Genomic DNA, 57059 nt, shown 5'->3' with positions numbered 1-57059 from the left:
ACAGTCCGCTCGGCAGTCGCCGCTCATGGGCCTGGGTCCAGCGCGGATGATCGACCGTCGGATTGACATTGGCATAGAAGCCGTACTCGTTTGACGCAATACTTTGCCAAGTGGTTTTGGGCTGCTCACTGACCAGGCTGATACGCACAATGGATTTCACGCTTTTAAACCCATACTTCCAGGGCACCACCAAACGCAACGGCGCACCGTTCTGATTCGGCAATTCCCGTCCGTACATCCCTACCGCCAGGATCGCCAACGGGTTCATCGCCTCATCCAGTCGCAAACCCTCCACATAAGGCCAGTCGATCAAGGCGAAACTGGAGCGCTGCCCGGGCATGGTCTTGGGATCTTGCAAAGTTTCGAAGCGGATGAATTTTGCCTTGGAGGTCGGCTCGACCTGTTTAAGCAGCGCAGAGAGGGGAAAACCGATCCACGGGATGACCATCGACCACGCCTCGACACAGCGCAACCGATAGATCCTCTCCTCCAACTGATAAGGCTTCATGAAGTCTTCCAGCTCATAGCGCCCCGGCTTGCCCACCTCCCCGTCCACCACGACGCTCCAGGGTTCGGTTTTCAAAGACCCGGCATTTGCCGCCGGATCGCCCTTGTCGGTTCCGAACTCGTAGAAGTTGTTGTAGTGAGTGGCGTCCTTGAACGGTGTGATGGCCTCATCCTTGACCGTGACGGCACCCCATTGGGTGGACGGAAGTTTTTCGGCAAACCAGGACGGCGCCTTGCCAGGATCGACATCAGCATAACGCCCTCCATCACCCGCCAGAGCCCAGCGTGGCAAGCTACCCACCGCAATCCCCGCCACGGTGGCGCCCAATATTTGGCGACGAGACAGATAAAAGGATTCCGGCGTGACGTCCGACTCACGGCAATCGGAAGACTTGGAGATCTTGATTAACATGGCAACTCCGCAGAATTGGAGGACAGGTGCACCAATAGACTGCGGAGTATGGGGGAAATTACATTAAGGCAACGTTTAGCGTCGGCGAAGACGCAGCAAATATTGCACCGGGCCGGAAGCAGCATAGGCGAGGAACACCAACAGCAAGATACGTGGCGGATCGCTGAACACCACGGCGAACACCAGCACCACCGCAAGGATCGCAACGAACGGCACGCGCCCCTTCAGGTCCAGCTCCTTGAAGCTGTTGTACTTGATGTTGCTGACCATCAGCATCCCGGCCGCCGCTACCAGCAAGGCCACCAGGAAGGACATCTTCGATCCCTGTATGCCGTAGTCACTGAAGGCCCAGACAACACCTGCCACCACACCCGCCGCGGCAGGACTGGCCAGGCCAATGAAATAACGCTTATCAGCCTTGCCAACCTGGGTGTTGAAGCGTGCCAGGCGCAACGCCGCACCCGCCACATAGATAAAGGCGACCATCCAGCCAACCTTGCCCATGTCTCCCAGCGCCCAACCGAACGCCAGCAAGGCAGGGGCCACGCCAAAGGCGACCATGTCGGACAGCGAATCGTATTCGGCGCCGAACGCACTCTGGGTGTTGGTCATGCGCGCTACGCGCCCGTCCAGGCCGTCGAGCACCATGGCGACGAAGATCGCGATGGCGGCAAAGGCGAAGTAGCGGCTTGCGCCCGCAGCATCGCCGGCACTCAAGGCAGCCTGGGCACTCATGGAGTTGATGATGGAGTAGAAACCGGCAAACAGGTTCGCCGTGGTGAACAGGTTCGGCAGCAGATAGATACCACGATGCCGGACCTTACGGCCTTCAGCATCGTGACCTTCTTCGACGTGCTCGTCGATGGGCAGCAGGCTTTCGGCGTCAGGAGCCTGGTTCGGCTCGTCGGGACGTTCGCTCATGGACAGTACCTTGCAACGGTGTGAAAAATTCGACAGATGTCTGGGGCGACGGTTCGACCGCAAACGATGCAGCTTTATACCAGAACCCACCGTCCAAACGAAAAAACGCGGCCTAGGCCGCGTTTTTCGCTCAAGTTCTCGACTTAGTTCTTGGCTTTGTCGACGATCTTGTTGGCGCTGATCCACGGCATCATCGAGCGCAGTTGCTCACCGATGATCTCGATACCGTGGGCCGCGTTGTTGCGACGCTTGGCAGTCATCGAAGGATAGCCGGTGGCGCCTTCGCTGATGAACATCTTGGCGTATTCGCCGTCCTGAATACGTTTCAGGGCGTTGCGCATGGCCTGACGGGATTCGGCGTTGATCACTTCCGGACCGGTTACGTACTCGCCGTACTCAGCGTTGTTGGAGATCGAGTAGTTCATGTTGGCGATACCGCCTTCGTACATGAGGTCAACGATCAACTTCAGTTCGTGCAGGCATTCGAAATAGGCCATTTCCGGCGCGTAGCCAGCTTCAACCAGGGTTTCGAAACCGGCTTTCACCAGCTCGACGGTACCGCCGCACAGAACAGCCTGCTCACCGAACAGGTCGGTTTCGGTCTCGTCCTTGAAGGTGGTTTCGATGATACCGGTACGACCACCGCCAACGCCGGCAGCGTAGGACAGGGCTACGTTCTTGGCGTTGCCCGAGGCGTCCTGGTAGATCGCGATCAGGTCAGGGATACCGCCGCCCTTCACGAACTCGGAACGCACGGTGTGGCCCGGAGCCTTCGGCGCGATCATGATCACGTCGAGGTCGGCACGCGGCACAACCTGGTTGTAGTGAATCGAGAAGCCGTGGGAGAAGGCCAGGGTGGCGCCTTTCTTGATGTTCGGCTCGATTTCGTTCTTGTACAGGGCGCCCTGGAACTCGTCCGGAGTCAGGATCATGACCAGGTCGGCAGCGGCAACGGCGGAAGCCACGTCGGTGACTTTCAGGCCATGGGCCTCGGCCTTGGCGACAGTGGCCGAGCCTTTACGCAGGCCGATGGTCACGTCAACGCCGGAATCCTTCAGGTTGCACGCCTGGGCGTGACCTTGGGAACCGTAACCGATGATGGCGACTTTCTTGCCCTGGATGATCGACAGGTCGCAATCTTTATCGTAGAAAACTTTCATGAAATACCCCTATATCCGGCCGTTCAGGCCATTCGCTAATTTGGTTTAGATGCTCAGTACTTTGTCGCCACGGGCAATGCCGGTGACACCACTGCGTACGGTTTCCAGAATCGAGGCAGTGCCGATCGATTGAATGAAGCTGTCGAGCTTGTCGCTGGTACCGGTCAACTGAACGGTATAGACGCTGGCGCTGACATCGACGATCTGCCCACGATAAATATCGGTAGTGCGTTTGATCTCGGCGCGCTGGGCGCCGGTGGCCTTGACCTTGACCAGCATCAGTTCGCGCTCGATGTGAGCGCTTTCCGACAGGTCCACCAGCTTGACCACCTCGATCAGCTTGTTCAGGTTCTTGGTGATCTGCTCAATTATTTCATCATGGCCCACTGTCGTCAGCGTCAGACGCGACAAGGTCGGGTCTTCGGTTGGCGCTACCGTCAGGCTTTCGATGTTGTAGTTGCGCTGGGAGAACAGACCCACTACACGAGACAGCGCACCCGGTTCGTTTTCCAGAAGCAGGGAAATAATATGTCGCATGATTAGGTACGCTCCGTCTTGCTCAGCCACATATCGCGCATGGAGCCGTCTTTGATCTGCATCGGGTAGACGTGCTCGCTGGTGTCGACCTGGATATCGATGAACACCAGGCGATCCTTCATGGCGAAGGCTTCTTCAAGCCCGGATTTCAGATCCTTCAGGTCGGTGATGCGGATGCCCACGTGACCATAGGCCTCGACCAGCTTGACGAAGTCCGGCAACGATTCCATGTAGGAATGAGAGTGGCGGCTGCCGTAGCTCATGTCCTGCCATTGACGAACCATGCCCAGCACACCGTTGTTCAGGTTGACGATCTTCACCGACAAACCGTACTGCAGGCAGGTCGACAGCTCCTGGATGTTCATCTGGATACTGCCCTCGCCCGTGACACAGGCGACGTCGTGATCCGGAAAGCTCAGCTTGACGCCCATGGCCGCAGGAAAACCGAAGCCCATGGTGCCCAGGCCACCGGAGTTGATCCAGCGGTTGGGTTTGTTGAACTTGTAGTACTGCGCGGCGAACATCTGATGCTGGCCCACGTCGGAGGTCACAAAGGCATCGCCCTTGGTCACTTCGCACAGGGTTTCGATAACAGTCTGCGGCTTGATCACACTGCCGTCGCCCTTGTCGTAAGGGAACAGGCCACGGTCACCGCGCCACTCATCGACCTGCTTCCACCAGCTGGCCACGGACTCCTTGTTCGGGACCTCGCCGATTTCCTTGAGGATGGCGACCATTTCGGTCAGCACACTCTCTACAGGCCCAACAATCGGCACGTCTGCCTTGATGGTCTTGGAGATCGAGGCCGGATCGATGTCGATGTGGATGATCTTGGCGTTCGGGCAAAACTTCGGCGCGCCGTTGATGACACGGTCATCGAAACGCGCGCCGACCGCCAGGATCACATCGGCATGGTGCATCGCCAGGTTGGCGGTGTAGCTGCCGTGCATGCCGAGCATGCCGATGAACTGACGGTCGGTGCCCGGGTAGGCACCCAGTCCCATCAAGGTATTGGTGACCGGCAGGTTGAGCATTTTCGCCAGTTCGGTCAGCGGCGCCGAGCCACCGCCAAGGATCACACCGCCACCCGAATACAGCACGGGACGCTTGGCCGCCAGCAGCATTTCGGCGGCCTTGCGGATCTGCCCCGAGTGGCCGCGAACGGCCGGGCTATAGGAGCGCAGCTTGGCTTTTTTCGGGTAGACGTATTCGAACTTCTCGGCCGGGTTGGTCATGTCTTTCGGAATGTCGACCACGACCGGGCCCGGACGACCGGACTCGGCCAGGTAGAATGCCTTCTTCATGACTTCCGGGATTTCCGAGGCGTGCTTGATCATGAAGCTGTGTTTCACGATCGGCCGGGAGATACCGATCATGTCGGTTTCCTGGAACGCATCGGTGCCGACCATGGTGCTGGGCACCTGGCCGGAGATGATCACCATCGGGATGGAGTCCATGTAGGCAGTGGCGATACCGGTGATGGCGTTCGTGGCGCCAGGACCGGAAGTCACCAGGACCACGCCGGCCTTGCCGGTGGCACGGGCGTAGCCGTCAGCCATGTGGGTCGCCGCCTGCTCGTGACGAACCAGGATGTGGGTCACTTCCGGTTCTTTGAACAGGGCATCATAGACATGAAGAAGAGCACCACCGGGGTACCCGTAGATATATTCGACGCCTTCGTCACGCAAGAAGCGGACGAGCATCTCACCGCCAGATAAAAGCTCCACGTTGTTCACCTCTAAAACGCCAGAATACCGACCCACGAACGGGGACGGGTCTTAATAGGTTTACTTCTCGGCAGAGCATGAGCGACGGTGGTCGCCGACTACGTCAGCACTGACTGAGCAAGTATTGGGATCGTCCCAAGTGTTGCGGGCCTTTCCCACCCAGCGCGAGGTAACGCGTTGCGGGTGTAACAGGTCGACGCGGATATGCGCCTCATGATCTGCCGAGTGGGCCTGCTTCTGGCAGTCCCTCTACAGCGGACTTTGGATTCTTCTGTTTCGCCTTCTGCAAGTCAAGTCGTCTATGTGCTTTATTCGAAGTAAGTGCATGAGAACGCAAGAAAACACCTTTAATCGACAACTGTGTTAGCTTCGATTGCGCAATCCACGACAAGGAAACAGCATGCGTACGTTTCTCCTGACGGCCAGCCTGTTGGTTGGCCTGAGCCCGACCTGCATGGCCGGCCAGGTCTATAAATGGGTGGACGCCCAAGGCGTGACTCACTTCGGCGCGCAGCCGCCCCAAGGCACGGAAGCCACCACTGTGATCAGCCCGGCGCCATCGAACGCCAAACCATCCGCATCGCCTCCGTCCGGTGGCGTCATCGGCGACCAGAAAACCATCGACCGACAGGTCAAGAAGCAGATAGTCGAGCAAGAAGCCCAGCTCAAGGTTTTCTGCGAGCAGGCACGGACCAACCTGGCGCAACTGCAGAACAATCCAAGGGTGCGTGAAGACGTGGAGGGGGAAATGCGCCGCCTCACAGAGGAAGAACGGCGCCAGCGGATCGAGGAGACCCGCAAGCAGATCGAGGAGAATTGCCAGTAAACGGCGCTCAGCCCACGTCGCTGATCAGTTGGTCGAACTGCGCCAGCAGCCGTTGCAACTCGATGCCCTGCCCTGGTCGCTGGGCATAGACCATTTCCGCCATGGCCAGAATGCCCGAGGCGTTGGGCAGCGGCAGGTCGTTTTCCAGGATGACCTTCATCCGTGGCAGGAAAATCCACTGCAGCCACTGCTCGAAGTCCAGGGTGTCGACCGCGAACGGCTCGACACTGGCCAGCGCTTGCGCCGACGGCGAAACGCTGCTCCACCAGCCCTGGACCCGCAGTTCCCGCTCGATCAGCAGCAACTGGTCGGCGATCTCGGGAAAGCGGGTATCCATCAGAGCGAAACCTTGGCTTTCTGGCGGGCCAATGCCGCACCGGCGGAATCGCCTTGCTTCTCACGCGCCTGGGCAATCAATTCCCACAAGCTGGCCTGGAGCGCCGGGCGACCGCTGGTGAAAGTCAGGCCACGACGAGCCAATTGTTCGGCTTGCGGCGCATCGCCCTGGGCCATGCGCACCTGGGCCAGGCGATAAAGAACCTGGGGCTCGCGCGGCGCTACACGTTGGGCACGCTCCAAGCTGGAGGACGCACCGTTCAGGTCGCCGCTGGCCTGTTGCTGTTGCGCCGTCGTCAGCAGGGCCAGCACCGGGCCGTCCAGTTGCTCATCGGCAGCCAAACCACCCGAACCGGAGGGAGTACTGCTCGGTGTCGACGGCATGCTGTAGCTGCCCTGATTGCTCGGCGAGGTCTCGATCGGACCCGGTGTAATAGGGCCTGGCGTGATCGGCGTCGTGCTGATCGGCGCCGAGGTCGTCGCGCCGCCACCTGGCACCATCACCACGACACCAGTGTCACCCTGGGGAATCGCCTGGGTCTGGCCCTGGGTCGGGCGCTTCACTGTCGTTTGGCGGAAGCCGCCATTGGCCGAGATCCGCTCGCTGTTGGAAACAGCCGTGCCGGAGTCCACAACCGGGATCGAACCACGCTGCACGGTAGAGCAGCCACTGAGCAAAGCCACGGCCGTTACCGCTGGAATCAACCACTTGTTCACTTGAAACCCTCTTTGCTTAATTCATCCAGTCCTTGACCCAATCCATCACCGACTCGGCAGGATTCTGACCGCCACAGGCGGCACCGGGTGGCGGCTCACTGCCGCGAATATACGGCATCTGTACCGCACCAGGGCAATTGGCATCGGAGCCTTGTCCTGTGCGCGAATCGACCCAGGCCTGAACGATGTTATCCGGTTGCGGCATGTCCAGCGGCAACGGATCAGCCTTGCGCATGAAACTGGTCCACACCTGCAACGCGCCGGTGGCACCGGTGAACGGCGTCTTGCCGTTGTCATCGCGCCCGAGCCAGACGACCGCCAGCAGATCCTGGCTGAAACCGGCAAACCAACTGTCGCGCGAATCGTTACTGGTACCGGTCTTGCCCGCCAGGGTCAGGGTGCGGGGCAGCACGTTATAGACCGAACTGCCAGTGCCTTCGCGCATGACCCGCTGCATGGCGCTCTGGATCAGATAAATGGAGGCTGGATCGAAACGCTGCTGGATCTGGAACGGATACCGCTTGAGCGGCTCGCCCTCAGCGGTAAGCACGCTGCGGATCCCGCGCATCGGCGTATTGAAACCACCGTTGGCCAAGGTCTGGTACATGGCGGCCACTTCAATCGGTGCAAGACCACCGGCCCCCAGCAACATCGACGGGAAGGCCGGAAGTTCGCGGTTCACCCCCAGGCGCGCCACAGTCTTGAGCACATTTGGCACGCCGACTTCCAGCCCGAGGCGAGCCGTCGAAAGGTTATAGGAATGCGCCAGCCCCTGGTACAGGAAGACCGTGCCGTGGGAACGGCGATCATAGTTCTGCGGCGTCCATACCTGACCGTCCGCGCCCTTGACCGAGAACGTCTCGTCCGACAACCAACTGGTCAATGTGTACTGGCTCGGTTTTTCCAGGGCCGTCAGGTACACCGCCGGCTTGATCAACGAACCGATGGGCCGGACGGCATCCAGGGCCCGGTTGAAACCGGCAAAACTGGCCTGGCGACTGCCGATCATGGCCTGGACTTCGCCGGTTTCCGGGTTCGTCACCACCATGGCGGCCTCGACTTCGTCGGCGCCCTTGCGCGCTCCCAGTCGCTTGAAGGTGTCTTCGACCGACGCTTCGGCCTTCATCTGCAGGATCGGATCGAAACTGGTGAAGATCCGCAGGCCTTCTTCGGTCAAGTCTTCGTCACGGTAGTCTTCACGCAACTGGCGCTTGACCAGGTCCATGAAACCGGGGAACGAGCTGTCCGCCAGGCTGCCGCGCTTGGTCACGCCCAATGGCATTTTCTTCGCGGCTTCAACTTGCTCGGCCGTCGCCACGCCTTGCTGTTGCAACAAGTCGAGTACCAAGTTGCGGCGTTCCAAGGCGCGCTCGGGATTACGCCGCGGGTTATAGGAAGAGGGTCCCTTGACCATGCCCACCAGCAGCGCCACCTGGTGCAGCTTGAGCTCGGACAGCGGCTGACTGAAGAAGAATTGGCTGGCAAGGCCAAAACCATGCACCGCGCGCTGACCGTCCTGGCCGATGAACACCTCGTTGAGGTAAGCCTCCAGGATCTCGCGCTTGTCGTAATGCATTTCCAGCAGCAGCGCCATCATCGCTTCGGTGAGCTTGCGGGTCAGGCTGCGCTCGTTGGTCAGGTAAAAGTTCTTGACCAGTTGCTGGGTCAGGGTACTGCCGCCCTGGCGCATATGGCCCGAGGACGTGTTGACCCAGACTGCCCGGGCAATCGACTTGGGCGAAACACCGAAGTGGTGATAGAAATCGCGGTCCTCGACGGCGATCAGCGTATCGAGCAGGAACGGCGGCACCTGGTCGATCTTGATCAGGATCCGGTCTTCGAGGTTCTTGGGGTACAGGCCGCCGATCAGCAACGGCTCGAGACGGACCACCGACAGGCTTGCATTGTTGGCACCGGTCAGCGCCGCCACATAATCGCCGGAAAACCGCACCCGCACCGATTGCGGTTGCTCCATGCCCTCATAGAACTGGAAACCACGGGTATTGAGGTCGACGGTGTTGCCATTGACCGAGGCCGCGCCCGGGCCGTTGGCCGCGCTTTCACGGCGATAGCCCAAGGCATCGAGCTCGGTCAGGAAGTCCTCCCGGCTGAGCTTTTGTCCGACGAACAGTTCCAGCGGCCTGGCATACACCTTGGCCGGAATGGTCCAGCGCTTGCCGGAGAACTTCTCCTGGACAATCGCGTCGAGATAGACCGCAAAGCCAGCGAGCACAACAAGGCCCACCAGGCTGAGTTTAAGGGCCCAGCCCAGCCATGGCCGCAGGCGGCTGGCGGGTGGTTTCTTGGGGGTACGAGGGGATCGGGTACGAGTCATGGCGGCGGATTATACGCACTTTGCGGCGGTTCAACATGAGGCCATGCGGTTTGCGTTAGCGCCGCTTGCCGCCATAATGACGGCCTCGAATTTTCCCAGACTCTGAAGGATCGCCCGTGAGCCAATCCCTGATCGCTGCCCTGCAAAATCCTGCCCTCTACCCACATCCCGTTGAAGGGTTCCAGGTCATCGAAACCCATATTTCCTGGGTATTGCTCACCGGACCTTACGTCTACAAATTCAAGAAGCCAGTCAACTTCGGCTTCCTCGACTTCACCAGCCTCGAGGCGCGCAAACATTTTTGTGGCGAAGAGTTGCGCCTTAACCAGCGCCTGACCCAGGACCTGTACCTGGAAGTCCTGCCGATCACCGGCAGCACCGAAGCGCCACAACTGGGTGGCGAAGGCCCGGCCATCGAATACGCGCTGAAAATGCGCCAGTTCCCCCAGAGCCAGTTGCTCAGCACGCTGCAAGCCAACGGCGAACTGACCACCGCGCACATCGATGAAATGGCCGGACAAATCGCCCGGTTCCACCTCTCCACGCCCAAAGTGCCCGCCGAAAATGACGCCGGCACCCCGCACAGCGTGATGGCACCGGTGCTGCAAAACTTCGAACAGATTCGCCCCTTCCTCAATGACAAGGCCGACCTGTTGCAACTCGAAGCCCTGCAAGCCTGGGCCGAAAGCAGCTTCGAACGCCTCAAGCCGCTGCTCGCCCAACGCAAGGCTGACGGTTTCATTCGTGAATGTCACGGCGACATCCATTTGGGCAATGCCACCGTGATCGATGGCAAGGTGGTGATTTTCGACTGCATCGAGTTCAACGAGCCCTTCCGCTTCACCGACGTCTACGCCGATACCGCTTTCCTGGCGATGGACTTGGAAGACCGTGGCCTCAAGTCGCTGGCGCGGCGTTTCGTCAGCCAGTACCTGGAACTGACCGGCGACTACCAGGGCCTGGAACTGCTGAACTTCTACAAGGCCTACCGTGCCCTGGTCCGCGCCAAGGTCGCGCTGTTCAGCATGCCCGCCGAGGCCGACCCGGTGCAGCGCGCCACCACCCTGCGCCAATACCGCAACTACGCCAACCTGGCCGAAAGCTACAGCACCATTCCTTCGCCCTTCCTGGCCATTACCCACGGCGTTTCGGCCGTTGGCAAAAGCCACGTGGCAATGCGCCTCGTAGAAGCACTGGGCGCCATTCGCCTGCGCTCCGATGTTGAACGCAAGCGCCTGTTCGGCGAGCAACAAGTCCCCAACGATCCACAGGCCGGCATTTATAGCAACGATGCCAGCAGGGTAACCTACGCGCGCCTGCATGAAATCGCCGATGGCATCCTGCGCGCCGGGTTCCCGGTGGTGATCGATGCCACCTACCTCAAGCAGGAGCAGCGTGATGCGGCGGCGAAAGTCGCCGAAGCCACAGGCACCCCGTTCCTGATCCTCGACTGCAACGCACCGCAAGCGGTCATCGAAAGCTGGCTGGCGCAGCGCCGGGCCGACCAGAATGACCCTTCCGATGCGACCCTGGCGGTCATCGCGGCGCAACAAGCCAGCCGCGAGCCCCTCACCCCGGCGGAAATCCTCTGCAGCAAGCGGGTGCAGACCAACGAAAGCGGCACGCTCGACGTCGTCGTCGCGCAGATTCGCCAGCGCTTGCCAGGTCTGTAGAAACTATTTCGGCCGTGAAGCCATCACCGGCTTCACGGTCGCCAAGTGGTGGCACTATACTGGCGTCATAAAACCAACAGGTGCTATGACATGAGCCTTCCCAAACTTCTCAATACCCCGCTTTATACCTTGCTGCGCAAAGACGATATCGCGGGTTTCAACAGCGAACGCCCTCAAGGCCCGGTCGACATGCGTGGCGGTGATTTTCGCGGACTCGATCTGCGGGAACTGAACGCGGACGACATCGACTTCACCGACGCCTACTTCCGCTCCGCCGATTTGCGTGGCGTGGATTTCCGCAAAGCTTCACTGGAAGGCGCGAGCCTGGCCCATGCGCAAATCTCGGGCGCCTACTTCCCTCCCGAGCTGTCTGCGGACGAGATCCTGATGTCGATGAACTTCGGCACCCGCCTGCGCTATCGCACCCGCTGAATCTTGTGAACCGGGCCGGCCAGCAAGTGCGAACCGGTCCCAGGCCGAACTGATCTCCAGCGCCCCCGCTTGCGCCGGATGACGAACATCGCACCTCTTTTGCACCTCATCGTGCGTATTGCCTTAGAAGCTTTTGCGTCATATCCCATCAAAGAATCACGCTTTTCCTACTGACCGCTACACTCCTCAGAAAACTTGCCCATTGCACCAGTCGGCCGTCGCAAGGAGGCTCGATGAACGATGAACTGCAACACCTGAAGAATCTGGGCAAGACATCAGCCCAGTGGCTGCATGCCGTGGGTATCCACAGCGCTTCGGACCTGCGTCGACTTGGCGCGGTAGACGCCTATCGGGCCGTGCGCACTCGCGGCTTCCGCGCCTCCAAGGTATTGCTGTATGCCATCGAAGGCGCCCTGATGGACGTGCACTGGAACGACATTCCCGCCGAACGCAAGGAAGCACTGAACAAACAACTGGACGCCCTTTCGACACGCCACAAGGCCTGACGCCCGTCGCTTGTGCTGCACACTGCGGCCCGAAGGCAATTTCCAGGGCATCGAAAAAACAATGTTTGACTTGCTAATGAGAATCGCTATGATTACCACATCCAGTCGCGAGACTGGTCGATATTTGAACAGCCTTGGTTCGGACGCTCAAATATCTCCTCATCAGGCTAATCACGGTTATTTGACCCGGCTTTTGCCGGGTCTTTTTTTATCCGCAGCACATCACTTCCCGACTTGTTCACGCATTTGCGCGCAGTAATCCTGTGGCGGCGTGGCCGGGGTGTACCACACGTAGTCCGCCATGGCCGACGTCACCTCGCTCCCCTCCTCGGCCAACATCAGCACGACCGCTTCCTCGCGGGCCCCCAGGTCCAAGATATGCAGCGGCACGCCAACGTCCTTTCGTCCATGCCATGCCCCGGCGAACAACCACGCCGGGGTCGGAGCGTTCAACAGGCGTTCGGCCATGCGCCGGTCGCGCTGTTGCTGGACCCCCAGCATTGCCGGCATTTGCGACTCCGGCAGCAACCCGCAATGGGACTCTCGAATCTGCCCCATTAACTCATCGCGCACCGCCGGCGCGCTGGAGCGAGCGCCAGTCAAGCCCGGCGCCTGTCGATAGAAGCGCCGGACCTCGACGGTATCCAGATTGGCCGCCAGCAACGGATAAGGTTGCACCAGGGCAAATTCGACGACGGGCCCGTACAGGCGCCAGTCCCAGCCCGGCGACCAGTCCAGCGCAGCGGGCAAATCCTTCGGCAGTGCGGTTGATCGGCGGAGTGCATCCACCCGTGGCTGTTGCGAGGGAGTCAACATCTCCAGCAACAGGCTGCCTTGAACCCGTTGCCCGGCCATAGCCTGGAGCAGCCACAGCTGCAGCGCGTGATGATCTAGATTGTCGTGTTGCTCACCCACCACCACCCGGGGCGCTTTCGCCAGGCGGTCGACCAGTTCTCGAGGCGTCACGGCCCCGCCGTTGTGCAAATCACGAATCCGCCCGCCGAGCGGAGGCTGCACGACGCTCTGGCAAGCGGTCAGTACACTCAGTACCAGAATCAGGATCAGGCGCATGTCCACTTCCTCAAGACGCCCTCGACGGGCGAGCCTCCATTGATGCCTGCGGCAGCGCAGGTTCGATGAAAGTTATCCACAGGCCAGGCATGGGCCTGGCAAGCCAGGTATCCTCAACGACCTGCCAGGGATGTTGCCCTACATTTTTACTGGCCCCGAGCACGCCCCCATCGAACCGTGGGCAACACTCCACAGAAGAGAGCCCCATGAAGTTTCTTTGCACCGCCGCCCAATTGCCTGACAACCACAGTCGCAGCTTCGACATTGATGGAAACAAGTTACTGGCCGTGCGCCGCGCAGACCAGGTCTATATCTATCGGAACCGCTGCCCGCACCGCGGCGTGCCGCTGGAATGGCACCCCGACCAGTTCCTCGACGCCAGCGCCAGCCTGATCCAATGCGCCACCCACGGCGCACTGTTCCTGATCGAAAGTGGCGAATGCGTCGCCGGCCCCTGCGCCGGCCAGTTCTTGGCCCCGTTAGACAGCCGGGAGGACGAGCAAGGCATCTGGGTTGCGCTGTAGCGGCTCAAGCAGCACCGGCAACGGACGGTCGACCCGGATCTGCGTAGGCGTCAACGTGACCCCGTAGGCCAGCACTTCCACCCCCGCCGCCACCGCGTCGCGCAACGCAGCCGCGTAGAGCGGATCGATCTCCTCGGCCGGGCGCACGGCATCGATACCGCTCAAATTCACACAATACAATTGCACCGCCCGCACACCCTCTCGGGCCAGGCACGCAAGCTCCCGCAGGTGTTTCGCGCCGCGCTGGGTCACGGCGTCGGGAAATGCCGCCACCGCCGTGCCCTCGAAACCCAAGGTGACACTCTTGACTTCGACCCAGGCCGTGCCACGTGCGTGCTCCTGTGGATAATCCAGCCGAAAATCGATTCGGCTGTTTTCCTGCCCATAGGCCACTTCACGCTTCAGCCCGGTAAAGCCGTTCAACTCGCTGATAATGCCGGCGCGCAGGGCTTCCTCGACCAACGCATTGGCCCGTGCCGTATTGATGCAGGCCAGCCGGCCTTGCGGGGTTTCGCCTATTTCCCAAGTGCCGGGCAGCTTGCGCTTGGGGTCGTTGGAGCGACTGAACCAGACCCGCGCGCCTTCGGCCATGCAATTGAGCATCGAACCGGTGTTCGGACAGTGAATCGTCAGCAATTCGCCGCGAACAGTCTCGATATCGGCGAGAAAACGCTTATAACGGCGAATCAACCGACCTTCTTCCAAAACGGGATCGAAACGCATCAGCCTTGCCAGCTCCGCAGCCCGCGCTCGATCCGCTCTACCGCTTCCTGCAACCGCGGCAAGCTCTGGGTGTAGGCGAAGCGCACATGGTGACCGGCCTGGTGACGACCAAAATCCAAACCCGGCGTGAAGGCCACGTGCTCGGTTTCCAGGAAGTGCTGGCAGAACCCATAGGCGTCACCGCCGAACGCACTGATATCGGCGTAAAGGTAAAACGCCCCTTGTGGCTCGACCGCGATACCGAAACCCAGCGCCCTCAGGGCCGGCAGCAGATAATCGCGACGCAGCGCGAATTCGGCGCGACGTTGCTCGAAGATCTCGACGGTGGCCGGCTCGAAACAAGCCAGCGCCGCATACTGGGCCATGCTCGGCGCACTGATGTAGAGGTTCTGCGCAAGCTTTTCCAACTCGCCAACGGCGGCCGACGGCGCCACCAGCCAGCCAAGCCGCCAACCGGTCATGCCGAAATACTTGGAAAAACTATTGAGGACAAACGCGTCGTCGTCCACCTCCAGCACGCTGGCGGCGTCGGTACCGTAAGTCAGGCCGTGATAGATCTCGTCCACCACCAGATGGCCGTGGCGGCTCTTGACGGCCTTGGACAACCCGGCCAGCTCATCGCGGGAGAGAATCGTCCCGGTCGGGTTGGCCGGCGATGCCACCAAGGCACCGACACTGTCCTGGTCCCAGTAACGGTTCACCAAGTCGGGCGTCAGTTGGTAACGCACCTCCGGTCCCACCGGCACCAACTGCGCCGCACCTTCCACCAACCGCAGGAAATGGCGGTTGCACGGATAACCAGGGTCGGCCAGCAGCCAATGCTTGCCTGGGTCCACCAGCAAGGCACTGGCCAGCAGCAATGCACCGGAGCCGCCCGGGGTGATCAAGATACGCCGGGGATCGATGCTCACCCCATGGCGCTGTTCATAGAAACCGGCAATGGCTTCGCGCAGCTCGGGAATGCCCCGCGCTGCGGTGTAACGGGTCTTGCCCGTCGCCAGCGCCGCCTGGCCGGCGCGGATGATCGGTTCGGCAGTGGTGAAGTCCGGCTCGCCGATCTCCAGGTGAATCACATCATGCCCGGCGGCCTGCAATTCGTTGGCGCGGGCCAGCAGCGCCATGACATGGAACGGTTCGATGGCGCGGCTGCGTGCACTGTAGGACTGGGCCATTGGCCTTCCTTCACATGAAAAAGAACTGATTCTACCCAACTCTCTGCTCAAGTCAGAAGCCAGGTGCGGGAACGAGCACGAGACTGAAGTTGTCCGATCCCTTGGATCGTTGGAAATGCTGCGGCGATTGATCCAGTCTTGGCTAGAATCAAGCATTGAGCAGGGTGGATATTCCCAACGCCCCGAACCCGACCACGCCTTGCAAGCCCCGGCCACCGCAGGCTCGACAACCGGGAGTAGCGCGGCCCGATTCGATCTGGTAAGTTCGCCCGCTTGCAGCCGCAGGGCCGGCAGGTGTCGGTGATGGAGCAATCCTGCGTAGTGGATTACAAGAGTAGAGGCGGTCCATTCATGCCCACCCAAGCAAAGCAACACCCAAACCAGTCGCTCAGCGGGTTCGAGCCTTATGTCCCGGCAGAGGGCGAAGAGTACATGGGCGTTCCCATGCGCGCGCACTTCACCAAGATCCTGAACAAGTGGAAACAGGACTTGATGCAGGAAGTCGACCGCACCGTGGACCACATGAAAGACGAAGCGGCCAACTTCCCCGACCCGGCCGACCGTGCCAGCCAGGAAGAAGAATTCAGCCTCGAACTGCGCGCCCGTGACCGCGAACGCAAGCTCATCAAGAAAATCGACAAGACCCTGCAACTGATCGAAGACGAAGAATACGGTTGGTGTGAGTCCTGCGGCATCGAGATCGGCATCCGCCGCCTGGAAGCCCGTCCAACCGCCGACCTGTGCATCGACTGCAAGACCCTGGCGGAAATCAAGGAAAAACAGGTCGGCAAGTAACCGCCGACGCTGTCATCGAAAAACGGAGCGTTCACACGCTCCGTTTTTTGTTTCCGGCACTTTATCCAAGCCTACCGCCCGGATCCGGTAACCTCTGCCCTATGACTGCCTCCCCCTACATTGGCCGCTTCGCCCCCACCCCCAGCGGCCACCTGCACTTCGGTTCGCTGGTCGCCGCGCTGGCGTCTTACCTCGATGCCCGGGCCGTGGGTGGACGCTGGCTTTTGCGCATGGAGGATCTCGACCCGCCACGAGAAGAGCCTGGTGCGCAAGCGGCGATTCTCAAAGCGCTGGAAAGCTATGGCTTCGAATGGGATGGGGAGATGGTCCGCCAGAGCGAGCGGCACGAGGCCTACGATCAAGTCATCGATCGTTTGTTCAGCCGAGGCCTGGCCTACGCCTGCACCTGTTCGCGTAAACAACTGGAGCCGTACCAGGGTATTTATCCGGGGTTGTGCCGTAATGCCGGACATGGCCCTGAGGATGCGGCCATTCGCCTGCGCGTCCCGGAGCTCGAATACCACTTCATCGACCGGGTGCAAGGCGAATTCCGCCAACACCTGGGCCGCGAAGTCGGCGACTTCGTGATCCGTCGCCGCGACGGGCTCCATGCCTACCAACTGGCGGTGGTGCTGGACGACGCCTGGCAGGGGGTGACGGACGTCGTGCGCGGCGCTGATCTACTCGACTCCACGCCGCGCCAGCTTTACCTGCAAGAACTGCTCGGGTTGTCGCAACCGCGCTACCTGCATGTGCCGTTGATCACCCAACCGGATGGCCACAAGCTCGGCAAATCCTACCGCTCACCGCCACTGGCGGCCCATCAGGCCACGCCGTTGCTGTTACGGGCGTTACGTGCGCTGGGCCAGCAACCGGGCCTCGAACTGGTCGACGCCAGCCCACGGGAACTGCTGGCCTGGGGCATTCGCCACTGGGATGCCGGCAAGATTCCGCGCACACTGACGTTGCCCGAAGCGCAAATACGTTGACGCCCCTTGCAGCTTGGCATCCATCCGTTACCATCGCCGCACGTTTTCGGGCACGCACTTAGAAAAGAGAGGCCGGGATGTACATCTATCGCTTGGTCCTACTCCTGGTAGTGGGGATCTATCTGTTCTCCCCAGCCATCATGGATTGGTGGATCGACGCCACGGGTGCCTGGTATCGGCCGTATCTGCTGTGGCTGATCCTGATTGTCGTGACCTTTATACTGCAGAGCCAAAAAGATGCCGATGAGCTTTAGCCTGACCCAGATGATCCTGATCAGTGCAGCCTATCTGGCAGTGCTGTTCAGCGTGGCCTGGATCAGCGAACGAGGCATGATCCCCCGGGCGATCATCCGCCACCCGCTGACCTACACCTTGTCCCTGGGCGTCTATGCCAGCGCTTGGGCATTCTATGGCACGGTCGGGCTGGCCTATCAGTACGGCTATGGCTTCCTGTCCAGTTACCTGGGCGTGTCGGGCGCGTTCCTGTTGGCACCGGTGCTGCTTTACCCGATTTTGAAGATCACCCGCACCTATCAACTGTCGTCGCTGGCCGACTTGTTCGCCTTTCGGTTCCGCAGCACCTGGGCCGGCGCGCTGACCACGATCTTCATGCTCGTGGGCGTGTTGCCGCTGCTGGCATTGCAAGTCCAGGCCGTGGCCGACTCCATCAGCATCCTGACCCATGAACCGGTGCAACACCGGGTAGCGCTGAGCTTCTGCGCGCTGATCATCCTGTTCACGATTTTCTTCGGTTCCCGGCACATCGCCACCCGGGAAAAGCACGAAGGCCTGGTGTTCGCCATCGCGTTCGAATCGGTGATCAAACTGATCGCCATTGGCGGCGTCGGCCTCTATGCCTTGTACGGTGTGTTCGGCGGCCCGCAACAGCTCGAGTTGTGGCTGCTGCAAAACCAGACCGCCCTCGCCGCCCTGCACACGCCCTTGCAGGAAGGCCCGTGGCGCACGCTGTTGCTGGTGTTCTTCGCTTCGGCGATCGTGATGCCGCACATGTATCACATGGCCTTCACCGAAAACCTCAACCCACGCTCGCTGGTCAGCGCGAGTTGGGGCCTACCGCTGTTCCTGCTGCTGATGAGCCTGGCGGTGCCGCTGATCCTCTGGGCCGGGTTGAAACTGGGGGCCAGCACCAATCCGGAATACTTCACCCTCGGTATCGGCATCGCAGCCCGTAGCGAAGCCCTGGCCCTGATGGCCTACATCGGCGGCCTGTCGGCGGCCAGCGGCCTGATCATCGTCACCACCCTGGCCCTGTCGGGGATGGCCCTGAACCATCTGGTGCTGCCGCTCTACCAGCCACCGGCCGAAGGCAACATCTACCGCTGGCTGAAATGGACCCGCCGCGCGCTGATCGTGGCGATCATCATGGCTGGCTACGGTTTCTACCTGATGCTGGGCGACGGGCAGGATCTGGCGAACCTGGGCATCGTCGCCTTCGTCGCCACGTTGCAATTCTTGCCGGGCGTGTTGTCGGTGCTGTACTGGCCGACCGCCAACCGCCGCGGTTTCATTGCCGGGCTCCTGGCGGGCATCCTGGTGTGGCTGGTGGCCATGCTGCTGCCGCTGCTGGGCAACCTGCAGGGCTTCTACATTCCATTGCTGAACATGATTTATGTGCTCGACGACACCAGTTGGCACATGGCAGCCATCGCCTCACTGGCGGCGAACGTGCTGATGTTCACCCTGATCTCGCTGTTCACCAACGCCAGCAGTGAAGAAGCCAGTGCTGCCGAAGCCTGTGCGGTGGATAACGTTCGCCGTCCACAGCGCCGGGAATTGCATGCGGCTTCGCCGCAGGAATTTGCCACGCAACTGGCCAAACCCCTGGGTGCCAAGGCTGCGCAAAAGGAAGTCGAACAGGCCCTGCGCGACCTTTACCTGCCCTTCGACGAACGCCGGCCCTATGCCTTGCGCCGCCTGCGTGACCGGATCGAAGCCAACCTGTCCGGCCTGATGGGCCCCAGCGTGGCCCAGGACATGGTCGAAACCTTCCTGCCCTACAAGGCCGGTGGCGAGAACTATGTCACCGAAGACATCCACTTCATCGAAAGCCGCCTCGAGGACTATCACTCGCGCCTCACCGGCCTGGCCGCCGAGCTGGACGCCCTGCGCCGCTACCATCGCCAGACCCTGCAGGAATTGCCGATGGGCGTCTGCTCCCTGGCCAAGGACCAGGAAATCCTTATGTGGAACAAGGCGATGGAAGAGCTCACCGGAATCGCCGCGCAACGGGTGGTCGGCTCACGCCTGAGCACCTTGGGTGAGCCGTGGAGAGGCCTGCTGCAAGGCTTCATCGACCTTCCCGACGAGCACTTGCACAAGCAGCACCTGGCCCTCGACGGGCAGACGCGCTGGTTGAACCTGCACAAGGCCGCCATCGACGAACCGCTGGCGCCGGGTAACAGTGGCCTGGTGCTGCTGGTGGAAGACTTGACCGAAACCCAGATGCTCGAAGACAAACTGGTTCACTCCGAACGACTGGCGAGCATCGGTCGGCTGGCCGCCGGGGTGGCCCACGAAATCGGCAACCCGATCACCGGCATCGCCTGCCTGGCCCAGAACCTGCGCGAAGAACGCGAAGACGATGGCGAACTGACAGAAATCAGCAGCCAGATCCTCGAGCAGACCAAACGCGTGTCGCGCATTGTCCAGTCGCTGATGAGCTTCGCCCATGCCGGCAGCCACCAACATAACGACGAACCGGTCTGCCTGGCCGAAGTGGCCCAGGACGCCATTGGCCTGCTGGCCCTTAACCGACGCAACTTCGAAGTGCAGTTTTTCAACCTGTGCGATCCGGATCACTGGGTCGACGGCGACCCCCAACGACTCGCCCAGGTGTTGATCAACCTGCTGTCCAACGCCCGCGACGCCTCGCCGGCGGGCAGCGCGGTACGCGTCAGGAGCGAAGCCAACGAACACACGATCGACCTGATCGTCGAAGACGAAGGCAGTGGCATCCCACAGAGCATCATGGACCGATTGTTCGAACCCTTCTTTACCACCAAGGATCCTGGCGAAGGCACCGGTCTGGGCCTCGCACTGGTCTATTCCATCGTTGAAGAGCATTATGGACAAATCACCATCGACAGCCCGGCTGATGTTCAAAGCCAGCGCGGCACCCGTATCCGGGTAACCTTGCCGCGTCATGTCGAAGCGACGTCCGCTGTGAACTGAGACCGTCGAGAGAATTGAAACAATGCCGCACATTCTGATCGTCGAAGACGAAACCATTATCCGCTCCGCCTTGCGCCGCCTGCTGGAACGCAACCAGTACCAGGTCAGCGAAGCCGGTTCCGTGCAGGAAGCACAAGAACGTTTCAGCATCCCGACATTTGACCTGATCGTCAGCGACCTGCGCCTGCCAGGTGCCCCGGGCACCGAGCTGATCAAGCTCGGCCAGGGCACGCCGGTGCTGATCATGACCAGCTACGCCAGCCTGCGCTCGGCGGTCGACTCCATGAAGATGGGCGCGGTGGACTACATCGCCAAGCCATTCGACCATGACGAGATGCTCCAGGCCGTAGCCCGCATCCTGCGTGATCGACAAGCGGCGACCAGCAGCCCATCGGAGCCTGCCGGAAAGACTTCCGCCTCGGCAAAAACCGGCGCGAGCGCCAATAACAACGGCGAAATCGGCATCATCGGCTCCTGCCCACCCATGCAGGACCTGTACGGCAAGATCCGCAAAGTGGCGCCGACCGACTCCAACGTGCTGATCCAGGGCGAATCCGGGACCGGCAAGGAGCTGGTAGCCCGCGCACTGCATAACCTCTCGCGCCGGGCCAAGGCGCCAATGATCTCGGTGAACTGCGCGGCGATTCCCGAAAGCCTGATCGAGTCCGAGCTGTTCGGTCACGAAAAAGGCGCGTTCACCGGTGCCAGCGCCGGGCGCGCCGGATTGGTTGAAGCCGCGGACGGCGGCACATTGTTCCTTGATGAAATCGGCGAGCTGCCGCTCGAAGCCCAGGCCCGCTTGCTGCGGGTGCTGCAAGAAGGCGAAATCCGTCGGGTCGGCTCGGTGCAGTCGCAGAAAGTCGATGTCCGCCTGATCGCGGCCACCCACCGGGACCTCAAGAGCCTGGCGAAAATCGGCCAGTTCCGTGAAGACTTGTACTACCGCCTGCACGTGATCGCCCTGAAACTGCCGGCCCTGCGCGAACGTGGCGCGGACGTCAATGAAATCGCCAACGCCTTCCTGGCCCGCCAGAGCGCCCGGATCAACCGCACCGATCTGAAGTTCGCCCCGGACGCCGAGCAGGCCATTCGTCACTATGCCTGGCCCGGTAACGTCCGGGAGCTGGAAAATGCAGTCGAGCGCGCGGTCATCCTATGTGAAAGCCCGGAAATTTCCGCCGACCTGCTGGGTATCGACATCGAACTGAGCGATCTGGACGACGAAGAGTTCGTCAGCCTGGCCCCTCAACCGGGCGGCGCAGCCAACAACACCAGCCACGAGCCCACCGAAGACCTGTCCCTGGAAGACTACTTCCAGCATTTCGTCCTGGAACACCAGGACCACATGACCGAGACCGAGCTGGCCCGCAAGCTGGGCGTCAGCCGCAAGTGCCTGTGGGAACGCCGGCAGCGCCTGGGTATTCCGCGTCGCAAGACCGGGGTCGCCAGCGAAAGCTGAAGCTAGAGCTTCCCACAGCGGGAACGCTCGAATACACAAGTATGTGAAAAAACTGTTACCTCAGCTTTTTTCACGTAACAGAAGCCGGGGTTTACGGTAACGAAACCTCGGCTTTTTTTTGCCCTGAAAAAACCGGCATAACCTTAGAACCCCCGGTTTCGCTGGGCCTCGCAAAAGTTGGCACGCACCCTGCTATAGCTTTGGTACAAGAACAATAACAAGCAATGCAAAAGACAATAAAAACAAGACGAATCGGCTCACGCACAATAAAAACAAGACGGCGAGAGGCGTAGCTAACTGATTCTTTTGGAGAGGCGTTGCATTTGGGGCTTGCCCCACAACCAGGCCGAGAACAATAAAAACTGTCTCAAGACAGGTGCCTGAACTGGTTGGATCGATCGATCACCGCAACACAGCGACCAAAGCAATCCGTTTGCTCTTGGCTCCCGATTGGGAGGGTCACGAAGGGAAAACCTCGTGACGCGGGCACTCAACAAAAACAAGAAGCCCGAAAACCATAATAAAAACAGAGCGCGTAACGAATTCTGGGGGAGCTTCGGCTCCCCTTGTGGTTTCTGTCATTCCGCCCTCCCCCTGCAAACTACAACGCTTATCGCTTGAAGCTTGCAGCTCAAAACTCCTGTGTCCTACACCATCCCCTGACTAAATGCTAGAATCCCGGCCCATCATGCGGTCATCCTTCGTTTTGGCCGAACATTTTTTCAAACAGTGCATCCCATGCTGAAGAAGCTGTTCCAGTCATTCCGTTCTCCCTTGCGTCGTACGCAACACATTCGCAGCACGCCTGAAGTGCTCAACAGTGGCCAGCATTCGTTGCAAAAGGCCCAGTTCAGCCGTTATGCGGTGAACATCGTCGAACGCCTGCAGAACGCCGGTTACCAGGCTTACCTGGTCGGTGGCTGCGTGCGCGACATGCTGCTCAACATCACCCCCAAGGATTTCGACGTGGCCACCAGCGCCACGCCGGAGCAGATACGCGCCGAATTTCGCAACGCGCGGATCATTGGCCGACGCTTCAAACTGGTCCACATTCACTTCGGTCGCGAGATCATCGAAGTGGCGACCTTCCGCGCCAATCACCCGCAAAACGAAGAGGACGAAGACAGCAACCAGTCTTCGCGCAACGAGAGCGGGCGTATCCTGCGCGACAACGTCTACGGCACGCTGGAAGAAGACGCGCAACGCCGCGACTTCACCATCAACGCCCTGTATTACGATCCGGTCAGCGAGCGCATCCTCGACTACGCCAATGGTGTGCACGACATTCGCAATCGCCTGATCCGCCTGATCGGCGATCCCCGCCAGCGCTACCAGGAGGACCCGGTGCGGATGCTGCGGGCCGTGCGCTTCGCCGCCAAACTGGATTTCGGCATCGAAAAACACAGTGCCGCGCCGATTCGCGAACTGGCCCCGATGCTGCGCGAGATCCCATCGGCCCGCCTGTTCGAGGAAGTGCTCAAGCTGTTCCTGTCGGGCAACGCGGCAGACACCTTCGAGATGCTGGTGGACCTGCAACTGTTCGACCCGCTGTTCCCGGCCAGTACCGAGGCCCTGGAGCACAATCCGACCTACACCCACACACTGATCAGCGAAGCGTTGGTCAACACCGACCTGCGCATCCAGCAGAACAAACCGGTGACGCCGGCGTTCCTGTTCGCCGCCCTGCTCTGGCCGGCCCTGCCCGCCCGTGTGCTGCGCCTGCAAGACCGTGGCATGCCGCCGATCCCGGCGATGCAGGAAGCCGCCCACGAGTTGATTGCCGAACAGTGCCAGCGCATCGCGATTCCGAAACGCTTCACGATGCCGATCCGCGAGATCTGGGACATGCAGGAGCGCCTGCCACGGCGCAGCGGCAAACGCGCCGACCTGTTGCTGGACAACCCACGCTTCCGTGCCGGCTACGACTTCCTGTTACTGCGCGAAAGTGCCGGCGAGCAGACCGATGGTCTCGGCGAATGGTGGACCGATTACCAGGACGCCAATGACAGTGAGCGTCGCGAGATGATCCGCGAACTCAGTGGCAAGGACGACGGAACCGGTCCGCGCAAACGCCGTCGCAGCGGTGGTGCCAAGCGCAAGCGTAGCGGCGTGCCGAGCGCATCGGACGAATAATCGATGGAACGCATCTACATCGGCATGGGCAGCAACCTGGCCGAACCCGCCGAACAACTGCGCAGCGCCCTCCAGGCGCTGGCGCAATTGCCCGACACACAGCTGGCCGGCGTGTCGGCGTTCTATCAGAGCGACTCCCTGCTGCCCGGCCAACCGCGCTACACCAATGCGGTCGCGGCGCTGGACAGTCGCCTGGCGCCACTGCAATTGCTTGATGCGTTGCAGGCCATCGAAACCGGCCAGGGTCGCGAACGCCTGGAACGCTGGGGCCCGCGTACCCTGGACCTGGACATCCTGCTGTTTGGCGACCGCCTGATCGACGAACCCCGTCTCAAGGTGCCCCATTACCACATGCATGCCCGGGCTTTCGTGCTCTATCCCCTGGCAGAACTGGCCCCCACCGACCTGCGCCTGGCCGATGGACGCTTGCTCGATGACCTGCTTGCGGCGTGCCCGTTCGTTGGCCTGGAACGCCTACCCTCCAACTGACGCCCCCTCTCCCAGCTGAAACGCGTCAGTAACCCCGGTAACACCCACCGGTAACACATCCAATTGACTTCCCGGATACTCCTCACGACTATAGGCGTCCCGTTGCCGCCAACGCGGCGCCGAAGGGCGCAATCCAGGCCTTACAAGCACCACACATAGAGGGTGCGCCTGTATAAGTGACGAATCATGCGCGTTACTCGCAGTTGTCGAGCGCCTAATGAGGACTTTTTCATGCCAGCTATTACCCTGACCACGCTGCAAGGTCTCAAGCAACAAGGTGAAAAGATCGCCATGCTGACCTGCTATGACGCAACCTTCGCCCACGCCTGCAACGAGGCCGGTGTCGAAGTGCTGTTGGTGGGCGATTCCCTCGGCATGGTGCTGCAAGGTCACGACAGCACGCTGCCGGTGACCACCGCCGAAATGGCCTACCATGTCGCCGCCGTCAAACGCGGTAACACCGATGCGCTGATCCTCGCCGACCTGCCGTTCATGGCCTACGCCACGCTTGAGCAGACCATGATCAACAGCGCGATGCTGATGCAGGCCGGCGCCCACATGGTGAAGCTCGAAGGGGCGTTGTGGCTGGCCGACTCGATCCGGCTGCTGGCCGAGCGTGGTGTTCCGGTGTGTGCGCACTTGGGGCTCACTCCCCAGGCAGTGAATGTCCTCGGTGGCTACAAGGTCCAGGGCCGCAATGAAAACCAGGCGCGGCAGATGCGCGCCGATGCGATTTCGCTGGAGCAGGCGGGAGCGGCAATGTTGCTGCTCGAATGCGTGCCCAGCGAACTGGCCGAGGAAATCACCCAGGCGGTGAAGATCCCGGTGATCGGAATCGGCGCCGGCAACGCCACCGACGGCCAGGTGCTGGTGCTGCACGACATGCTCGGCTTGTCGATCACCGGCCGCACGCCCAAGTTCGTGAAGAACTTCATGAGCGGGCAAACGTCCATCCAGGGCGCCTTGAGTGCCTATGTTGCGCAAGTCAAGGCCGCGACCTTTCCTGGCGCCGAACACGGATTTTCCGCATGAACACCGTCAAGACCGTACGCGAACTGAGGGCCGCCGTGGCCCGTGCCCGGGGCGAAGGCAAGCGCATCGCCTTCGTACCGACCATGGGCAACCTGCACAGCGGCCACATGGCCTTGGTGACCAAAGCGGCACAGCGGGCCGACTTCGTGGTGACGAGCATCTTCGTCAACCCGCTACAATTCGGCGCCGGCGAAGACCTGGACAAATACCCCCGCACCTTGGCGGCGGACCAGGAAAAGCTGCTCCAGGCCGGTTGCCACCTGCTGTTCGCCCCGAGCGTCGAAGAAATGTACCCCGACGGCATGGCCGGGCAGACCCGGGTCAGCGTCCCGCAATTGTCCGAAGGCCTATGCGGCGCCAGCCGTCCGGGGCACTTCGAGGGCGTGGCGACAGTCGTCAGCAAACTGTTCAACATGGTCCAGCCTGACCTGGCGGTATTCGGTCAGAAAGACTTCCAGCAACTGGCAGTCATCCGCGCATTGGTCCACGACCTGAACATGCCGATCCAGATCATCGGCGAACCCACCGTTCGCGCCGCAGATGGCCTGGCGCTGTCGTCGCGCAATGGCTTCCTCAGCCCCGAGCAGCGCGCCGTCGCGCCGGTGGTCTACCGTGGCCTGAGCCAGATTGCCGAGGCGATCCGCCAGGGCCAGCGGGATTTCCCGGCCCTGATCGCCGAACAGATCAAGCAACTCGAGGCCGCGGGCCTGCGTCCCGACTACCTGGAAATCCGCCATGCCAGGACCCTGCGACCCGCTACGCCGGAAGATCGCGACCTGGTGATCCTGGTAGCGGCGTTCCTGGGCACCACGCGCCTGATCGACAACCTGCACCTGGACCTCGACGCGCCTGCCTGAACGCTGCAAGGCCCCTGTGGGGATGCCCTGAGGAAGCAACGCTTTGCTCCCTCAGGGTCCGCGCCAACAGGACTCGCACAGTGATCGAATGTGCGGTAACACCTCATTGCACCTCCATCTGTCGGACCGCTCCGACCCCCTTGTATAAAAAAGTACCGGCAAGCGGTCTGACAAAGCCAAGACAGATCGCAGCGCGAGGTTTACTGTAGTCGCCCTGCGTCCGGCGATCATGTCGATGCAGTGTCCGGGCACGCCGCCTCGAGCCGCGCCGGAATTTTTCGTGTACAAAAGGTCGTTCAAGTAAAAAGGAAACCCGCAGCGATGGCGTATTACCGAACCCCTCATGACGTGACCGCTCTGCCTGCCTGGCAAGCGCTGAATGACCACCGCAAAGCCATGCAGGATTTCAGCATGCGCGAAGCGTTCAATGCCGATCCGCAGCGTTTCACTCAATTCACCCTGTCGAGCTGCGGCCTGTTTCTCGACTATTCGAAAAACCTGATCAACACCCAGACCCGCAACCTGCTGGTGGGCCTGGCCAACGAAGTCGACCTCAAGGGCGCGATCAAGTCGCTGTTCGAAGGCGAAATCGTCAATGCCACGGAAAATCGCCCTGCCCTGCACACCGCCCTGCGCCGGCCGGTGGGCGACAAATTGCTGGTGAACGGTGTCAACGTGATGCCGGACGTGCACAAGGTGCTGAACCAGATCACCGACCTGGTCGGCCGCATCCACGATGGCCTGTGGCGTGGCTACACCGAGAAGCCGATCACCGACGTGGTGAACATCGGCATCGGTGGCTCCTTCCTCGGCCCGGAACTGGTCTCCGAAGCGCTGTTGTCCTACGCGCAAAAAGGCGTTCGCTGCCACTACCTGGCGAACATCGACGGCAGCGAGTTCCATGAGCTGACCATGAAGCTGCGCGCCGAAACCACGCTGTTCATCGTCTCGTCGAAATCCTTCAACACCCTCGAAACCCTGAAGAACGCCCAGGCCGCCCGCGCCTGGTACCTGGCCCAGGGCGGTTCCGAAGCGGAGCTGTATCGTCACTTCATCGCCGTGTCGAGCAACAACGCCGCCGCCGTAGCCTTCGGTATCCGCGAAGAAAACATCTTCCCGATGTGGGACTGGGTCGGCGGGCGTTACTCGCTGTGGTCGGCCATCGGCCTGCCAATCGCCCTGGCCATCGGCATGTCCAACTTCAAGGAACTGCTCTCTGGTGCCTACACCATGGACCAGCATTTCCAGACCGCGCCGTTCGAACAGAACATGCCGGTGCTGCTGGCTTTGCTGGGCGTGTGGTACGGCAACTTCTGGGGCGCGCAAAGCCACGCGATCCTGCCGTACGACCACTACCTGCGCAACATCACCAAGCACTTGCAGCAGTTGGACATGGAATCCAACGGCAAGAGCGTGCGCCAGGACGGCACACCGGTGTCGACCGACACGGGCCCGGTCATCTGGGGCGGCGTCGGCTGCAACGGCCAGCACGCCTACCATCAGTTGCTGCACCAAGGCACCCAGTTGATCCCGGCTGACTTCATCGTGCCGATCGTCAGCTTCAACCCGGTCGCCGACCATCACCAGTGGCTGTACGCCAACTGCCTGTCCCAGAGCCAGGCGCTGATGCTGGGCAAGACCCGCGCCGAGGCCGAAGCCGAGCTGCGGGACAAGGGCATGAGCGAAGAAGAGGTGCAGAAGCTGGCGGCCCACAAGGTGATTCCGGGCAACCGTCCGAGCAACACCCTGGTGGTCGAGCGCATCAGCCCCCGTCGTCTTGGCGCGCTGGTAGCGCTGTACGAACACAAGGTCTTCGTGCAAAGCGTGGTCTGGGGCATCAACGCCTTCGACCAGTGGGGCGTGGAGCTGGGCAAGGAATTGGGCAAGGGCGTCTACAACCGCCTGGTGGGCAGTGAAGAAAGCCCGGCCGAAGATGCCTCGACCCAAGGTCTGATCAACTACTTCCGCGGACGTCACCGCGGCTGATCGACAGGGCCTTGTGGGAGCAAAGCTTGCTCCCACAAGGCCCCCACAGCTGCTTTGCGCATGACTTGAACCCTCAGGCGACTGGGCGCATCTTTATGGCTTGTTGCAAAAACAAGAATAAGGAACCGTCATGTTCGATATCAGCCAGTTCCCCCAAGCCGATGCCGTACGCCGGGCTGCGCAACTGAGTCAGGACGAGTACCAGCGGCTCTACAAAGAATCCATCGAACACCCCAGCACCTTCTGGGCCGAGCAGGCCACGCGCTTTCTCGACTGGATGGCGCCCTGGCAGACCGTCCAGCGCTATAACCTCAAGGTCGGCGAGGCCACCTGGTTCGCTGGCGGCAAGCTGAACGTCAGCGCCAATTGCATCGACCGTCACCTGGAAACACGCGGTGACCAGATCGCGATTATCTGGGAAGGCGACAACCCCGCCGAATCGGCACAGATCACCTACAAAAAACTGCACAACCATGTGTGTCGCCTGGCCAACGTCCTTAAAAGCCGTGGCGTGAAGAAAGGCGACCGGGTGTGCATCTACATGCCCATGATTCCGGAAGCGGCCTACGCCATGCTCGCTTGCACCCGCATCGGCGCGGTGCATTCGGTGGTGTTCGGTGGTTTTTCGCCGGACTCTCTGCGCGACCGGATCCTCGACGCCGACTGCCGCACCGTGATCACCGCCGACGAAGGCGTGCGCGGGGGGCGCTTCATCCCGCTCAAGCGTAACGTCGACCAGGCCCTGGAAAGCTGCCCGAACGTCAGCACCGTGCTGGTGGTCGAGCGCAGCCAAGGCGAGGTGAACTGGGTCGAAGGTCGCGACCTGTGGTACCACCAGGCCATGCACGAGATCAGTGACGACTGCCCCCCCGAACCGATGGACGCCGAAGATCCGCTGTTCATCCTCTACACCTCCGGCAGTACCGGCAAACCCAAGGGCGTGCTGCACACCACCGGCGGCTATCTGCTGCAAGCAGCGATGACCTTCAAGTACGTGCTCGATTACCGCGACAACGAAGTGTTCTGGTGCACCGCCGACGTCGGCTGGGTCACCGGCCACAGCTACATCGTCTATGGCCCACTGGCCAACGGCGCCACCACGCTGATCTTCGAAGGTGTGCCCAGCCATCCCAGCAGCTCGCGCTTCTGGCAAGTGATAGACAAACACCAGGTCAACATCTTCTACACCGCGCCGACCGCCCTGCGTGCGCTGATGCGCGAAGGCTCCGGGCCGTTGCAGGAGACCTCGCGCAAAAGCCTGCGCCTGCTTGGCAGCGTCGGCGAGCCGATCAACCCGGAGGCGTGGGAATGGTATTTCAACGCCGTGGGCGAGCAGCGCTGCCCGATCGTCGACACCTGGTGGCAGACCGAGACCGGCGGCATCATGCTCAGCCCGTTGGTGAGCGCTACACGACTCAAGCCCGGTTCCGCTACCCGGCCGATGTTCGGCGTGCAACCGGTGCTGCTCGATGAGGCCGGCAAGGAAATCAGCGGCCCCGGCAGCGGCGTGCTGGCGATCAAATCCAGCTGGCCGGGGCAGATCCGCAGCGTCTACGGCGACCATCAGCGCATGGTCGATACCTACTTCAAACCGTATCCCGGCTACTACTTCACCGGCGACGGCGCGCGCCGCGACGAAGATGGCGACTACTGGATCACCGGGCGCATCGACGACGTGATCAACGTCTCCGGGCACCGTATCGGCACCGCCGAAGTGGAAAGCGCCCTGGTGCTTCACGACAGCATTGCCGAGGCGGCTGTCGTCGGTTACCCCCACGACCTCAAGGGCCAGGGGATCTATGCGTTCGTCACGCCCATGAACGGGGTCGAGGCCAATGACGAGTTGAAGAAGGAACTGCTGGCCTACGTCAGCAAGGAAATCGGCAGCTTCGCCAAGCCGGAATTGATCCAATGGGCACCGGCGCTGCCCAAGACCCGCTCAGGCAAGATCATGCGGCGCATCCTGCGCAAGATCGCCTGCAACGAACTGGACAACCTTGGCGACACCTCGACCCTGGCCGATCCAAGCGTGGTGGAGGGACTGATCGACAAACGCCTGAATCGCTGAAGCAACCGTGGCGAGGGAACTTGCTCCCGCTGGGGCGCGAAGCGCCCTCTGGTTTTGCAGCAGTCATCAGCCGTACTGGCGTCTGCTGCGCAGCCGAGCGGGAGCAAGCTCCCTCGCCACAGAGGGCTGCCTGGCTCATCTTTGTATGCGATACCCGAATAGCCATAGCTGCTAAACTCCCGCGCCTCATTTCCCTAAGGCCCACCCGGCATGTCCTCCTTGAATCAGGCGCTGCGCGCCGCCCTCGACCAGCGTCAGGAACTGCTCGGCCAGTTGCGCCAGCAAGGCACCGACTGCTATCGCCTGTTCCACGGCAGCCAGGAAGGCGCACCCGGCCTGACCGTCGACCGCTACGGCCCACAATTGCTGGTGCAGAGTTTCCACCAGTCGCTGACCCGCGACGCCCTGCTGCAGATTCACGGTATCGTCAACGAGCGCCTCGGCCTCGACAGCCTGCTGGTCTACAACGACCGCTCCCAGGGCAATTCGCGGATCGACCGCCAGGACACCGTCTACCAAGCTGAAGAGGCCGCCTTGGTGGATCTGGTTGGCCATGAGTGGGGCCTGAACTACCGCGTTCGCGGTCGCCACGCCGGACAAGATCCGCTGCTGTTTCTCGACCTGCGCAACGCCCGGGGCTGGGTCAAGGAACACAGCCGCAATAAAAGCGTGCTGAACCTGTTCGCCTACACTTGTGGCGTCGGCCTGAGCGCCGCGGCCGGCGGTGCGCGCGAGGTGTGCAACCTGGACTTCGCCGAGGGCAACCTGGCGGTGGGTCGCGAGAATGGCCTGCTCAACCCCGATTTGCCGCCCATGCAATTCATACAGTCGGATTACTTCCCGGCGATCCGTCAGTTGGCGGGCCTGCCTGTCAGTCAGCGACGCGGGCAAAAACTGCCGAGCTACGTTCGCCTGGAACAGCGCCAGTACGACCTGGTCCTGCTCGATCCGCCGGCCTGGGCCAAAAGTGCTTTCGGCACCGTCGACCTGTTGCGCGACTACCAGAGCCTGCTGAAACCGGCATTGCTCGCCACCGCCGACGATGGCGTGCTGATCTGCTGCAATAACCTGGCAAAAGTACCGATGGACGATTGGCGCGAACAAGTGCTGCGTTGCGCAGAAAAGGCGGGCCGGCCGGTGCGCGAATGGCGCGCGCTGAGCCCCGCCAGCGACTTTCCTTCGCTGGACGGGCAACCACCGCTGAAAACCCTGATCCTGCAACTCTGAGGTCTCAGATGAATTCCTACGCAGAAAACGGATAAATCTCTTAGATCACAGTGGCTTCGGAACCGTAAACGCATGCCATACTCCAACGCACTCCGATTCACATCAGATGAAACCGCACATGTCCAAAGGATTGATTCGCGCTTTCGGCGCCCTGTTGACCGCACTGGCACTCTACAGCCTGTTGGGTTTCCTGATATTGCCGGGCATCGCCTTGCGGATCGCCAACCAGCAGCTGGCCGAGCACGCCACGGTGCCGGCGCAGATCCAGCGCATCGAACTCAATCCATTCAGCCTTGAACTCACCCTGTGGGGGCTGACCGTCGGCGAACCCGGCAAGGAGCAGGTCGGCTTCGATCGACTGTATGCCAACCTGCAGATCGACAGCCTGTGGTCGGGGGCGCTGCACCTGGCCGACATCGAACTGGACAAGCCCAAGACCGAGGTCGTGTTCGCCAAGGACGGCCAGTTGAACCTGTTGGGCCTGTTCAAGTTGCCGGTCAGCGAGCCAACCCCCGCCAACCCCGAGGCCAAACCGTTCCCGTTGCGGGTCGATCGGATCAAACTCGCCACCGGCTACGTCCACTTCCAGGACCTTCGCCCCAGCGAACCCATCGAATTTCTTTACGACACCCTCGACTTCGAACTGAAGAACCTCAGTACCCTGCCCGATGACAGCGCCGACATGACCTTGGTCGCCGCCGGCCCGGCAGGTGGGCAAATCGACTGGAGCGGCAATTTCAGCCTGTCGCCGATTGCCTCCGAAGGCAAACTCAAGGTCACCGATGGCCAGATGAAAGCCTGGTGGCCGTACGTGCGTGATGCCGTGCCGCTGGCGCTGGAGAACGGCGTCCTCAACCTGAGCACCGACTACAAGCTCAACCTGGGCAAGGCCACCGAACTGCTGCTCAGCAATGCAGCGATCAGCGTCGCGCCCTTCTCGATCAAGGCGCCCGACGGTCGCCCGCTGGTGAAACTTGAACGCCTGGATGTCAGCGAAACCACGCTGGACCTGGCCAGGCAGCAAGTGGTGGTGGGCAAGGTCCGCAGCCAGAAACTGGAAACCTGGGCCGCTCGCGAGGCGGATGGGCAGCTCGACTGGCAAAAGCTCTTCGCCAGCCAACCGGCCAAGCCGCCCGTCAAAGCCGAACCGGCATCCGCCCCGGCGGCGGCCGACTCCCCCAAGCCGCCTCCCGCCGCCAGCAAGCCATGGCAGGTGCTGCTGAAGGACGTGCAACTGCGCAATTACCAAGTGCATCTGGCCGACCGCCAGGCCCAGCCTGCCGTTGCCCTTGAAGTCGGCCCGCTGAACCTCGACCTGCAAGACTACGACACCCTCAATGGCTCGCCTTTTAGCCTGAAGCTGGACACGGGAGTGGGCAAACAGGGCAAGCTCCTCGCCGACGGCCAGGTCAACCTGAACCCGATCACCGCCAAGCTCAACGTCAAGACCCAGGACATCGACCTGCGCGTCGCCCAGGCCTACATCAGCCCGTTCATTCGCCTGGAACTGCGTTCCGGGATGCTCGGCAGCGACCTGGCCGTCAACCTCAAGAGCGTCGAGCCACTGGCCTTCGCCATTACGGGCCGCGCCCAGGTCGACCAATTACACACCCTCGATACCCTCAAGACCCGCGACTTCCTCAAGTGGCAGAGCGTGGTGGTCGAAGGCCTCGATTATGAACACGGCGACAGTCTGTCCATCGACAGGATCAACCTGTTCCAACCTTACGCGCGCTTCATGATCAACGAAGATCGCACCACCAACATCGATGACCTGCTGATCCCGCAACCGGCTGATGGCGGCGCGAAGAAGGCCGCGGCCAAGCCGGAGTCCCGGCAGAAACCACTGGGTATCCACATTGGCGGCATTGCGATCAATGACGGCTCGGCGAACTTCGCCGACTTCAGCCTGACACCCAACTTCGCCACTGCCATCCAGCAGCTCAACGGCCAGATCGGCACCATCGACAGCCGCCAGGCAAAACCGGCCAGCGTGGACGTCAAGGGCAAGGTCGACCGCTACGCACCGGTCACCATCAAGGGCGCAGTCAACCCCTTCGACCCGATCGCCAGCCTCGACATCGCCACCAGCTTCAAGCGGGTCGAGCTGACGACCCTGACCCCCTATTCCGGCAAGTTCGCCGGCTACCGTATCCGCAAGGGTCGACTCAACCTGGACCTGCATTACCGCATCACCCAGGGCCAGCTCCAGGCCGAGAACAAAGTAGTGGTCGAGCAATTGCAGCTAGGGGAAAAAGTCGATAGCCCGGACGCCGTGAGCCTGCCGCTCAAGCTGGCCGTCGCGCTGCTGAAGGACTCCGAGGGCCGGATCTCCATCGAACTGCCGGTTTCCGGCAACCTCAATGACCCGCAGTTCAGCGTGATGCCGATCATCTGGCAGACCTTGCGCAACCTGGTGGTCCGGGCAGCCCAGGCGCCATTCAAGCTCATCGGTGGGCTGGTGGCCGGTGGCGGTTCCGAAGACCTGGGCAGTGTCGCGTTCGCCCCCGGCTCCAGCGAACTGAGCAAGGAAAACGAAGGGGTGCTGCTCAAACTGTCCGAGGCCCTCGCCAAGCGTCCGGAGCTGCGCCTGGAGATCGAAGGCACCGCCGCCGAGGGCAGCGATGGGCCACTGCTCGCCGCTCAGCGCCTGGAGCGCGAGTACCAATACACCTATTACAAGATGCTCCAGCGCCGCGGCGACAAAGTGCCGGCCCAGGCCTCATTGCTGCAAGTGCCGGAGGATGAAAAGGCACCGCTGCTCGAGGGTATCTACCGCACCCGTCTCAAGGGCCAGCCGCCGGCCGAATGGACGCAGTTGGATAAGAAGGCCCGCATCGACAAACTGCGCGAGAGCGTGATCCAGTTCTGGAGCGGCAGCGATGTGCTGTTGCGTCAACTGGGGCAGGAACGGGCCAGCAGCATCAAGGATTTCCTGGTGGACAAGGGCCAATTGGCCGACGACCGCGTCTACTTCATCGATGCCAACATCGGCCAGGCCGAAAGCGATGGACGCGTGATCACCCCTCTGCACCTGGATGCCGAATAAAATGCCGCACCTCCTGTATGGCCTCAGCCTGGGTTTGCTGTTCGCCGCTGGTTCCGCCTCGGCTGCCGATACGCTGCGCTGTGGCAGCCAGTTGATCAGCGTCGGTGACCGCGCCAGCGAAGTGCTGCAAAAATGCGGACAACCCATGGCGCGTGACGACCTGGGTTACAAGCGCAGTGTCAATCGCCGCGAAGAATACCCGGTGGAGGAATGGACCTACGGCCCCAACAGCGGCATGTACCAGTACCTGCGTTTCGAGGGCAATCGGCTGGTGCAGATCACCAGCAAGCGGGGACGTTGAATGAGGCTGGCAGCGACACCGTAATCGCGAGCAAGCTTTGCTCCCACGGATTTTTGGCTGACCGACAGGCATCAGGACTAACACATTCTTTTTCATCCAGAATAGAACAGGCCCCCGGCAAACGCCGCGGGCCTGTGGCGGCCACGTCCCTGTGGCCTTTCGCATGAACTGCAAAGCAGCGGCAAGCGTATGACTCAGCCCGCTTGCCGCGCCTTCTCCCGGGTCCAGGCGAGAAGTCTTGGCCTTATTCGGTCTTCAGGCCATCAGCCGATACGGCTTGTACACCTTTGATTTTCTTCGCGATGGCGACAGCGGTTTCCTTTTGTGTCTTGGTCACGGCCACATTGGAAGACAGGGACACAACACCCTTGTTGGTTTCAACTTTGATATCGGTGCCTGGGATGCCTTTTTCGGTGACCAGGTCAGCTTTGACCTTGGTGGTGATCCAGGTGTCCTTGGTTTCTTCCTTGGCTTTGGTCACTTCACCGGCAGCCAGCGTCATTGGAGCCTGGGTCGCTTGAGCAGTCTCGGCAAATGCGTTAGCCATGGTCAAGGTCAGTGCGGTAACAGCAGCAGCAGTGATAGCGAACTTCTTCATACGAGTAACTCCTGTTTTGCTCAGAAACTGCCGGACGTGCATCCCGGCAGGGGTATCAGGAGTGGTGCGAAGGCTGTGCCAATTTTTAAGTATTTAATAACTTCATGTTAATCAAATAGTTAAACGAAACGGCAGTTTCCACGATCATGCAAAATGCAAGACCGGGGGATTTTGGACATGCAACTTGCGGGTTTGGACCTTTCCCCTAAGCGTTTGAATTGCGAAGGCTTTCGGGAAACCGGACGCTTGCTCCCGCAAGAAGCACTGCCTTCAAGCGGGAGCCAGCCCCGTTAAACGCCAGGACAACCAGCCGGCAGGTACTCCTTGGCGGCAGTGGATGCACATGTCCACACCCCAGTGGCATCACGACTGAGCGTGATCGTCTTGCCCACCACAGCAGCCGGGGCTTTCAGCAGCGTACAGACGATGGTGCCTGTCCCCGCCGAAGCGGTACCAGTAACTGCAACTGTGCAGTTACTGGTGGGCGAAGTGACGCCCATGTTGGTCAAAGTGGGATCGGTCCCCTGATTCATCATATCTTCGTAAGGCACCTTCATTGCGGTGATCTCCCCCAGTCCCGCCGTGGCCTTGGCCCGCGCCTGATACTTGGAATATTGTGGCAACGCAAACGTCGCCAGGATGCCGATGATCGCCACGACGATCAGCAGCTCGATCAAGGTAAAACCATTCTGCTTGCTCATAGTCATCTCCATAGCATGAGGCGGAATCTCATGTCCTGAATCAGCCATAGCACGGCACATGCCAACCACCTCGGGCCCACCAGCAAAGGGTTTCGCGGGGCGAAGGCCCGCCAGGGGAGCCTCAACAACCGCACTATCTGACATTTTTTGTCACCCTGCCCCGCTGGTTTGGCGACGATGCTTGACTAGGCTATAAGTCATGAACTGTCTGCGTCGGGTATTTCCATGAATGACATCGCCCTCAGCGGCCTGACCAAGCAACTGGTGCTGGCCGAACTGATCACCGAGCAAAATGCCCAGCAGGCCCATCAACAGGCCCAGCGAAATCGCATGCCCCTGGTCAGCTACCTGGTACAGAACAGACTGGTCCAGAGTCGCCAGGTGGCGGAAATCGCTTCGGAACATTTTGGCGTCGCCCTGCTGGACCTCAACAGCTTGGACAAAGACAGCCAGCCGGCTGGCCTGGTCAGCGAGAAACTGGTGCGCCAGCATCACGCCCTGCCGTTGTGGCGACGCGGCAACAAGCTGTTCATCGGCATCTCCGACCCAACCAATCACCAAGCCATCAATGACATCCAGTTCAGCACCGGGCTGACCACCGAAGCCATCCTGGTGGAAGACGACAAGCTCAGCGACGCCATCGACCGGTTCTTCGAATCCAGCAGCACCGGCCTGGAGGGCATGGGCGATGTCGACCTCGATGGCCTGGACATCGAATCGGCCGACGACCACAAGCAAGACAGCATCGCCGGCCATGACAGCGACGACGCACCCGTGGTGCGGTTCGTCAACAAGATGCTGCTGGACGCGATCAGGGGCGGCTCCTCCGACCTGCATTTCGAACCCTATGAAAAAAGCTACCGTGTCCGGGTGCGCACCGACGGCATGCTGCGGGAGGTGGCCAAGCCACCGATCCAGTTGGCCAACCGAATTGCCGCGCGCCTGAAAGTCATGGCCAACCTGGATATTTCCGAGCGGCGCAAACCCCAGGACGGCCGGCTGAAAATGCGCCTGTCAAAGACCAAGTCCATCGACTTCCGGGTCAACACCCTGCCCACGCTGTGGGGCGAAAAAGTGGTGATCCGGATCCTCGACCCGTCCAGCGCGCAGATGGGCATCGATGCCCTGGGCTACGAGCCGGACCAGAAAGAGCTGTACCTGGCCGCCCTCAAACAACCCCAGGGCCTGATCCTGGTGACCGGGCCGACCGGCTCGGGCAAGACCGTTTCGCTCTACACCGGGCTGAACATCCTCAACACCGTGGACATCAATATTTCCACCGCCGAAGACCCAGTGGAAATCAACATGGAAGGCATCAACCAGGTCAACGTGAACCCGCGCCAAGGGCTGGATTTCGCCCAGGCCCTGCGCTCGTTCCTGCGCCAGGACCCGGACGTGATCATGGTCGGCGAGATCCGCGACCTGGAAACCGCCGAAATCGCCATCAAGGCCGCCCAGACCGGCCACCTGGTACTCTCCACCCTGCACACCAACAGCGCCGCCGAAACCTTGATCCGTCTGCAGAACATGGGCATTCCCGGCTTCAACATCGCCACCGCCGTGCATCTGATCATCGCCCAGCGGCTGGCACGCAAGTTGTGCAACCATTGCAAGAGGGCGATCGAGCTTGCGCCGGAAACACTGCTCAAGGAAGGCTTTCCCCGGGAACGCATCGGCGCCTTCACGATCTATGAGCCGGTCGGTTGCGAACAATGCAACCATGGCTACAAGGGACGCACGGGGGTCTACGAGGTGGTCAAGAACACACCCGAGCTGCAACGGTTGATCATGGCCGAAGGCAACTCGCTGGAAATCGACCTGCAAATGCGCAAGGACGGTTTCAATGACCTGCGCGCCTCGGGGCTGCTCAAAGTGATGCAGGGCGTCACCAGTCTCGAAGAAATCAACCGGGTCACCAAGGATTGAACATGGCGGTCAAGGCAGTAAAAACCGATGTCTACACTTGGGAAGGCAAGGACCGCAAAGGCACGAAAATGACCGGCGAGCTGACGGGCCAAAGCCCGGCGCTGGTCAAGGCACAACTGCGCAAGCAAGGCATCAACCCAGGCAAAGTCCGCAAGAAATCCACCTCGATCTTCAGCAAGGGCAAGCGCATCAAGCCCCTGGACATTGCCCTCTTCACCCGCCAGATGGCGACGATGCTCAAGGCGGGCGTTCCCCTGTTACAGGCCTTCGACATCATTGGCGAAGGCTTCGACAACGCCAACATGCGCAAGCTGGTGGATGAAGTGAAGCAGGAAGTCGCCGCCGGCAACAGCTTCGCCGCTTCGCTGCGCAAGAGCCCGCAGTATTTCGACGAGCTGTACTGCAACCTCGTGGATGCCGGCGAACAGGCCGGTGCCCTGGACACGCTGCTGGACCGGGTCGCGACCTACAAGGAAAAGAGCGAAGCGCTCAAGGCCAAGATCAAGAAAGCCATGACCTACCCGGCAGCCGTGATTGTCGTCGCGGCCGTGGTCACGGGCATCCTGCTGGTCAAGGTGGTGCCGCAGTTCGAGTCGGTGTTCTCCGGGTTCGGCGCAGAATTGCCGGCATTCACGGTGATGGTCATCGGCCTGTCGAAGTTCATGCAGCAATGGTGGTGGATGCTGCTGGGCGGTCTGGTCGGTGGTTTTTTTGCGGTGAAATACGCACTCAAGCGCTCCCAGGCCTTTCGTGACTGGCGGGATAAATGGTTGCTCAAGCTGCCGCTGGTCGGTGCCCTGATGTACAAATCCGCCGTGGCCCGCTACGCCCGCACGCTGTCCACGACTTTCGCGGCCGGCGTACCGCTGGTGGAAGCCCTGGAATCGGTGTCGGGCGCCACCGGCAACGTGGTGTTCAAACAGGCGGTGCAACGTATCCGCCAGGACGTCTCGACCGGCATGCAACTGAATTTTTCCATGCGTGCGTCTGGCATCTTTCCCAACCTGGCAGTCCAGATGACCGCCATCGGCGAGGAGTCCGGCGCGCTGGACGACATGCTCGACAAGGTGGCGAGCTTCTACGAGGTCGAGGTGGATAATCTGGTGGACAGCCTCACCAGCCTGATGGAACCGTTCATCATGGTGATCCTGGGGGTGGTCGTCGGCGGCCTGGTGGTTGCCATGTACCTGCCCATCTTCCAACTCGGCTCGGCGATCTGACATGCCCCTGAGCGAATTCTTCGCGCTTTATCCCCTGGCCTTCACGCTGACCGCCTTGTTGCTCGGATTGATCATCGGCAGTTTCCTCAACGTGCTGGTGTGGCGCTTGCCCAAGATGCTCGCCCGCGAATGGCGCCTGCAAGCCCATGACCTGCTGGGCCTGCCGGCCGAAGCCCCGGGACCGGTGTACAACCTGATGTTGCCCCATTCGCAATGCCCGCACTGCGGGCACCGCATCCGCGCCTGGGAGAACATCCCGCTGCTCAGCTACCTGCTGTTGCGCGGTCGCTGTTCGAGCTGCACCGCGCCCATTGGCAGGCGCTACCCCCTGACCGAATTGGCCTGCGGTGCATTATCGGCCTTCGTCGCCTGGCATTTCGGCTTCGGCTGGCAGGCGCTGATGGTGATGATATTGACCTGGGGCCTGCTGGGCATGAGCCTGATCGACGTCGAGCATCAATTGCTGCCCGATACCCTGGTGCTGCCGTTGTTGTGGCTAGGCCTGATCATCAACAGCTTCGGCCTGTTCGTTTCCTTGAACCAGGCGATGTGGGGTGCCGTGGCCGGCTACCTGGCCCTGTGGTCAGTGTTTTGGGTGTTCAAGCTGCTCACCGGCAAGGAAGGCATGGGCTATGGGGATTTCAAGCTGCTGGCGATGCTGGGGGCCTGGGGCGGTTGGCAAGTCCTGCCGTTGACGTTGCTGTTGTCTTCGCTGGTGGGGTCCGTGGTCGGGGTCATCGTGCTGCGCCTGCGCGAGGCCCCGACGTCCACGCAGATCCCCTTCGGACCTTATCTGGCAATTGCCGGCTGGATTGCGTTGCTCTGGGGTGGTCAAATAACCGACTTCTATTGGCAGTCTCTCGGTTTCTGATGTCGATTTCCTATGACTTTCTCTATGAATGACCCTGTGAAAAAAACCTGGATTCTCGGCCTCACCGGAGGCATCGGCAGTGGCAAGAGCGCGGCGGCGCAACACTTCATCGACCTCGGCGTGCCCGTGGTCGATGCCGATCACGCCTCGCGTTGGGTGGTCGAACCGGGGCGTCCGGCGCTGGCGAAGATCGCCGAGCACTTCGGACCCGGTGTATTGCAGGCCAACGGAGCCCTGGACCGCGCAGCCCTGCGCAAGCTGATCTTCGAAAATACCGAGGAACGCCGCTGGCTCGAGGCGCTGTTGCACCCATTGATCGCCGAGGAAATCGCCCACCACCTGGCCCAGGCACAATCGCCCTACGCCATCCTGGTTTCGCCGCTGTTGATCGAGTCAGGACAATACGCCATGACCCAGCGAATCCTGGTGATCGATGCGCCGGAACACTTGCAGATAGAACGTACCTTACAGCGTGACCAGACCAGCGAGCAGCAGGTCCAGGCAATCCTGAAGGCCCAATCCAGCCGCCAGGATCGCCTGAGCCACGCCGACGACGTGGTGGTCAACGACCGCGACCTCGCCTGGTTGCACAGCGAGGTCGAGCGCCTGCATCACTTTTACCTTACTTTGCGTGGAGGCCAGTCATGAGCCAAACCCCAACCGTTGATTGCCCGACCTGTGGCGCCCCCGTCGAATGGGGCCCGCAGAGCAAATTCCGGCCGTTCTGTTCCGATCGCTGCAAACTGATCGACCTGGGCGCCTGGGCTTCGGAAGAACACAAGATCCCGGTCGCCCCCGAGGCCGAGGACGAGTTGTTCAGCGAGGACTTCAACCCTCGCTCGCATCACTAGGGTTTGTACGAAAATCGTACAAACCTAAGGCCGCATGAAACCGTAATCTTGTCGATCGTCGAGGTTCTCCGCCAGGAAACTCAACTCGTCGGCCAGGTCTTCAGCACTGCGCACATCCTTGCTCTGCTGCACGATGGCACTGAGCAAGGCCCGTAGGCTCAGGCCCGGGTCGAAGCCGATTTCCATGGCCAGGTCCTGGCTGCGCCTGATCTCTTGTCTTGCCCACTCATAAACACTCATGGTCGTGCTCCTGGAAATTTTCCAAAGCATGCAGGGCACGTGCTAGCGCAGCCTTGACGTGAATCAAGGCTCGTCGTCATCGTTCCAGGGCGCCGACAGATAGCGCGTGCGGTTGAAAGTTTCCAGCCATTCCGGACTGAACACCACCAATGCACTGACTATCATGCCGTTGATGAAAGCTTCGGGAAATATGATCAGCCAGAGGTAACCGATGAAGTCCTCGAGCCAGAACGGCATGGCGAACAGCCCGTCGTACCACAGCAGCCCGAGCCCCAGCAGCAGGCACGCCAGCGCCGACAACGCGGCGGCGAGAAACCCGGAACAGAAGATATACACAAACAGATTGCGCGGTTGGGCACGCTCGACCAGGATCGCGCAGCATTCGGTGACCAGCACTGGCAACACAATCAACAACACGCCGTTGACGCCCACCGCCGTCAGGTCCTGACGCCCCAGCAACACCAGGGCAAGCTGGGCGAAAAGCCCGCCGAGGATCGCCAGCGGCCAGTCCAGCAGCAGCGTCACGGCGGTCATGCCGATGAAGTGATACGAAACACCGGTATCGAAGTCCCGTCGCACCAACCACAGTAGGAACAATGCCAGCACCGTACCGAACAGCAGGTGCTGGCGACGGCTGTCGGTGAACAATTCGACCCACGGCGCCCGCGACACGGCCCAGACCGACACCGGCACGTAAATCAGCCAGCCGGCCGCCAGGGTCTGCGGTGAGAGCAGTTCTGCACCGATCATGGGGCTACTCCTTTCGCGGCCGTTGCCACAGTCAATTCAAGCCAAGAGTCTACATCCCACTATAAAAATCCATTAATCAACGCAACGCTTCCAGCTTGTCGCAATTGAACGCTAAGCTTGGGTGCATGGATGATTCCGATTATTTACGCCTGCTGACCATCGCGGCCGAGCAAGCCAACGCCTTCCTCTCCAATGCCCGCAAATGGGAGCGTGAGCGTTGGGTCTGCCAGCGGCTGCTGCAAGGATTGAACGTACCCTATCGCGCCGACGAGTTCACCCCGGCGGGAGAACCGCCGGACGTGCTGTTTCGCGATGCCAATTTCGAAGTGTTTTTTGTCCTCGACGAAGGGCGTCGGCTCAACGACGAATGGCGCGACGAACTGCAACGCCGTCGCAGCGCGTTCTCCTTGAGCCAACTGGTGCGCCGCGAAGCCAAGCCCCGGCGGATCCCGGCCAATGAGTTCCTGCTCCGCCTGGCCCCTACCCTGCGCAAGAAAGCCCATAACTACACCGAGCGCGGCATGGACCTGGGAGACCTGGATATCATCGCCTTCGCCAGCCTCAAGCGTGAAGTGCTGGACCTCAACAGCCACTTTCCACCGCCCACCGAATATTTGCGCCAGGGTTGGCGCTCGCTGTCTCTGGTGGGCCCGACCTTCGCCCGGGTGCTGTTCGCCCACCCCGATGCGCCGGACTTTTTGCGCAGCAACCTGGGACGCAGCATTGTCTTCGATGTCGGAATCAGCCTGTGATAGCGCAGCTCGCGATGCCAGACCGTGGACACTGTAACGTCTACACATTTCGCAACGTCTACCTGACGAGGCCTTTATGACCAGCCGCCTGAACCCAGAAGACCAGAAGCATGTCGAAGAGTACCTGCAACTGTCCCAGCACCGAGTCGAGCGCCGGCCTTTCCGGCCGTGGATGCTCCTGGTGGTGGTACTGGCCGTGACCATCGGCCTGGGCCTGTTGAGCCGACTGATCAGTTACCTGACGCTATGAGCCAGTGTTTGCGAGACACCACAATGAAGCTCGCGCGGGTAACGGCACCGATTTCCTTTAGCCTTGCGAGATATCCCCATGACTCACCGTATTGTCATCGTCGGCGGCGGCGCCGGCGGCCTGGAGTTGGCTACCCGCCTGGGTAAGACTCTGGGCAAGCGTGGCACGGCCAGCATAATGCTGGTCGACGCGAACCTGACCCACATCTGGAAACCCCTGCTGCATGAAGTGGCCGCTGGTTCCCTGAACTCCTCCGAAGACGAACTCAACTACGTCGCCCAAGCGAAATGGAACCACTTCGAGTTCCAGCTCGGGCGCATGAGTGGCCTGGATCGCGAGAGCAAGAGAATCCAACTGGCGGCCACCTACGACGAAGCGGGCGTCGAGCTGTTACCCGCCCGGGAACTGGGCTACGACACCCTGGTGATTGCCGTCGGCAGCACCACCAATGATTTCGGCACCGAAGGCGCGGCGCAGCATTGCCTGTTCCTCGACACCCGCAAGCAGGCCGAGCGCTTCCATCAGCAGTTGCTCAACCATTACCTGCGGGCCCACGCCGGCCAAGCCGACGCCCAGGAGCGCATCAGCGTGGCCATCGTCGGTGCCGGTGCGACCGGTGTCGAACTGGCGGCAGAGCTGCATAACGCCGCCCACGAGTTGGCGGCCTACGGCCTGGACCGGATCAAGCCGGAAAACATGCACATCACCCTGATCGAAGCCGGGCCACGCGTGCTGCCGGCATTGCCCGAGCGCATCGGCGGGCCCGTGCACAAGACCTTGGAGAAACTCGGGGTCAATGTCATGACCAACGCGGCCGTCGCCCAGGTGACCGCCGACAGCCTGATCACCGCCGAGGGCAAGGTGATCGACGCGAGCCTGAAAGTCTGGGCTGCCGGGATTCGCGCACCGGGCTTCCTCAAGGACATCGACGGGCTGGAGACCAACCGGATCAACCAGTTGCACGTGCTGCCGACGTTGCAAACCACCCGCGACGAGAACATCTTCGCCTTTGGCGACTGCGCCGCCTGTCCGCAACCCGGCAGCGAACGCAACGTGCCACCCCGCGCCCAGGCCGCGCATCAGCAGGCATCGCTGCTAGCCAGATCCTTGAAACTGCGGATCGAAGGCAAGGCCCTGCCCGCATACAAATACACCGACTACGGCTCGCTGATCTCGCTGTCGCGCTTCTCGGCGGTGGGCAACCTGATGGGCAACCTGACTGGCAGTGTCATGCTTGAAGGCTGGCTGGCGCGGATGTTCTACGTGTCGCTGTACCGCATGCACCAGATGGCGCTGTACGGGGTATTCCGCACGGCGATGCTGATGCTGGGCAGCAAGATCGGTCGGGGGACCGAGCCTCGGCTGAAGCTGCACTAAGGGTGACCGCTGACGATTGCGCGGGATCAGTCATATCGACCTTGAATGATCCTGCGCAATCAAACCTGAAACCGCTGCACCATCGTGCGCAACGAGTTCGCCAGTTGCGACAGCTCATGGCTGGAGGCGCTGGTCTGGTCCGCGCCGGTGGCCGAGCGCACGGACAAATCACGGATGTTCACCAGGTTGCGATCCACCTCGCGGGCCACTTGCGCCTGTTCTTCGGCGGCACTGGCAATCACCAGGTTACGTTCGTGGATTTCGTTGACCGACGCCGTGATGGTCTGTAGCGCCTCCCCTGCCCGCTCAGCCAATGCCAGGGTACTGACTGCGCGACTGGAGCTGGCTTGCATGGAGTCCAGTGCCTGGGTCGCACCGCTGCGCATGCCCTGGACCATTTGCTCGATTTCCTGGGTCGATTGCTGGGTACGATAAGCCAGCGCCCGCACTTCGTCCGCCACCACCGCAAACCCGCGACCGCTTTCGCCGGCGCGAGCCGCTTCGATGGCGGCATTGAGCGCCAGCAGATTGGTCTGCTCGGCGATGGCCCGGATCACATCCAATACCTTGCCGATGTCCTGCGACTGATTGGCCAGTGATTGCACCAGGCCGCCGGTTATCTGCACATCGCTGGCCAGGGCGCCGATGGCGTCGACCGTATCGCTGACGCGTTCCTGCCCCAGCGACGCCGAGGCGCTGGACTGACGCGTGGCGTCAGAGGTGGACACGGCATTGCGCGCGACTTCTTCCACCGCGGTGGTCATTTCAGTGACGGCAGTGGCGGCCTGTTCAATTTCGTTGTTCTGCTGTTGCAGGCTATGGGTGCTGTCGAGCGTGACGGCGTTCAACTCATCGGCCGCGGTGGCCAGCCGCGTGGCCGAGCCACTGATGCCCTGCAGGGTCTCACGCAGGTTCCGCTGCATCGCCGCCAATGCCTCGAGCAAGCGGCTCACTTCGTCGTTGCCATGGGTCTCGATCGACCGAGTCAAGTCACCACGGGCAACGTTTTGCGCAGCATTCAACGCCTCGCCCAGGGGCTTGACGATACTGCGGGTCAGCAACATCGCCAGGGCTACCGTCGCCAGGGCGGCAAGCACGATGAACAGGCTGACGATCATCCTGGAATTGGCGTAGTGCTCCTGGGACTTCTGGCTTTCGAGGGACACCTGCTTGGAAAACAACTCGGCGAGGTCGTTGAGCTGCTTGCCGGAACCATCCACGACGGTCTTCATGTCCACCAGCAACAGCTTGATCAGATCGTCACGACGCCCCTGCTCCGCCAGGGTGAACGATTGCGCGATACCTGTACGGTAAGCGGCGAAGGTCTGTTTGAACTGGTCATAAAGGGCCTTGCCTTCAGGCGTGACGACCAGCTTGTCGTAGCTGGAAATTTTTTCGCTCAGCTCTTTATCGCGCGTGTCCATCTGCCCGCGATACACCGGGATGTTCTTGGGGTCCTGGTCCAGGGCCATGCGCAGGGAAATCGTGCGGATGCGCAACATCAGCTCCCGAATCTCATCACCGCCGCGAATGCTGGGCAGCCATTGGGACTCCACCGCGACTTCGCTGTCGCGAATGCTCGACATCTGCCCCAACGCAAACACCCCGAGCAATGCCACCAGCAAGGCAATCACGGCAAAGCCCAGCGCGGCACGGGGGGCTATATTCAGCTGACGAAGGTACATAACGAGTGCCTTTTTTATTGTTTGGCCTGAAGTTGGGGTGGTCGGTCCATGCCCCTGTCGGCGGGTTATCGGCAACTTGTACGATGACTTAAGACTATTTGATTTTTTCGCAGGCAAAAAAAATCCCCGTATCTTTCGATACGGGGATTTTCAATATGGTCGGGGTAAGGGGATTCGAACTCCTGACATCCTGCTCCCAAAGCAGGCGCGCTACCGGACTGCGCTATACCCCGGTAAAAAAAAGGCGACCTTCGCAAGTCGCCTTCTCGATCAGCGCTTTTGGCCTCTGATCTTAAGATTCGATTCCAGCGAACTGGTTTCAAAAATGGTGGGTCGTGTGGGACTCGAACCTACGACCAATTGGTTAAAAGCCAACTGCTCTACCAACTGAGCTAACGACCCAAAAATGGTCGGGGTAAGGGGATTCGAACTCCTGACATCCTGCTCCCAAAGCAGGCGCGCTACCGGACTGCGCTATACCCCGATTGAAATGGCTCCGTGACCAGGACTCGAACCTGGGACCCAATGATTAACAGTCATTTGCTCTACCGACTGAGCTATCACGGAACTGATATTTCAAGTTACAACATTGAAGCTTGATCGAATCTCGCTTCAACCTCTTCGACTCGTTCGCATCGCTGCGTTCGTGTGTCTGAGGCGCGCTATTCTACAATCTTCAAAACCGCTGTCAACCCCCTAAATTGCTTTCAAGACAATGATTTGCAACTTATTTTGGATTCCTTCCCAGTGAGAAGTAACCCTTGGGGTGACTGACTGCGGGGCGCACTTTACAAGCCTTTTCCTTTGAGTTCAACGGCCTGATGAAAAAAATGATCGCGCCGGCAAATACCTTATGAATCCGAAACGATCAAAAACAGCGGCGAGGGAACAAGCTCCCTCGCCACAACAGCCCCGCAATCGACTCAGATGAAGACGATCTCATCGTTCTCCACAGTGCCGGTCACAGTCTCGCCCGGCATGAAGCGGCCGGACAGGATCAACTGCGCCAATGGGTTCTCGATCCAACGCTGGATCGCACGCTTGAGTGGCCGTGCGCCATAGACCGGGTCGTACCCCACGGCAATCAGCTTGTCCAAGGCCTCGTCGCTCAACTGCAACTTCAGCTCACGCTCAGTGAGGCGGCTGCGCAGGCGGCCCAGCTGGATCTCGGTGATACCGGCGATCTGGTCGCGGGCCAACGGCTCGAAGATCACCACTTCGTCGACCCGGTTGATGAACTCCGGCCGGAAATGCGTGGAAATCGCGTCCATCACCGCTGCACGTTGCGCCTCGCGGTCGCCTATCAGTTCCTGGATCTGCGCCGAGCCCAGGTTGGAGGTCATCACGATCACCGTATTGCGGAAATCCACCGTGCGTCCATGACTGTCAGTCAGGCGACCATCCTCCAGCACTTGCAGCAGGATGTTGAACACATCCGGGTGGGCCTTCTCGACCTCATCGAGCAGGATCACCGAGTACGGTTTGCGCCGCACGGCTTCCGTCAGGTAGCCACCCTCTTCGTAACCGACGTAACCCGGAGGGGCGCCAATCAGCCGCGCCACCGAATGCTTCTCCATGAACTCGGACATGTCGATGCGCACCATCGCCTCTTCGGTGTCGAAGAGGAACTCGGCGAGCGCCTTGCACAACTCGGTCTTGCCCACACCGGTCGGGCCAAGGAACATGAACGAGCCGCTTGGACGATTCGGGTCCGACAACCCGGCGCGGGAGCGGCGCACGGCGTTGGACACCGCCACAACGGCTTCCTCCTGGCCAATCACGCGCTGGTGCAGCAGTTTTTCCATTTTCAGCAGCTTGTCGCGCTCGCCTTCCAGCATTTTCGACACCGGAATACCGGTCCACTTGGAAACCACCTCGGCGATTTCTTCCTCGGTGACCTTGCTGCGCAACAACTGGTTTTCGCTCTTGCCGTGCTGGTCGACCATTTGCAGGCTGCGCTCCAGGTCCGGGATCACCCCGTATTGCAGCTCGGCCATGCGGTTGAGGTCGCCTTTACGACGGGCCGCTTCCAGTTCCTGGCGGGACTGCTCGATCTTTTGCTGGATCTGCGCCGAGCCCTGGACTTCAGCCTTTTCCGAGTTCCAGATCTCTTCAAGATCGGAATATTCGCGCTCGTGACGGGTGATCTCCTCCTGCAACTTCTCCAGGCGTTTCTTCGCCGCGTCGTCGCTTTCTTTCTTCAGGGCCTGGGATTCGACCTTGAGCTGAATCAAGCGACGCTCCAGGCGATCGAGCACTTCGGGCTTGGAGTCGATTTCCATGCGAATGCGGCTGGCGGCCTCGTCGATCAGGTCGATGGCCTTGTCCGGCAACTGCCGGTCAGTGATGTAGCGATGGCTGAGCTTGGCCGCCGCGATGATCGCGCCATCGGTAATCGCCACCTTGTGGTGGACTTCGTAGCGTTCTTTAAGGCCACGCAGGATCGCGATGGTGTCCTCTTCGCTCGGCTCGTCCACCAGGACTTTCTGGAAGCGCCGCTCCAGGGCCGCGTCTTTCTCGATGTACTGGCGGTATTCGTTGAGCGTGGTCGCACCTACGCAGTGCAACTCACCACGGGCCAGCGCCGGCTTGAGCATGTTGCCGGCGTCCATCGAACCTTCGCCCTTGCCCGCGCCGACCATGGTGTGCAGTTCGTCGATGAACAGGATGATCTGCCCTTCCTGCTTCGACAGTTCGTTGAGCAAGGCTTTTAGCCGCTCTTCGAATTCGCCCCGGTACTTGGCACCGGCAATCAGCGCGCCCATGTCCAGGGACAACAACCGCTTGCCCTTGAGGCCATCGGGTACTTCACCGTTGATGATGCGCTGGGCCAGACCCTCGGCGATGGCGGTTTTACCCACGCCGGGTTCACCGATCAGCACCGGGTTGTTCTTGGTACGACGTTGCAGCACCTGGATCGTGCGGCGGATTTCGTCGTCACGACCGATCACCGGATCGAGCTTGCCGTCCTCGGCCCGCTTGGTCAGGTCGACGGTGTACTTGTCCAGGGCCTGGCGCGATTCCTCGTGGTTGGCGTCGTTCACCGCTTCGCCGCCACGCAGGTTATTGATGGCATTTTCCAGGGCTTTCTTGCTCACGCCCTGGCGGAGCAACAATTTGCCGAGCTTGCTGTTCTCGTCCATGGCGGCGAGCAGCACCAGCTCGCTGGAAATGAACTGGTCACCCTTCTGCTGGGCCAGGCGATCGGCCTGGTTGAGCAGCCGCGCCAGATCCTGGGACATGTTCACGTCACCGGTCGGATTCTGGATCTTGGGCAACTGGTCGAGCTCTTTGGCCAGCTCTTTGCGCAGGCTGTTGACGTCAAAGCCCACCTGCATCAGCAGCGGCTTGATGGAGCCACCCTGCTGTTCCAGCATGGCCTGCATCAAATGCGCCGGCTCGATACCGGGATGGTCCATGCCGACGGCCAACGATTGGGCATCGGACAGAGCTAACTGCAATTTGCTGGTTAAACGATCAATACGCATGGGTCACCTTCCTTTTGGGCAGGCCGGACCTGAAACCATCCTGAATGAAGAAACCTGCCAGATACCGCTATAGATGCGGACGATTCTGGAAGATTCAAGCAGCCAGCGCTTGATGCAGATCAGGAAAGTCAGGCGATCCAGACCAGGGAGGCAAAACGACCGGTGCGCGGGTTGCGTCGGTAGGAAAAGAAGCGCGGGTCGGTCACGGTACACAGGCCGCCACCGTAGACCGCCGTGACACCGCGCGCCGCCAGTCGCAGGCGGGCCAATTGGTAAATGTCGGCGAGGAACTTGCCCGCGTTGTGGCTGGGCACAAACGCCTGTGAAGCCTGGGGCAGGTGCGCGACGAACGCCTGGCGCACCTCCGGCCCGACTTCGAAGGCTTGCGGACCGATGGCCGGGCCCAACCAGGCGAGGACTTCATCGGCGGGCACCTGGAGACTGTCGAGGGTGGCCTCCAGCACGCCGTTCGCCAGCCCACGCCAACCGGCGTGGGCCGCGGCAACGCGGGTGCCGGCGCGATTGCAGAACAGCACGGGCAGGCAATCGGCGGTCATGGCCGTACAAGCGATGCCCGGCGTGGCCGTCCAACTGGCGTCGGCCGTCGCCACACGGGTCGGATCGGCTTCGACCACGGCAATGCCATGGACCTGCTGCAACCAGGCCGGTGCGATGGCGAATTGATCGGTGAGGCGGCGACGATTCTCGGCAACGGCCGCCGGGTCGTCGTCGACGTGATCGCCCAGGTTGAGGCTGTCGAACGGCGCCACGCTGACGCCGCCCGCACGGGTGGTGACGCAGGCCTTGACCCGTGCCGGCGCGGGCCAGTCGGGTATCAGCCAGTTCGTCATCCGATGAACGCCTCGCGGTCCTGCTTGAGCAGCGTCAACAGCCAGACGAAATCATCCGGCAAGGGGGACTCCCAGCTCATGCGTTTACCGGTGGTCGGGTGGTCCAACTCCAGAAAACGCGCATGCAGTGCCTGGCGCGGGAAGTTCTTCAGGGACTCGACCATCGTCGCGCTGGCCGCCGGCGGAATGCGGAAGCGACCACCGTAAGCCGGGTCGCCGACCAACGGGAAGTTGATGTGGGCCATGTGTACGCGAATCTGGTGGGTGCGGCCGGTCTCCAGCTTGACCCGCACATGCGTATGGGAGCGGAAGCGTTCGAGCACGCGGTAATGGCTGACTGCCTGCTTGCCGCCTTCCATCACCGCCATGCGCTGGCGCTGCTGGCCGTGACGGCCGATCGGTGCGTTGATCTTGCCGCCGGCGGTCACCACGCCGATGACGATGCATTCATAGATCCGGCTGACGCTGCGGCTTTGCAGCTGGGCCACCAGTTGTGTCTGCGCCTGGATGGTCTTGGCCACCACCATCAGGCCGGTGGTGTCCTTGTCCAGGCGATGCACGATACCGGCGCGTGGCACATTGATGATGTCCGGCACATGGTGCAGCAAGGCATTGAGCAGGGTGCCATCGGCATGACCCGCCGCCGGATGCACCACCAGGCCCGCCGGTTTGTTGATCACCAGGATGTCGTCGTCTTCATAGACGATGTCCAGGGCGATGTCCTGGGCCACCCATTCACCCTGGGCCTCCTGCTCGGCAGTCAGCTCGAGGACGGCACCGCCGTGGACGATGTCGCGCGGGCGGATCACCGCCCCATCCACCGTCAGGCGACCGTCCTTGATCCAGGCGGAAAGGCGCGAGCGCGAATGCTCGGCGAAGAGTTGGGCGGCGACTTGATCGAGGCGTTGGCCGCCCAATTCGGACGGCACCTCTGCGCGAAGTTCTATTTTATCGGACATGCTCGGACTGGGCGTCGGCACAGCCTTTGGTTTCGGCTGCGCGCTTGTGGTTAAATACGGCGTCTTTTGCCCCGAGGCTTTTCAACGGGGCGCTCATCATAACAGGACGGCCCCGCCCAAGACAGCGGCCGTCATAGGGACGCAAGCCGCCATGCAAGTGAAACACCTGCTGCTGATCGCCATCCTCGCATTGACCGCCGCTTGCTCATCGAAGGAAGTCGTAGACGAAAACCTGAGCGAAGTCGAACTGTACCAACAGGCGCAGAACGACCTGGACAACAACAGCTACACCAGCGCCACCGCCAAGCTCAAGGCCCTGGAGTCCCGCTATCCGTTCGGTCGCTACGCCGATCAGGCCCAGCTGGAGCTGATCTACGCCAACTACAAGAACTCCGAGCCGGAAGCCGCCAAATCCGCCGCCGAGCGCTTCATTCGCCTGCATCCGCAACACCCGAACGTCGATTACGCCTACTACCTCAAGGGCCTGACCTCCTTCGACCAGGACGTCGGCCTGCTGGCACGCTTCCTGCCGCTGGACATGACCAAGCGTGACCCGGGTGCCGCCCGCGACTCCTACAACGAGTTCGCCCAACTGACCAGCCGCTTCCCCAACAGCCGCTACTCGCCGGATGCCAAGCAGCGCATGATCTACCTGCGCAACCTGCTGGCCTCCTATGAAATCCACGTGGCGGACTACTACCTGACCCGCCAGGCCTACGTCGCCGCCGCCAACCGCGGCCGCTACGTAGTGGAAAACTTCCAGGAAACCCCTTCCGTCGGTGACGGCCTGGCCGTGATGACCGAAGCCTACCAGCGCCTGCACCTGGACGACCTGGCGGCCACCAGCCTGGAAACCCTCAAGCTGAACTACCCCGATCACCCGTCCCTGGTCGACGGCCAGTTCACCCCACGGGTCGACGAAGCCGACAACCGTTCGTGGCTGAGCAAGGCGACCCTGGGCCTGATCGAGTCCCGCGCGCCGCTGCCACCGGGCGAAACCCGCGCCAACCAGGACTTGCAGCGCCAGTACCAGGATGCCAAGGAAGCCATCCCGAGCGAGCTCAAGCCCAAGGATGAAAATGGCGACGTGATCGAAGAACCGGAGTCTGAGAGCACGTCCACCGATCGCTCCTGGTTCAGCTACATGACCTTCGGCCTGTTCGACTGAGAACAGGGCATGGCAAAAAGGGAGACCCGGTGGTCTCCCTTTTTTGTACCTGGATTCTATTGAACTGTGCGCCGCTCCAGTCCTTGGCTAAACTGCCTCAACTCTCGCCAGAAAGCTGCCCAACATGCTCCGTCTATTGATTTTGTTCGCCGTAGTTGCCTCTGCCATCTGGATCTTTCGCAACGTGAAGCCCAAGGCATCCACGGCAAAGTCCTCCCGGGAACAGGATGCACCGCCCATGGTTCGTTGCGCCCATTGTGGCGTGCACCTGCCGCGTGACCGTGCGCTCCCCCTCGAACAACAGTGGTACTGCAGCCAGGCTCATCTCGAGCAAGGCCCAGGCCCTCGTGATCGCTGACACCCGCAGCCCGCGCGTCAAGCAGACGCAGCGCCTGCTGCGTCTCTATCACCTGTACCGCCTGAGCATCGGCATCACCCTGGTGTTGCTGATTTCCAGCAACATGGACAACCGTCTGCTGGAGTTCGCCAACGACAACCTGCTGCGTAGCGGCAGTTGGTTGTACCTGGTGCTGAACATCCTGCTGGTGGTGTTCCTGGAAAACACCCGCCGTCCTGCCCGGCTGTTCGGCCTGGCATTGACCGACGTGCTGCTGCTCTCGTGGCTGTTCTTCGTCGCGGGCGGTGCCCCCAGCGCCATCGGCAACCTGATCATCGTCTCGGTGGCCATCGGCAATACGTTGGTACGCAGCCGGATCGGCCTGTTGCTCGCCGCCGTGGCGACCATCGGCATCGTCGGTTCGAGTTTCTTCCTGGAGCTCAGCGATTCGAACCGTCCCAGCAGCTACTTGCAAGCCGGCACCTTGGGCGCGCTGTGCTTTGCCGCCGCGCTACTGGTCCAGGGCCTGACCCGGCGACTGGAAGCCAGCGAGATACTCGCCGAGCAACGAGCCAGCGAGGTAATCGGCCTGGAGGCGCTCAACGCGTTGATCCTGCAACGCATGCGCACCGGCATCCTGGTGCTCGACCGCCACCGCCGGGTGCAACTGGCCAACGAAAGCGCATTGCACCTGTTGGGCGTGCACGACCTGGTGGGCCAGCGCATCGACGACCGCGCCATGCCGCTGGTCGAACGCCTGCAATTGTGGCTGAACAACCCCAGCCTGCGCCCGCCAAGCCTGAGCGTCAGCGGCACGGGCCTGGCCCTGCAACCGAGTTTCATTGCCCTGGGGCACCACGATCACCAGCAGATCCTGGTGTTTCTCGAAGACCTAGCCCAGGTCTCCCAACAGGCCCAGCAGTTGAAACTCGCCTCGCTCGGACGTCTCACGGCCGGGATCGCCCATGAAATCCGCAACCCGCTGGGCGCGATCAGCCATGCGGCGCAATTGCTACGTGAGTCCGAGGAACTGAACGCCGCGGACCGGCGTCTGACGCAGATTATCCAGGATCACTCCCAACGAATGAATCGCGTCATCGAAAACGTGCTGCAGGTCTCCCGCCGCCAACCCACCACGCCCCAACGCCTGGACCTGCGGGCATGGCTCGAGCAATTCGTGCGCCAGGCCCGGGACACCACGGCCGGCCACCCGATGCTGCACCTGAGCATCGACCCGGGCGACTACACCACGCTCATGGACCCCGATCAGTTGACCCAGGTGCTCGACAACCTGCTGCGCAACGCCTGGCGTCACAGCGCGATGACCCACGAGCAGGCCGAAGCCTGGCTGAAGCTGTTCATCGACCCCCACAGCCAGCTATCCACACTGGACATTATCGACAACGGTCCCGGTGTCACACCGGACCAACAAGCGCACTTGTTCGAACCCTTCTACACCACCAGCAACCAAGGCACCGGCCTTGGGCTCTATCTGTCCCGTGAGCTGTGCGAAAGCAACCAGGCCCGCCTAGACTTCAAACCACGCCAAGGCGGCGGTTGCTTTCGCATCACCTTTGCTCACGGACGGAAACAGCTTTGAATAATCGCTCACGGCAACGAATCCTGATCGTCGATGACGAACCGGACATCCGCGAACTCCTGGACATCACCCTGGGCCGGATGAAACTCGACACCCGCAGCGCCAAGAACCTCGCCGAAGCCCAGGCCCTGCTGGCGAGCGAAGCTTTCGAGCTGTGCCTGACCGACATGCGCCTGCCCGACGGCACAGGCCTGGAACTGGTGCAGCACATCCAGCAACGCTACCCGCAACTGCCAGTCGCAATGATCACCGCCTACGGCAGCCTGGAAACCGCCATCGACGCCCTCAAGGCCGGCGCTTTCGACTTCCTCACCAAACCGGTCGACCTGACCCGGCTACGGGAACTGGTCAACAGCGCCTTGCGCCTGCCGCCGGTGACCGCTCCGGCCGCCTCGATCGAACGCTGCCTGCTGGGCGATTCCCCCCCCATGCGCGGCGTGCGCAAACAGATCGAAAAACTCGCCCGCAGCCAGGCGCCGGTGTACATCAGCGGCGAATCAGGGTGCGGCAAGGAGTTGGTCGCCCGGCTGATCCATGAACAAGGCCCCCGCGCCAACCAGGGTTTTGTCCCGGTCAATTGTGGGGCAATTCCCAGTGAGCTGATGGAAAGTGAGTTTTTTGGCCATCGAAAAGGCAGCTTCAGCGGCGCCATCGACGACAAGCCGGGGCTATTCCAAGCCGCCCACGGGGGCACCCTGTTCCTTGATGAAGTAGCCGACCTGCCCCTGGCCATGCAGGTCAAGCTGCTGCGGGCAATCCAGGAAAAAGCCGTACGCGCCGTGGGCGGCCAGCAGGAAGAGGTGGTGGACGTGCGAATTCTTTGCGCCACCCACAAGGACCTGGATGCCGAAGTCGCCAGCGGACGTTTTCGCCAGGATCTTTACTATCGATTGAACGTCATTGAACTGCGTGTCCCGCCCTTGCGCGAACGCCGCGAAGACATTGAGCCCCTGGTCAACCACATGCTCCAGCGCCTGGCCGTCAATACCGGCAACCCGGTGGCCAAACTCCACCCCAAGGCCCTGGAAGCGCTGCGTAACTACCGATTCCCAGGCAACGTGCGGGAACTGGAGAACATGCTCGAACGCGCCTACACCCTCTGCGAACACCAGCAGATCGAAGCCGAGGACCTGCGACTGGCCGAGAGCAACAACGCCACCGACACGGGCAGCCCGGATTTGATGCAGGTCGACAACCTGGAGGATTACCTGGAAGACGTCGAGCGCAAACTCATCCTCCAGGCCCTGGAGGAAACCCGCTGGAACCGCACGGCGGCGGCGCAGCGGTTGAAGTTGTCGTTTCGCTCGATGCGGTATCGGTTGAAGAAGCTGGGGTTGGATTGAGCGGGAATCTGTCCCCCCATTTGCCGGACCTACATTGCACCTGTGGCGAGGGGATTTATCCCCGCTGGGCTGCGTAGCAGCCCCCAACTTGGCACCTCGGTGTATCAGATTGACCGAGTCGTTGCTTTGGGGCCGCTACGCAGCCCAGCGGGGCGGTGCGACGTTTCGATAAATCCCCTCGCCACAAACAGTCCTCGACTCCGTAGCCCTTCCCGTCCCTAGCCCTCCACCGGCACCCGTTCGTCCAGGACGCGGTTGGCCAGCAATTGGCTCAGCTCAATCAGCTGTTGCACGCCCAAAGCGACGTGGCGGCGCGAGCCTTCGAGTTCGAAGGCCAGGTCGCTGAGTGTGGCGTTGGCGGAGGCTAGGGTTTCGCTGAGATTCACCAGCAGTCGTTCAGTATCAATACCATCGACGATGGTGAAAATGTGCGAGGAGGATGAATCGCTTTCTGGTCGCGGCTCAGGAGGTGACAGATGGAAATCCAAGGCGCGCTTGGCAGCTTCTTGATGTTTTTTTGAGCTTGGGTTGGAGTAAAAAGAGCTGTCATGCGTTGGTGAAGGGGACGCTGGCTTGTCGTTCATTAGGTTCTCCAAAGGAAAATGGATTACCAAGTTTTTAGCGGGCCGCGACGCCCGGACGCTGAATTGGCAGCGACGGGAAAAAGGTAGCGAGAATACTTCCCACCTGGCAACCGCCAGAGCTCGTCGGAAAATTCGGCGAGGATTGGGGGGTTGTCCGACCGTTCCCACAAGTTTTGGGGGGTTGTCAGGGGGCTATCTTAGGCTTAGGGGTGTATATCCGTTTCTTCGGTCATGGCTACTGGCGGTTTCGCCCTGACGGCGACTTACTTTTCTTTCGGGACTGTCAGATTTTTTGTGTTCGGGCCGGTAGCGGCCTGCCGTCAGGCAGGCCTTGATTTCACCAGGTCGGCCT

Annotated in this window: 51 protein-coding genes, 4 tRNA genes and 1 pseudogene (1 of these 56 running past the window's edge); 31 read left to right on the top strand and 25 right to left on the bottom strand. The window is 61.1% G+C overall.

The window, feature by feature from the left end:
• The 5 genes from msrP to N4Q37_RS24935 all read right to left on the bottom strand — a co-directional run.
• Positions 1–919, bottom strand: partial view of a protein-methionine-sulfoxide reductase catalytic subunit MsrP gene (gene msrP / locus N4Q37_RS24955; RefSeq protein ID WP_260962669.1) — the 5' portion only. Its footprint begins 95 nt before the window's first position; only the first 919 of its 1014 coding nucleotides appear in the window; the start codon lies at positions 917–919; its stop codon lies off the left edge, out of view.
• Between the two features lie 75 nt (positions 920–994).
• Complete coding sequence (gene pssA, locus N4Q37_RS24950) at positions 995–1840, bottom strand: CDP-diacylglycerol--serine O-phosphatidyltransferase (protein WP_260962668.1); 846 nt, start codon at positions 1838–1840, stop codon at positions 995–997.
• A gap of 143 nt (positions 1841–1983) precedes the next feature.
• The gene (gene ilvC, locus N4Q37_RS24945; RefSeq protein WP_260962666.1) at positions 1984–3000 is read right to left on the bottom strand and encodes a ketol-acid reductoisomerase; all 1017 of its coding nucleotides are present in this window, start codon (positions 2998–3000) and stop codon (positions 1984–1986) included.
• 45 nt (positions 3001–3045) lie between these two features.
• The gene (ilvN, locus tag N4Q37_RS24940) at positions 3046–3537 is read right to left on the bottom strand and encodes an acetolactate synthase small subunit (RefSeq protein WP_003205610.1); all 492 of its coding nucleotides are present in this window, start codon (positions 3535–3537) and stop codon (positions 3046–3048) included.
• 2 nt (positions 3538–3539) lie between these two features.
• Positions 3540–5264 (bottom strand): acetolactate synthase 3 large subunit, encoded by a 1725-nt coding sequence (locus tag N4Q37_RS24935; RefSeq protein WP_260962658.1) that lies wholly within the window; start codon positions 5262–5264, stop codon positions 3540–3542.
• Between the two features lie 400 nt (positions 5265–5664).
• On the opposite strand from N4Q37_RS24935, the gene N4Q37_RS24930 reads away from it, so the two are divergent.
• Entirely contained in the window at positions 5665–6090 is a 426-nt protein-coding gene (locus N4Q37_RS24930) for a DUF4124 domain-containing protein (protein WP_260962656.1), read from the top strand.
• A gap of 7 nt (positions 6091–6097) precedes the next feature.
• Here the strand turns inward: N4Q37_RS24930 and N4Q37_RS24925 are convergent, their stop codons facing one another.
• The 3 genes from N4Q37_RS24925 to mrcB are packed head-to-tail and all read right to left on the bottom strand — an operon-like array spanning position 6098 to position 9478.
• Entirely contained in the window at positions 6098–6427 is a 330-nt protein-coding gene (locus N4Q37_RS24925; RefSeq protein ID WP_260962654.1) for a YqcC family protein, read from the bottom strand.
• A complete protein-coding gene (locus tag N4Q37_RS24920) occupies positions 6427–7143 on the bottom strand; it encodes a tetratricopeptide repeat protein (RefSeq protein WP_260962652.1) in 717 nt (238 codons plus the stop codon). The genes N4Q37_RS24925 and N4Q37_RS24920 overlap by 1 nt, the downstream gene beginning before the upstream one ends.
• Before the next feature lie 16 nt (positions 7144–7159).
• Positions 7160–9478: a penicillin-binding protein 1B gene (gene mrcB / locus N4Q37_RS24915; RefSeq protein ID WP_260962649.1), complete on the bottom strand. Its 2319-nt coding sequence runs from the start codon at positions 9476–9478 to the stop codon at positions 7160–7162.
• Positions 9479–9594: 116 nt separating this feature from the next.
• Between mrcB and N4Q37_RS24910 the strand changes: the two genes are divergently transcribed.
• The 3 genes from N4Q37_RS24910 (at position 9595) to N4Q37_RS24900 (ending at position 12089) form a co-directional block, all read left to right on the top strand.
• Positions 9595–11151: a bifunctional aminoglycoside phosphotransferase/ATP-binding protein gene (locus N4Q37_RS24910; RefSeq protein WP_260962647.1), complete on the top strand. Its 1557-nt coding sequence runs from the start codon at positions 9595–9597 to the stop codon at positions 11149–11151.
• Between the two features lie 90 nt (positions 11152–11241).
• Positions 11242–11583: a pentapeptide repeat-containing protein gene (locus tag N4Q37_RS24905; RefSeq protein WP_260962646.1), complete on the top strand. Its 342-nt coding sequence runs from the start codon at positions 11242–11244 to the stop codon at positions 11581–11583.
• 233 nt (positions 11584–11816) lie between these two features.
• Positions 11817–12089: a TfoX/Sxy family protein gene (locus tag N4Q37_RS24900; protein ID WP_053125275.1), complete on the top strand. Its 273-nt coding sequence runs from the start codon at positions 11817–11819 to the stop codon at positions 12087–12089.
• Between the two features lie 222 nt (positions 12090–12311).
• Here N4Q37_RS24900 and N4Q37_RS24895 read toward each other — a convergent pair whose 3' ends face one another.
• Positions 12312–13160, bottom strand: coding sequence for a ChaN family lipoprotein (locus N4Q37_RS24895; RefSeq protein WP_260962642.1), 849 nt, complete (start codon positions 13158–13160; stop codon positions 12312–12314).
• Positions 13161–13366: 206 nt separating this feature from the next.
• Here N4Q37_RS24895 and N4Q37_RS24890 point away from each other — a divergent pair, with 206 nt between their 5' ends.
• Positions 13367–13684, top strand: a complete 318-nt coding sequence (locus N4Q37_RS24890) for a Rieske (2Fe-2S) protein (RefSeq protein ID WP_260962641.1) — start codon at positions 13367–13369, stop codon at positions 13682–13684.
• Here the strand turns inward: N4Q37_RS24890 and sfsA are convergent.
• Positions 13640–14407, bottom strand: a complete 768-nt coding sequence (gene sfsA / locus N4Q37_RS24885) for a DNA/RNA nuclease SfsA (RefSeq protein ID WP_260962639.1) — start codon at positions 14405–14407, stop codon at positions 13640–13642. The two genes, N4Q37_RS24890 and sfsA, sit on opposite strands and share 45 nt — an antisense overlap.
• The gene (locus tag N4Q37_RS24880; RefSeq protein WP_260962637.1) at positions 14407–15579 is read right to left on the bottom strand and encodes a pyridoxal phosphate-dependent aminotransferase; all 1173 of its coding nucleotides are present in this window, start codon (positions 15577–15579) and stop codon (positions 14407–14409) included. The genes sfsA and N4Q37_RS24880 overlap by 1 nt, the downstream gene beginning before the upstream one ends.
• A 351-nt stretch (positions 15580–15930) precedes the next feature.
• Between N4Q37_RS24880 and dksA the strand changes: the two genes are divergently transcribed.
• The 14 genes from dksA to N4Q37_RS24810 all read left to right on the top strand — a co-directional run bounded on the left by dksA (position 15931) and on the right by N4Q37_RS24810 (position 35156).
• Positions 15931–16374, top strand: a complete 444-nt coding sequence (gene dksA, locus N4Q37_RS24875) for an RNA polymerase-binding protein DksA (RefSeq protein WP_260962635.1) — start codon at positions 15931–15933, stop codon at positions 16372–16374.
• A gap of 101 nt (positions 16375–16475) precedes the next feature.
• Positions 16476–17363, top strand: a complete 888-nt coding sequence (gene gluQRS / locus N4Q37_RS24870) for a tRNA glutamyl-Q(34) synthetase GluQRS (protein WP_260962633.1) — start codon at positions 16476–16478, stop codon at positions 17361–17363.
• A gap of 77 nt (positions 17364–17440) precedes the next feature.
• Positions 17441–17617, top strand: a complete 177-nt coding sequence (locus tag N4Q37_RS24865; RefSeq protein WP_003176118.1) for a hypothetical protein — start codon at positions 17441–17443, stop codon at positions 17615–17617.
• On the top strand, positions 17601–20555 hold the full coding sequence (locus tag N4Q37_RS24860; protein ID WP_260962630.1) for a sensor histidine kinase: 2955 nt from the start codon (positions 17601–17603) through the stop codon (positions 20553–20555). Before N4Q37_RS24865 ends, N4Q37_RS24860 begins: the two co-directional genes overlap by 17 nt.
• 22 nt (positions 20556–20577) lie before the next feature.
• Positions 20578–22014: a sigma-54-dependent transcriptional regulator gene (locus N4Q37_RS24855; RefSeq protein WP_260962627.1), complete on the top strand. Its 1437-nt coding sequence runs from the start codon at positions 20578–20580 to the stop codon at positions 22012–22014.
• Positions 22015–22752: 738 nt separating this feature from the next.
• Positions 22753–24147, top strand: a complete 1395-nt coding sequence (locus N4Q37_RS24850; protein WP_260962625.1) for a polynucleotide adenylyltransferase PcnB — start codon at positions 22753–22755, stop codon at positions 24145–24147.
• A 3-nt stretch (positions 24148–24150) separates the two neighbouring features.
• On the top strand, positions 24151–24636 hold the full coding sequence (gene folK, locus N4Q37_RS24845) for a 2-amino-4-hydroxy-6-hydroxymethyldihydropteridine diphosphokinase (RefSeq protein WP_260962623.1): 486 nt from the start codon (positions 24151–24153) through the stop codon (positions 24634–24636).
• Positions 24637–24867: 231 nt separating this feature from the next.
• Positions 24868–25668, top strand: a complete 801-nt coding sequence (panB, locus tag N4Q37_RS24840; RefSeq protein WP_260962621.1) for a 3-methyl-2-oxobutanoate hydroxymethyltransferase — start codon at positions 24868–24870, stop codon at positions 25666–25668.
• Entirely contained in the window at positions 25665–26525 is an 861-nt protein-coding gene (gene panC, locus N4Q37_RS24835; protein ID WP_260962619.1) for a pantoate--beta-alanine ligase, read from the top strand. The genes panB and panC overlap by 4 nt, the downstream gene beginning before the upstream one ends.
• A gap of 321 nt (positions 26526–26846) precedes the next feature.
• Positions 26847–28511: a glucose-6-phosphate isomerase gene (gene pgi / locus N4Q37_RS24830; protein ID WP_260962617.1), complete on the top strand. Its 1665-nt coding sequence runs from the start codon at positions 26847–26849 to the stop codon at positions 28509–28511.
• A gap of 130 nt (positions 28512–28641) precedes the next feature.
• Complete coding sequence (acs, locus tag N4Q37_RS24825; RefSeq protein ID WP_260962615.1) at positions 28642–30579, top strand: acetate--CoA ligase; 1938 nt, start codon at positions 28642–28644, stop codon at positions 30577–30579.
• Between the two features lie 210 nt (positions 30580–30789).
• Positions 30790–31806, top strand: a complete 1017-nt coding sequence (locus tag N4Q37_RS24820; RefSeq protein ID WP_260962613.1) for a class I SAM-dependent rRNA methyltransferase — start codon at positions 30790–30792, stop codon at positions 31804–31806.
• 118 nt (positions 31807–31924) lie between these two features.
• On the top strand, positions 31925–34855 hold the full coding sequence (locus N4Q37_RS24815; RefSeq protein ID WP_260962611.1) for a DUF748 domain-containing protein: 2931 nt from the start codon (positions 31925–31927) through the stop codon (positions 34853–34855).
• 1 nt (position 34856) lies between these two features.
• Positions 34857–35156: a DUF2845 domain-containing protein gene (locus tag N4Q37_RS24810; RefSeq protein ID WP_260962609.1), complete on the top strand. Its 300-nt coding sequence runs from the start codon at positions 34857–34859 to the stop codon at positions 35154–35156.
• 244 nt (positions 35157–35400) lie between these two features.
• On the opposite strand, the gene N4Q37_RS24805 is transcribed toward N4Q37_RS24810, so the two are convergent.
• Together N4Q37_RS24805 and N4Q37_RS24800 are read right to left on the bottom strand one after the other, a co-directional pair.
• Complete coding sequence (locus tag N4Q37_RS24805; RefSeq protein ID WP_260962608.1) at positions 35401–35754, bottom strand: BON domain-containing protein; 354 nt, start codon at positions 35752–35754, stop codon at positions 35401–35403.
• A gap of 290 nt (positions 35755–36044) precedes the next feature.
• Entirely contained in the window at positions 36045–36455 is a 411-nt protein-coding gene (locus N4Q37_RS24800; RefSeq protein WP_260962606.1) for a pilin, read from the bottom strand.
• Between the two features lie 225 nt (positions 36456–36680).
• On the opposite strand from N4Q37_RS24800, the gene pilB reads away from it, so the two are divergent.
• Genes pilB through yacG form a run of 5 tightly spaced genes read left to right on the top strand, consistent with a single transcriptional unit; the run spans position 36681 to position 41323 of the window.
• Positions 36681–38381 (top strand): type IV-A pilus assembly ATPase PilB, encoded by a 1701-nt coding sequence (gene pilB, locus N4Q37_RS24795; protein WP_260962604.1) that lies wholly within the window; start codon positions 36681–36683, stop codon positions 38379–38381.
• Positions 38382–38383: 2 nt separating this feature from the next.
• The gene (locus N4Q37_RS24790; protein WP_260962602.1) at positions 38384–39601 is read left to right on the top strand and encodes a type II secretion system F family protein; all 1218 of its coding nucleotides are present in this window, start codon (positions 38384–38386) and stop codon (positions 39599–39601) included.
• A gap of 1 nt (position 39602) precedes the next feature.
• Positions 39603–40472, top strand: coding sequence for a prepilin peptidase (locus N4Q37_RS24785; protein WP_260962600.1), 870 nt, complete (start codon positions 39603–39605; stop codon positions 40470–40472).
• 24 nt (positions 40473–40496) lie between these two features.
• Positions 40497–41120, top strand: a complete 624-nt coding sequence (gene coaE, locus N4Q37_RS24780; protein ID WP_260962599.1) for a dephospho-CoA kinase — start codon at positions 40497–40499, stop codon at positions 41118–41120.
• Entirely contained in the window at positions 41117–41323 is a 207-nt protein-coding gene (gene yacG, locus N4Q37_RS24775) for a DNA gyrase inhibitor YacG (RefSeq protein WP_260962597.1), read from the top strand. The genes coaE and yacG overlap by 4 nt, the downstream gene beginning before the upstream one ends.
• A 24-nt stretch (positions 41324–41347) precedes the next feature.
• Here yacG and N4Q37_RS24770 read toward each other — a convergent pair whose 3' ends face one another.
• Positions 41348–41563 carry a hypothetical protein gene (locus N4Q37_RS24770; RefSeq protein WP_260962595.1) on the bottom strand — a complete coding sequence of 72 codons (216 nt, stop codon included), beginning with the start codon at positions 41561–41563 and terminating at the stop codon, positions 41348–41350.
• Positions 41564–41626: 63 nt separating this feature from the next.
• Positions 41627–42313 carry an energy-coupling factor ABC transporter permease gene (locus N4Q37_RS24765; RefSeq protein ID WP_260962593.1) on the bottom strand — a complete coding sequence of 229 codons (687 nt, stop codon included), beginning with the start codon at positions 42311–42313 and terminating at the stop codon, positions 41627–41629.
• A 125-nt stretch (positions 42314–42438) separates the two neighbouring features.
• On the opposite strand from N4Q37_RS24765, the gene N4Q37_RS24760 reads away from it, so the two are divergent.
• The 3 genes from N4Q37_RS24760 (at position 42439) to N4Q37_RS24750 (ending at position 44692) form a co-directional block, all read left to right on the top strand.
• Positions 42439–43065, top strand: coding sequence for a DUF1780 domain-containing protein (locus N4Q37_RS24760; protein WP_260962591.1), 627 nt, complete (start codon positions 42439–42441; stop codon positions 43063–43065).
• Positions 43066–43141: 76 nt separating this feature from the next.
• Positions 43142–43315: a DUF3094 domain-containing protein gene (locus N4Q37_RS24755; RefSeq protein WP_003205686.1), complete on the top strand. Its 174-nt coding sequence runs from the start codon at positions 43142–43144 to the stop codon at positions 43313–43315.
• Positions 43316–43393: 78 nt separating this feature from the next.
• Positions 43394–44692 (top strand): NAD(P)/FAD-dependent oxidoreductase, encoded by a 1299-nt coding sequence (locus N4Q37_RS24750; RefSeq protein ID WP_260962579.1) that lies wholly within the window; start codon positions 43394–43396, stop codon positions 44690–44692.
• A gap of 59 nt (positions 44693–44751) precedes the next feature.
• Here N4Q37_RS24750 and N4Q37_RS27995 read toward each other — a convergent pair whose 3' ends face one another.
• The 9 genes and pseudogenes from N4Q37_RS27995 to rluD all read right to left on the bottom strand — a co-directional run bounded on the left by N4Q37_RS27995 (position 44752) and on the right by rluD (position 51675).
• Positions 44752–45615, bottom strand: coding sequence for a methyl-accepting chemotaxis protein (locus N4Q37_RS27995; protein WP_390897960.1), 864 nt, complete (start codon positions 45613–45615; stop codon positions 44752–44754).
• Positions 45607–46377: pseudogene (locus tag N4Q37_RS27990) on the bottom strand (MCP four helix bundle domain-containing protein); the annotation flags it as partial. The gene N4Q37_RS27995 and the pseudogene N4Q37_RS27990, both read right to left, overlap by 9 nt.
• Positions 46378–46533: 156 nt before the next feature.
• A tRNA-Pro gene (locus tag N4Q37_RS24740) sits at positions 46534–46610 on the bottom strand.
• Positions 46611–46703: 93 nt separating this feature from the next.
• Positions 46704–46779: transfer RNA gene (locus N4Q37_RS24735), tRNA-Lys, on the bottom strand.
• 5 nt (positions 46780–46784) lie between these two features.
• Positions 46785–46861 (bottom strand) — tRNA-Pro (locus N4Q37_RS24730).
• 7 nt (positions 46862–46868) lie between these two features.
• Positions 46869–46944: transfer RNA gene (locus tag N4Q37_RS24725), tRNA-Asn, on the bottom strand.
• 356 nt (positions 46945–47300) lie between these two features.
• Positions 47301–49865, bottom strand: a complete 2565-nt coding sequence (gene clpB / locus N4Q37_RS24720; protein ID WP_260962574.1) for an ATP-dependent chaperone ClpB — start codon at positions 49863–49865, stop codon at positions 47301–47303.
• A gap of 128 nt (positions 49866–49993) precedes the next feature.
• Positions 49994–50716, bottom strand: coding sequence for a peptidoglycan editing factor PgeF (gene pgeF / locus N4Q37_RS24715; protein ID WP_260962573.1), 723 nt, complete (start codon positions 50714–50716; stop codon positions 49994–49996).
• Entirely contained in the window at positions 50713–51675 is a 963-nt protein-coding gene (gene rluD / locus N4Q37_RS24710) for a 23S rRNA pseudouridine(1911/1915/1917) synthase RluD (RefSeq protein ID WP_260962572.1), read from the bottom strand. The genes pgeF and rluD overlap by 4 nt, the downstream gene beginning before the upstream one ends.
• A 151-nt stretch (positions 51676–51826) precedes the next feature.
• Between rluD and N4Q37_RS24705 the strand changes: the two genes are divergently transcribed.
• From N4Q37_RS24705 to N4Q37_RS24690, 4 genes are all read left to right on the top strand, one after another.
• On the top strand, positions 51827–52843 hold the full coding sequence (locus N4Q37_RS24705; RefSeq protein WP_260962571.1) for an outer membrane protein assembly factor BamD: 1017 nt from the start codon (positions 51827–51829) through the stop codon (positions 52841–52843).
• A gap of 124 nt (positions 52844–52967) precedes the next feature.
• Positions 52968–53201, top strand: a complete 234-nt coding sequence (locus N4Q37_RS24700) for a PP0621 family protein (RefSeq protein ID WP_260962569.1) — start codon at positions 52968–52970, stop codon at positions 53199–53201.
• Positions 53191–54780: a two-component system sensor histidine kinase NtrB gene (locus N4Q37_RS24695; RefSeq protein ID WP_260962567.1), complete on the top strand. Its 1590-nt coding sequence runs from the start codon at positions 53191–53193 to the stop codon at positions 54778–54780. The genes N4Q37_RS24700 and N4Q37_RS24695 overlap by 11 nt, the downstream gene beginning before the upstream one ends.
• A complete protein-coding gene (locus tag N4Q37_RS24690) occupies positions 54777–56123 on the top strand; it encodes a sigma-54-dependent transcriptional regulator (protein ID WP_260962565.1) in 1347 nt (448 codons plus the stop codon). The genes N4Q37_RS24695 and N4Q37_RS24690 overlap by 4 nt, the downstream gene beginning before the upstream one ends.
• Before the next feature lie 218 nt (positions 56124–56341).
• Here the strand turns inward: N4Q37_RS24690 and N4Q37_RS24685 are convergent, their stop codons facing one another.
• Positions 56342–56707 (bottom strand): DUF6124 family protein, encoded by a 366-nt coding sequence (locus tag N4Q37_RS24685; RefSeq protein ID WP_260962564.1) that lies wholly within the window; start codon positions 56705–56707, stop codon positions 56342–56344.
• Positions 56708–57059: the final 352 nt, after the last annotated feature.

The organism is Pseudomonas citri, assembly GCF_025336485.1.
Lineage (GTDB): Bacteria > Pseudomonadota > Gammaproteobacteria > Pseudomonadales > Pseudomonadaceae > Aquipseudomonas > Aquipseudomonas citri.
The sequence above is the reverse complement of the archived record's forward strand: the minus strand, read 5'-3'. Positions and strand labels throughout refer to the sequence as shown.

Bases quoted from the DNA above. Each gene is read 5' to 3' on its own strand.
- N4Q37_RS24890 (WP_260962641.1), top strand. From the start codon at position 13,367: ATGAAGTTTCTTTGCACCGCCGCCCAATTGCCTGACAACCACAGTCGC.
- N4Q37_RS24930 (WP_260962656.1), top strand. From the start codon at position 5,665: ATGCGTACGTTTCTCCTGACGGCCAGCCTGTTGGTTGGCCTGAGCCCG.
- N4Q37_RS24900 (WP_053125275.1), top strand. From the start codon at position 11,817: ATGAACGATGAACTGCAACACCTGAAGAATCTGGGCAAGACATCAGCC.
- N4Q37_RS27995 (WP_390897960.1), bottom strand. From the start codon at position 45,615: ATGCAGCGGAACCTGCGTGAGACCCTGCAGGGCATCAGTGGCTCGGCC.
- mrcB (WP_260962649.1), bottom strand. From the start codon at position 9,478: ATGACTCGTACCCGATCCCCTCGTACCCCCAAGAAACCACCCGCCAGC.
- dksA (WP_260962635.1), top strand. From the start codon at position 15,931: ATGCCCACCCAAGCAAAGCAACACCCAAACCAGTCGCTCAGCGGGTTC.
- folK (WP_260962623.1), top strand. From the start codon at position 24,151: ATGGAACGCATCTACATCGGCATGGGCAGCAACCTGGCCGAACCCGCC.
- N4Q37_RS24685 (WP_260962564.1), bottom strand. From the start codon at position 56,707: ATGAACGACAAGCCAGCGTCCCCTTCACCAACGCATGACAGCTCTTTT.
- N4Q37_RS24895 (WP_260962642.1), bottom strand. From the start codon at position 13,160: ATGCGCCTGATCCTGATTCTGGTACTGAGTGTACTGACCGCTTGCCAG.
- panB (WP_260962621.1), top strand. From the start codon at position 24,868: ATGCCAGCTATTACCCTGACCACGCTGCAAGGTCTCAAGCAACAAGGT.
- sfsA (WP_260962639.1), bottom strand. From the start codon at position 14,407: ATGCGTTTCGATCCCGTTTTGGAAGAAGGTCGGTTGATTCGCCGTTAT.
- acs (WP_260962615.1), top strand. From the start codon at position 28,642: ATGTTCGATATCAGCCAGTTCCCCCAAGCCGATGCCGTACGCCGGGCT.
- pilB (WP_260962604.1), top strand. From the start codon at position 36,681: ATGAATGACATCGCCCTCAGCGGCCTGACCAAGCAACTGGTGCTGGCC.
- N4Q37_RS24905 (WP_260962646.1), top strand. From the start codon at position 11,242: ATGAGCCTTCCCAAACTTCTCAATACCCCGCTTTATACCTTGCTGCGC.
- N4Q37_RS24785 (WP_260962600.1), top strand. From the start codon at position 39,603: ATGCCCCTGAGCGAATTCTTCGCGCTTTATCCCCTGGCCTTCACGCTG.
- N4Q37_RS24755 (WP_003205686.1), top strand. From the start codon at position 43,142: ATGACCAGCCGCCTGAACCCAGAAGACCAGAAGCATGTCGAAGAGTAC.
- N4Q37_RS24700 (WP_260962569.1), top strand. From the start codon at position 52,968: ATGCTCCGTCTATTGATTTTGTTCGCCGTAGTTGCCTCTGCCATCTGG.
- N4Q37_RS24705 (WP_260962571.1), top strand. From the start codon at position 51,827: ATGCAAGTGAAACACCTGCTGCTGATCGCCATCCTCGCATTGACCGCC.
- N4Q37_RS24765 (WP_260962593.1), bottom strand. From the start codon at position 42,313: ATGATCGGTGCAGAACTGCTCTCACCGCAGACCCTGGCGGCCGGCTGG.
- N4Q37_RS24810 (WP_260962609.1), top strand. From the start codon at position 34,857: ATGCCGCACCTCCTGTATGGCCTCAGCCTGGGTTTGCTGTTCGCCGCT.
- N4Q37_RS24750 (WP_260962579.1), top strand. From the start codon at position 43,394: ATGACTCACCGTATTGTCATCGTCGGCGGCGGCGCCGGCGGCCTGGAG.
- pgi (WP_260962617.1), top strand. From the start codon at position 26,847: ATGGCGTATTACCGAACCCCTCATGACGTGACCGCTCTGCCTGCCTGG.
- N4Q37_RS24925 (WP_260962654.1), bottom strand. From the start codon at position 6,427: ATGGATACCCGCTTTCCCGAGATCGCCGACCAGTTGCTGCTGATCGAG.
- coaE (WP_260962599.1), top strand. From the start codon at position 40,497: ATGAATGACCCTGTGAAAAAAACCTGGATTCTCGGCCTCACCGGAGGC.
- yacG (WP_260962597.1), top strand. From the start codon at position 41,117: ATGAGCCAAACCCCAACCGTTGATTGCCCGACCTGTGGCGCCCCCGTC.
- N4Q37_RS24865 (WP_003176118.1), top strand. From the start codon at position 17,441: ATGTACATCTATCGCTTGGTCCTACTCCTGGTAGTGGGGATCTATCTG.
- N4Q37_RS24790 (WP_260962602.1), top strand. From the start codon at position 38,384: ATGGCGGTCAAGGCAGTAAAAACCGATGTCTACACTTGGGAAGGCAAG.
- N4Q37_RS24800 (WP_260962606.1), bottom strand. From the start codon at position 36,455: ATGAGCAAGCAGAATGGTTTTACCTTGATCGAGCTGCTGATCGTCGTG.
- pgeF (WP_260962573.1), bottom strand. From the start codon at position 50,716: ATGACGAACTGGCTGATACCCGACTGGCCCGCGCCGGCACGGGTCAAG.
- N4Q37_RS24815 (WP_260962611.1), top strand. From the start codon at position 31,925: ATGTCCAAAGGATTGATTCGCGCTTTCGGCGCCCTGTTGACCGCACTG.
- N4Q37_RS24805 (WP_260962608.1), bottom strand. From the start codon at position 35,754: ATGAAGAAGTTCGCTATCACTGCTGCTGCTGTTACCGCACTGACCTTG.
- N4Q37_RS24850 (WP_260962625.1), top strand. From the start codon at position 22,753: ATGCTGAAGAAGCTGTTCCAGTCATTCCGTTCTCCCTTGCGTCGTACG.
- pssA (WP_260962668.1), bottom strand. From the start codon at position 1,840: ATGAGCGAACGTCCCGACGAGCCGAACCAGGCTCCTGACGCCGAAAGC.
- gluQRS (WP_260962633.1), top strand. From the start codon at position 16,476: ATGACTGCCTCCCCCTACATTGGCCGCTTCGCCCCCACCCCCAGCGGC.
- N4Q37_RS24760 (WP_260962591.1), top strand. From the start codon at position 42,439: ATGGATGATTCCGATTATTTACGCCTGCTGACCATCGCGGCCGAGCAA.
- N4Q37_RS24855 (WP_260962627.1), top strand. From the start codon at position 20,578: ATGCCGCACATTCTGATCGTCGAAGACGAAACCATTATCCGCTCCGCC.
- N4Q37_RS24860 (WP_260962630.1), top strand. From the start codon at position 17,601: ATGCCGATGAGCTTTAGCCTGACCCAGATGATCCTGATCAGTGCAGCC.
- clpB (WP_260962574.1), bottom strand. From the start codon at position 49,865: ATGCGTATTGATCGTTTAACCAGCAAATTGCAGTTAGCTCTGTCCGAT.
- ilvN (WP_003205610.1), bottom strand. From the start codon at position 3,537: ATGCGACATATTATTTCCCTGCTTCTGGAAAACGAACCGGGTGCGCTG.
- N4Q37_RS24820 (WP_260962613.1), top strand. From the start codon at position 30,790: ATGTCCTCCTTGAATCAGGCGCTGCGCGCCGCCCTCGACCAGCGTCAG.
- N4Q37_RS24880 (WP_260962637.1), bottom strand. From the start codon at position 15,579: ATGGCCCAGTCCTACAGTGCACGCAGCCGCGCCATCGAACCGTTCCAT.
- N4Q37_RS24770 (WP_260962595.1), bottom strand. From the start codon at position 41,563: ATGAGTGTTTATGAGTGGGCAAGACAAGAGATCAGGCGCAGCCAGGAC.
- panC (WP_260962619.1), top strand. From the start codon at position 25,665: ATGAACACCGTCAAGACCGTACGCGAACTGAGGGCCGCCGTGGCCCGT.
- ilvC (WP_260962666.1), bottom strand. From the start codon at position 3,000: ATGAAAGTTTTCTACGATAAAGATTGCGACCTGTCGATCATCCAGGGC.
- rluD (WP_260962572.1), bottom strand. From the start codon at position 51,675: ATGTCCGATAAAATAGAACTTCGCGCAGAGGTGCCGTCCGAATTGGGC.